This window comes from Comamonas sp. Z3 (assembly GCF_008121565.1).
GTDB lineage: Bacteria > Pseudomonadota > Gammaproteobacteria > Burkholderiales > Burkholderiaceae_C > Comamonas > Comamonas brasiliensis.
This window is the reverse complement of sequence record NZ_VOQU01000006.1, coordinates 177,572-233,067: the sequence shown is the minus strand read 5'-3', so window position 1 is coordinate 233,067 and position 55,496 is coordinate 177,572. Positions and strand designations below refer to the sequence as shown.

At 61.1% G+C, this 55,496-nt stretch carries 54 protein-coding genes and 1 tRNA gene (2 of these 55 running past the window's edge); 27 read left to right on the top strand and 28 right to left on the bottom strand.

Annotated features, from left to right (window positions below; all coding sequences use genetic code 11):
* Both FSY59_RS18670 and FSY59_RS18665 read left to right on the top strand, forming a co-directional pair.
* Positions 1-1,047, top strand: the 3' portion of a protein-coding gene (locus FSY59_RS18670; RefSeq protein WP_003051574.1) for a GGDEF domain-containing protein. The gene continues 423 nt to the left of window position 1, outside the view; only the last 1,047 of its 1,470 coding nucleotides appear in the window; its start codon lies off the left edge, out of view; its stop codon occupies positions 1,045-1,047.
* Between the two features lie 121 nt (positions 1,048-1,168).
* On the top strand, positions 1,169-1,453 hold the full coding sequence (locus FSY59_RS18665; protein WP_235214211.1) for an MliC family protein: 285 nt from the start codon (positions 1,169-1,171) through the stop codon (positions 1,451-1,453).
* 127 nt (positions 1,454-1,580) lie between these two features.
* Here the strand turns inward: FSY59_RS18665 and FSY59_RS18660 are convergent, their stop codons facing one another.
* On the bottom strand, positions 1,581-2,471 hold the full coding sequence (locus tag FSY59_RS18660; RefSeq protein WP_003051580.1) for a LysR family transcriptional regulator: 891 nt from the start codon (positions 2,469-2,471) through the stop codon (positions 1,581-1,583).
* Positions 2,472-2,639: 168 nt separating this feature from the next.
* Between FSY59_RS18660 and FSY59_RS18655 the strand changes: the two genes are divergently transcribed.
* The 7 genes from FSY59_RS18655 (at position 2,640) to FSY59_RS18625 (ending at position 10,222) form a co-directional block, all read left to right on the top strand.
* Positions 2,640-3,638 carry a tripartite tricarboxylate transporter substrate binding protein gene (locus FSY59_RS18655; protein ID WP_050872428.1) on the top strand — a complete coding sequence of 333 codons (999 nt, stop codon included), beginning with the start codon at positions 2,640-2,642 and terminating at the stop codon, positions 3,636-3,638.
* A 79-nt stretch (positions 3,639-3,717) separates the two neighbouring features.
* Positions 3,718-5,001: a hypothetical protein gene (locus tag FSY59_RS18650; RefSeq protein ID WP_148729048.1), complete on the top strand. Its 1,284-nt coding sequence runs from the start codon at positions 3,718-3,720 to the stop codon at positions 4,999-5,001.
* Positions 5,002-5,343: 342 nt separating this feature from the next.
* Positions 5,344-6,702, top strand: a complete 1,359-nt coding sequence (gene chrA / locus FSY59_RS18645) for a chromate efflux transporter (protein ID WP_148729251.1) — start codon at positions 5,344-5,346, stop codon at positions 6,700-6,702.
* 150 nt (positions 6,703-6,852) lie between these two features.
* The gene (locus FSY59_RS18640; protein WP_050872424.1) at positions 6,853-7,470 is read left to right on the top strand and encodes a YdeI family protein; all 618 of its coding nucleotides are present in this window, start codon (positions 6,853-6,855) and stop codon (positions 7,468-7,470) included.
* Positions 7,471-7,694: 224 nt separating this feature from the next.
* Positions 7,695-8,039 carry a DUF4148 domain-containing protein gene (locus FSY59_RS18635; protein WP_050872420.1) on the top strand — a complete coding sequence of 115 codons (345 nt, stop codon included), beginning with the start codon at positions 7,695-7,697 and terminating at the stop codon, positions 8,037-8,039.
* Between the two features lie 371 nt (positions 8,040-8,410).
* Positions 8,411-9,082 (top strand): NAD(P)H-binding protein, encoded by a 672-nt coding sequence (locus FSY59_RS18630; RefSeq protein WP_148729047.1) that lies wholly within the window; start codon positions 8,411-8,413, stop codon positions 9,080-9,082.
* A gap of 636 nt (positions 9,083-9,718) precedes the next feature.
* On the top strand, positions 9,719-10,222 hold the full coding sequence (locus tag FSY59_RS18625; RefSeq protein ID WP_003051602.1) for a macro domain-containing protein: 504 nt from the start codon (positions 9,719-9,721) through the stop codon (positions 10,220-10,222).
* 565 nt (positions 10,223-10,787) lie between these two features.
* On the opposite strand, the gene FSY59_RS18620 is transcribed toward FSY59_RS18625, so the two are convergent.
* From FSY59_RS18620 to dmeF, 3 genes are all read right to left on the bottom strand, one after another.
* Positions 10,788-11,627 carry an AlpA family phage regulatory protein gene (locus FSY59_RS18620; protein WP_148729046.1) on the bottom strand — a complete coding sequence of 280 codons (840 nt, stop codon included), beginning with the start codon at positions 11,625-11,627 and terminating at the stop codon, positions 10,788-10,790.
* Positions 11,628-12,200: 573 nt separating this feature from the next.
* Positions 12,201-12,275: transfer RNA gene (locus FSY59_RS18615), tRNA-Arg, on the bottom strand.
* A gap of 51 nt (positions 12,276-12,326) precedes the next feature.
* Complete coding sequence (gene dmeF / locus FSY59_RS18610; protein WP_148729045.1) at positions 12,327-13,286, bottom strand: CDF family Co(II)/Ni(II) efflux transporter DmeF; 960 nt, start codon at positions 13,284-13,286, stop codon at positions 12,327-12,329.
* A gap of 71 nt (positions 13,287-13,357) precedes the next feature.
* Between dmeF and FSY59_RS18605 the strand changes: the two genes are divergently transcribed.
* Positions 13,358-13,633, top strand: a complete 276-nt coding sequence (locus FSY59_RS18605; RefSeq protein WP_148729044.1) for a metal/formaldehyde-sensitive transcriptional repressor — start codon at positions 13,358-13,360, stop codon at positions 13,631-13,633.
* A 45-nt stretch (positions 13,634-13,678) separates the two neighbouring features.
* On the opposite strand, the gene FSY59_RS18600 is transcribed toward FSY59_RS18605, so the two are convergent.
* From FSY59_RS18600 to FSY59_RS18570, 7 genes are all read right to left on the bottom strand, one after another.
* Entirely contained in the window at positions 13,679-13,954 is a 276-nt protein-coding gene (locus FSY59_RS18600; protein ID WP_019044201.1) for a hypothetical protein, read from the bottom strand.
* A gap of 57 nt (positions 13,955-14,011) precedes the next feature.
* Positions 14,012-18,247, bottom strand: coding sequence for a translocation/assembly module TamB domain-containing protein (locus tag FSY59_RS18595; protein WP_148729043.1), 4,236 nt, complete (start codon positions 18,245-18,247; stop codon positions 14,012-14,014).
* A 2-nt stretch (positions 18,248-18,249) separates the two neighbouring features.
* Positions 18,250-20,040 (bottom strand): autotransporter assembly complex family protein, encoded by a 1,791-nt coding sequence (locus tag FSY59_RS18590; RefSeq protein ID WP_029158809.1) that lies wholly within the window; start codon positions 20,038-20,040, stop codon positions 18,250-18,252.
* A gap of 121 nt (positions 20,041-20,161) precedes the next feature.
* On the bottom strand, positions 20,162-21,349 hold the full coding sequence (locus FSY59_RS18585) for a VWA domain-containing protein (RefSeq protein WP_003051754.1): 1,188 nt from the start codon (positions 21,347-21,349) through the stop codon (positions 20,162-20,164).
* 18 nt (positions 21,350-21,367) lie between these two features.
* Positions 21,368-21,970, bottom strand: coding sequence for a GNAT family N-acetyltransferase (locus tag FSY59_RS18580; RefSeq protein WP_003051756.1), 603 nt, complete (start codon positions 21,968-21,970; stop codon positions 21,368-21,370).
* 11 nt (positions 21,971-21,981) lie between these two features.
* A complete protein-coding gene (locus FSY59_RS18575; protein WP_003051758.1) occupies positions 21,982-22,203 on the bottom strand; it encodes a hypothetical protein in 222 nt (73 codons plus the stop codon).
* 31 nt (positions 22,204-22,234) lie between these two features.
* A complete protein-coding gene (locus FSY59_RS18570) occupies positions 22,235-23,077 on the bottom strand; it encodes a MoxR family ATPase (protein WP_003051760.1) in 843 nt (280 codons plus the stop codon).
* Positions 23,078-23,193: 116 nt separating this feature from the next.
* On the opposite strand from FSY59_RS18570, the gene FSY59_RS18565 reads away from it, so the two are divergent.
* Complete coding sequence (locus FSY59_RS18565) at positions 23,194-23,856, top strand: cytochrome c (RefSeq protein ID WP_003051762.1); 663 nt, start codon at positions 23,194-23,196, stop codon at positions 23,854-23,856.
* Positions 23,857-23,915: 59 nt separating this feature from the next.
* Here the strand turns inward: FSY59_RS18565 and FSY59_RS18560 are convergent, their stop codons facing one another.
* Both FSY59_RS18560 and kefC read right to left on the bottom strand, forming a co-directional pair.
* Positions 23,916-24,368 (bottom strand): DUF1841 family protein, encoded by a 453-nt coding sequence (locus FSY59_RS18560; RefSeq protein ID WP_029158808.1) that lies wholly within the window; start codon positions 24,366-24,368, stop codon positions 23,916-23,918.
* Positions 24,369-24,384: 16 nt separating this feature from the next.
* Positions 24,385-26,277: a glutathione-regulated potassium-efflux system protein KefC gene (kefC, locus tag FSY59_RS18555; RefSeq protein WP_148729042.1), complete on the bottom strand. Its 1,893-nt coding sequence runs from the start codon at positions 26,275-26,277 to the stop codon at positions 24,385-24,387.
* 204 nt (positions 26,278-26,481) lie between these two features.
* Between kefC and FSY59_RS18550 the strand changes: the two genes are divergently transcribed.
* Both FSY59_RS18550 and FSY59_RS18545 read left to right on the top strand, forming a co-directional pair.
* Positions 26,482-27,114, top strand: a complete 633-nt coding sequence (locus FSY59_RS18550; RefSeq protein ID WP_003051771.1) for a LysE family transporter — start codon at positions 26,482-26,484, stop codon at positions 27,112-27,114.
* A gap of 132 nt (positions 27,115-27,246) precedes the next feature.
* Positions 27,247-27,711: a MaoC family dehydratase gene (locus tag FSY59_RS18545; RefSeq protein ID WP_034366233.1), complete on the top strand. Its 465-nt coding sequence runs from the start codon at positions 27,247-27,249 to the stop codon at positions 27,709-27,711.
* 103 nt (positions 27,712-27,814) lie between these two features.
* On the opposite strand, the gene FSY59_RS18540 is transcribed toward FSY59_RS18545, so the two are convergent.
* The 3 genes from FSY59_RS18540 to FSY59_RS18530 form a co-directional block, all read right to left on the bottom strand.
* On the bottom strand, positions 27,815-28,123 hold the full coding sequence (locus tag FSY59_RS18540) for a DUF4148 domain-containing protein (RefSeq protein ID WP_148729041.1): 309 nt from the start codon (positions 28,121-28,123) through the stop codon (positions 27,815-27,817).
* 152 nt (positions 28,124-28,275) lie between these two features.
* Positions 28,276-28,770 (bottom strand): tRNA (uridine(34)/cytosine(34)/5-carboxymethylaminomethyluridine(34)-2'-O)-methyltransferase TrmL, encoded by a 495-nt coding sequence (gene trmL, locus FSY59_RS18535; RefSeq protein WP_148729040.1) that lies wholly within the window; start codon positions 28,768-28,770, stop codon positions 28,276-28,278.
* Positions 28,771-28,840: 70 nt separating this feature from the next.
* Positions 28,841-29,581 carry a ComF family protein gene (locus FSY59_RS18530; RefSeq protein WP_034400239.1) on the bottom strand — a complete coding sequence of 247 codons (741 nt, stop codon included), beginning with the start codon at positions 29,579-29,581 and terminating at the stop codon, positions 28,841-28,843.
* 144 nt (positions 29,582-29,725) lie between these two features.
* Here FSY59_RS18530 and FSY59_RS18525 point away from each other — a divergent pair, with 144 nt between their 5' ends.
* From FSY59_RS18525 to FSY59_RS18500, 7 genes are all read left to right on the top strand, one after another.
* On the top strand, positions 29,726-30,580 hold the full coding sequence (locus FSY59_RS18525; RefSeq protein ID WP_255439376.1) for a class I SAM-dependent methyltransferase: 855 nt from the start codon (positions 29,726-29,728) through the stop codon (positions 30,578-30,580).
* 580 nt (positions 30,581-31,160) lie between these two features.
* Positions 31,161-32,735 carry a cytochrome c oxidase subunit II gene (coxB, locus tag FSY59_RS18520; protein WP_003051783.1) on the top strand — a complete coding sequence of 525 codons (1,575 nt, stop codon included), beginning with the start codon at positions 31,161-31,163 and terminating at the stop codon, positions 32,733-32,735.
* Positions 32,736-32,768: 33 nt separating this feature from the next.
* Positions 32,769-34,412, top strand: a complete 1,644-nt coding sequence (gene ctaD, locus FSY59_RS18515; RefSeq protein ID WP_003051784.1) for a cytochrome c oxidase subunit I — start codon at positions 32,769-32,771, stop codon at positions 34,410-34,412.
* 10 nt (positions 34,413-34,422) lie between these two features.
* Entirely contained in the window at positions 34,423-34,533 is a 111-nt protein-coding gene (locus FSY59_RS27560) for a cytochrome oxidase small assembly protein (RefSeq protein ID WP_003051786.1), read from the top strand.
* Between the two features lie 35 nt (positions 34,534-34,568).
* Positions 34,569-35,183 (top strand): cytochrome c oxidase assembly protein, encoded by a 615-nt coding sequence (locus FSY59_RS18510; RefSeq protein WP_003051788.1) that lies wholly within the window; start codon positions 34,569-34,571, stop codon positions 35,181-35,183.
* Positions 35,180-35,377 carry a DUF2970 domain-containing protein gene (locus FSY59_RS18505; protein ID WP_003051791.1) on the top strand — a complete coding sequence of 66 codons (198 nt, stop codon included), beginning with the start codon at positions 35,180-35,182 and terminating at the stop codon, positions 35,375-35,377. Before FSY59_RS18510 ends, FSY59_RS18505 begins: the two co-directional genes overlap by 4 nt.
* A gap of 90 nt (positions 35,378-35,467) precedes the next feature.
* Positions 35,468-36,349, top strand: a complete 882-nt coding sequence (locus FSY59_RS18500) for a cytochrome c oxidase subunit 3 (RefSeq protein ID WP_003051795.1) — start codon at positions 35,468-35,470, stop codon at positions 36,347-36,349.
* A 131-nt stretch (positions 36,350-36,480) separates the two neighbouring features.
* Here the strand turns inward: FSY59_RS18500 and FSY59_RS18495 are convergent, their stop codons facing one another.
* Positions 36,481-36,723, bottom strand: a complete 243-nt coding sequence (locus tag FSY59_RS18495; RefSeq protein WP_003051797.1) for a twin transmembrane helix small protein — start codon at positions 36,721-36,723, stop codon at positions 36,481-36,483.
* Between the two features lie 14 nt (positions 36,724-36,737).
* Here FSY59_RS18495 and FSY59_RS18490 point away from each other — a divergent pair, with 14 nt between their 5' ends.
* The 5 genes from FSY59_RS18490 to FSY59_RS18470 all read left to right on the top strand — a co-directional run bounded on the left by FSY59_RS18490 (position 36,738) and on the right by FSY59_RS18470 (position 41,852).
* Positions 36,738-37,550, top strand: a complete 813-nt coding sequence (locus FSY59_RS18490) for an SURF1 family protein (protein ID WP_043374949.1) — start codon at positions 36,738-36,740, stop codon at positions 37,548-37,550.
* Positions 37,486-38,232, top strand: coding sequence for a hypothetical protein (locus FSY59_RS18485; RefSeq protein WP_148729038.1), 747 nt, complete (start codon positions 37,486-37,488; stop codon positions 38,230-38,232). The genes FSY59_RS18490 and FSY59_RS18485 overlap by 65 nt, the downstream gene beginning before the upstream one ends.
* A 75-nt stretch (positions 38,233-38,307) precedes the next feature.
* Entirely contained in the window at positions 38,308-39,231 is a 924-nt protein-coding gene (gene cyoE, locus FSY59_RS18480) for a heme o synthase (protein WP_187427913.1), read from the top strand.
* 6 nt (positions 39,232-39,237) lie between these two features.
* The gene (locus FSY59_RS18475; protein WP_019044193.1) at positions 39,238-39,843 is read left to right on the top strand and encodes an SCO family protein; all 606 of its coding nucleotides are present in this window, start codon (positions 39,238-39,240) and stop codon (positions 39,841-39,843) included.
* A gap of 236 nt (positions 39,844-40,079) precedes the next feature.
* Positions 40,080-41,852, top strand: coding sequence for a bifunctional diguanylate cyclase/phosphodiesterase (locus FSY59_RS18470; protein ID WP_029158805.1), 1,773 nt, complete (start codon positions 40,080-40,082; stop codon positions 41,850-41,852).
* A 14-nt stretch (positions 41,853-41,866) separates the two neighbouring features.
* Here FSY59_RS18470 and FSY59_RS18465 read toward each other — a convergent pair whose 3' ends face one another.
* The 11 genes from FSY59_RS18465 to FSY59_RS18410 all read right to left on the bottom strand — a co-directional run bounded on the left by FSY59_RS18465 (position 41,867) and on the right by FSY59_RS18410 (position 53,366).
* Entirely contained in the window at positions 41,867-43,021 is a 1,155-nt protein-coding gene (locus FSY59_RS18465; protein ID WP_019044191.1) for a hypothetical protein, read from the bottom strand.
* 29 nt (positions 43,022-43,050) lie between these two features.
* Entirely contained in the window at positions 43,051-43,641 is a 591-nt protein-coding gene (locus tag FSY59_RS18460) for an immunity 22 family protein (RefSeq protein ID WP_003051812.1), read from the bottom strand.
* Positions 43,638-44,279 carry a DUF4375 domain-containing protein gene (locus FSY59_RS18455; RefSeq protein ID WP_050872350.1) on the bottom strand — a complete coding sequence of 214 codons (642 nt, stop codon included), beginning with the start codon at positions 44,277-44,279 and terminating at the stop codon, positions 43,638-43,640. The genes FSY59_RS18460 and FSY59_RS18455 overlap by 4 nt, the downstream gene beginning before the upstream one ends.
* Before the next feature lie 3 nt (positions 44,280-44,282).
* The gene (locus FSY59_RS18450) at positions 44,283-45,221 is read right to left on the bottom strand and encodes a hypothetical protein (RefSeq protein ID WP_003051817.1); all 939 of its coding nucleotides are present in this window, start codon (positions 45,219-45,221) and stop codon (positions 44,283-44,285) included.
* Positions 45,222-45,252: 31 nt separating this feature from the next.
* Positions 45,253-47,187, bottom strand: coding sequence for an iron-containing redox enzyme family protein (locus FSY59_RS18445; RefSeq protein WP_148729037.1), 1,935 nt, complete (start codon positions 47,185-47,187; stop codon positions 45,253-45,255).
* Between the two features lie 17 nt (positions 47,188-47,204).
* Positions 47,205-48,125: a fatty acid desaturase gene (locus tag FSY59_RS18440; RefSeq protein ID WP_019044187.1), complete on the bottom strand. Its 921-nt coding sequence runs from the start codon at positions 48,123-48,125 to the stop codon at positions 47,205-47,207.
* Complete coding sequence (locus FSY59_RS18435) at positions 48,126-48,869, bottom strand: sterol desaturase family protein (protein WP_003051822.1); 744 nt, start codon at positions 48,867-48,869, stop codon at positions 48,126-48,128. It lies immediately after the preceding gene.
* 249 nt (positions 48,870-49,118) lie between these two features.
* Complete coding sequence (locus tag FSY59_RS18425; RefSeq protein WP_019044186.1) at positions 49,119-50,117, bottom strand: tripartite tricarboxylate transporter substrate binding protein; 999 nt, start codon at positions 50,115-50,117, stop codon at positions 49,119-49,121.
* Between the two features lie 142 nt (positions 50,118-50,259).
* On the bottom strand, positions 50,260-51,204 hold the full coding sequence (gene rpoH / locus FSY59_RS18420; protein ID WP_029158804.1) for an RNA polymerase sigma factor RpoH: 945 nt from the start codon (positions 51,202-51,204) through the stop codon (positions 50,260-50,262).
* 177 nt (positions 51,205-51,381) lie between these two features.
* The gene (locus FSY59_RS18415) at positions 51,382-52,302 is read right to left on the bottom strand and encodes a LysR family transcriptional regulator (RefSeq protein WP_148729036.1); all 921 of its coding nucleotides are present in this window, start codon (positions 52,300-52,302) and stop codon (positions 51,382-51,384) included.
* A 50-nt stretch (positions 52,303-52,352) separates the two neighbouring features.
* On the bottom strand, positions 52,353-53,366 hold the full coding sequence (locus FSY59_RS18410; RefSeq protein WP_003051830.1) for a tripartite tricarboxylate transporter substrate binding protein: 1,014 nt from the start codon (positions 53,364-53,366) through the stop codon (positions 52,353-52,355).
* A 110-nt stretch (positions 53,367-53,476) separates the two neighbouring features.
* Here FSY59_RS18410 and FSY59_RS18405 point away from each other — a divergent pair, with 110 nt between their 5' ends.
* Positions 53,477-55,234, top strand: coding sequence for an IlvD/Edd family dehydratase (locus FSY59_RS18405; protein ID WP_019044185.1), 1,758 nt, complete (start codon positions 53,477-53,479; stop codon positions 55,232-55,234).
* A gap of 60 nt (positions 55,235-55,294) precedes the next feature.
* Positions 55,295-55,496 carry the 5' end (the start) of a GntR family transcriptional regulator gene (locus FSY59_RS18400; RefSeq protein ID WP_255439372.1) on the top strand. It continues 431 nt past the right edge of the window, so the window shows 202 of its 633 coding nt (coding positions 1-202); its start codon is at positions 55,295-55,297; the stop codon falls past the right edge of the window.

Below are 55,496 nucleotides of genomic sequence, written 5' to 3'. Positions count from 1 at the left end.
CAAAGCTGGAGCCGGGTGCTGGTCTCCCTGGAGGATGTGACGGCCGAAGTGCAGAGCACGACGCGGCTGCAGAGCAGCGAGCAGTACGCCCGTGACCTGTTCGAGTACTCACCGGTGTCGCTGTGGGTCGAGGACTTCAGCGTGGTCAAGCGCCTGATGGACGATGTCCGGGCGCGCGGGATCACCGATTTCAGGACCTTTCTGAAGGTGCACCCGGAGTTCGTGACGCGCTGCATGCAGGAAATCCAGGTCCTTGATGTGAATCGCCAGACGCTGCAGATGTTCGGTGCCGAGAGCAAGCAGCAGCTGCTGCAGAACCTGTCCAGGGTTTTCAGGGGCGAAATGTATGACTCGTTTGCCGAGCAACTGATAGACCTTTGGGACGGCAAGCTGGTGCAGCAGCGGGAAGTGGTGAACTACGGGCTGGCCGGTGATGTGCTCCATATTCACATGGAGTTCGCCATCATGAGCAGCCACGCGGAAAAATGGGGCTTGGTGCTGCTGTCACTGGTGGATATCACGGCGCGCAAGAAGGCAGAGGCTTATCTTGAATATCTGGGCAAGCATGATGTACTGACACAGTTGCGCAACCGTGCTTTTTATACCGAAGAACTGAACCGGCTGTCGCGCAAGGGCCCCTGGCCCTTGTCCATGATCGCCATAGATATGAATGGCCTCAAGGTCGTCAACGACGAACATGGCCATACGGCAGGCGATGCCATGCTCAGGCGTATGGGAGAGGTTCTGACCAAGGCCGTCGATGCGCCGGCCTGTGCAGCCCGTATCGGCGGCGACGAGTTTGTCGTGCTCCTGCCGGGAACCGATGAGCGCGGTGCCATGGCATTGCAGGAGCGCATCTTGTCCTTGCTGGAGTTGAACAATCAGTTCTATCCGGGCCACAGTATTCAGGTCTCGATGGGCCATGCCTGCGGCCAGGAGGGCACCTCTATAGAGAGCATTGTTCAGGGGGCCGACAAGGCGATGTATGCTGAAAAGGCGCGCCTGTATCGGGACAAGGAGCGCGACAGGCGTGTGAGCCCTGCCTGAATCAGGTTGGGGGTGGCGCGGTCCAGATCGCTCGGCAGACGTTGGAACTGGCATCGACCGGCTGCCTCAGTCCTGCTTTGAAATGTCAGGGGAGAAATCTATGAGAGTCACTGGATCCGCCTTGTTCATCGCCATCGCTGTCAGTGCCTGCAGTGCTGTGCCACCTCGGGATGCGGAGCGTGAAGTGGCCTTCGCCTGTAGCAATGGAGAATCGATCTCGGTGCGCTTTTTGCCGGCCAGCAGCAAGGCAGTCCTGATACGTGGCGGTCAAAGCGTTGAGTTGTCGCAGCAACCCAGCGGTTCCGGGTTTGTATACAGCAACGGGCCCAACACCATTCGAGGCAAAGGGCCGGAGCTGACGGTGGAGATCGGCCGCATGGTGCCGATTCAATGCAAGGCCCGTTGATACCGCGCTTGCCTGTCATCACTCCATTCCGGTCTATGTGCTGGGTAGAGGGTACAGACCTATGGCCGCACCGTCTCTGATGCGCAGGCCGGGTGAAGGGCCGGCCTTTTTCGCGAATCTGATCGCCTTATGCTGTCAGCTGCTTTTGCAACTCCTCGATAAAGCGTTGCGTGCGCTCCGAAGGCGCGGAATGCCCTGGCAGCGCCAGCACGACTTCTACGGAGCATTCGGGCAGAAAGGGCTTGATGCAGAGGCTTGAGGCAAACGTTGCCGCCACATAGGGATTCACCACACCCAATCCCGTACCTTGCGCAGCTAGGCAGCAGATGGTGGAGGAGTAGGTGGTTTCGACGGTTGAGCCTGGACGGACGTCATGCTCGAGCATGGTTCGCTGAAGCTGCAGGTAGATGTTGTCGTCCGAATTCAAGGTCAGCAGCAGCTGGCCCTCCAGATCTTTGACATGCAGGCTGCTGCGCTGCGCCAGCGGATGATCTGGATGCATCACGCACACTGCCCGCGTCTGATGCAGCACGCTTGCGTTGAGTTCGGGCGAGCCAATGGCCATGGTGCTGACCACCAGATCGAACTGGCCGTGCAGCAGCCCTTCCCGAAGATGCGTGGTGCCTAGCGTCTGCAGGCTGATGTGGGTGCCCGGGTAGTAGGGCAGAAAGTTGTGCAGTGCAGCAGGAACAATGGACAAACCCAGTGCCGGAGTGCAGCCTATGCGCAAGGTACCGGCACCGAATTGCCGCAGTCCCTGCAGGTCGTGCTCTATGCGCTCCAGACCGACGAAGTGCTGCTGCACGGTCGAGAACAGTTCCCTTGCCTCTGCGGTCGGGCGCAGCCGTCCTTTGTGCATATCAAACAGCTTCAGGCCCGCACCTGTCTGCATCTGAGCCAGCAGGCGGCTGATGGACGGCTGCGTGGTGTGCAGCAACTGGGCCGCAGCGGTCGTGGTGCCGGTTTGCATCACGGCACGAAAGGCTTCGATTTCCTTAAAACTCAAAGGGCGTGGCATGGCGCAGGCGGTTCGATGGTGAGATGAAAGGGTATACCAACTGCGTATAGGTAGGTTTGAAAAATGAATTTTTCTGAGTAGGGCTGGCTTTCTACACTGACTTCCAACGAAACAATGCATGCGCTTTCAGGCATCGAGAGCGCAGAAATAAATCCAAGGAGTCATTAGATGGTTTGCATTAGCGCTCGTCGCTCTCTGTGTCTGGGTGTGCTGGCTGCCGCAACGCTGGCAGGCGTCGGTTCTGCCTGGGCTGAAGGAAGCTCTGCATATCCCAATCCTGCTCGTCAGATTCGCATCATCGTGCCGTTCACTGCAGGTGGCAGCTCGGACGTGCAAGCCCGCATGCTCGCCGACAGGCTGGGTCGCCTGTGGAACCAGCCGGTGGTGGTGGAAAACAAGCCCGGGGCGGGCGGTCATCTGGGCGGGAAATATGTGTCCGACCAGCCCGCAGATGGCTATACGCTGATGGTGGGGTCCATAGGGCTGCATGCTGCTTACGCGGTCTACAAAAAACTGCCTTACGACCCCGCCAAGGAGCTGCGCGTTGTCACCGTGCTGGCAGAGATGCCTCATGTGGTGGTGGCAACCCCCAATCTGCCAGTGAGAAATCTGCAGGAACTGACCGCGCTTGCCAAGCAGGAGCCAGGCAGCATCAACTTTGGCTCTGCCGGCGTGGGCTCGTCGGTTCACATGATGGGGGAGCTGTACAAGCTGCAGTCCGGTGCGCCTATTGTTCATGTTCCTTATCGTGGCAGTTCTGCCGCGCTCAACGATCTGCTGGGTGGCCAGATCCAGCTGATGTTCGAGAACCCTCCGACGGTGCTGGCGCATGTCAAGGGCGGCAAGCTCAAGGCGCTGGCGGTGACCGGCAATGAACGCCTGGCGGCATTGCCGGAGGTGCCGACGGCCAGCGAGGCCGGAATGAAGGACTATGTGGCCACGTCATGGACAACGGTCGCCGTGTCTTCCAAGGTGCCTCAGGCCGTGGTGCAGAAGCTCAGCGAAGACATCCGCAAGGTGGTCAATACGCCCGAGTTCCGCAAGGGGCTGCAAGAGCAGGGGATGAGTGCCGTGGCCAATACCTTGCCAGAAGCGCAGAGCTTTGTGGCCAGGGAAAAACAGCGCTGGGATCAGGTGATCGCCGCCGGAAAGATCACGGCGAACTGACCAGAGCCGGGCCTCTGTGCCGGACCGGAACCGCTTTCGAGTCGCAGCCCGACGCTGCGACGCTACTGCTTGACATCCAATGACTACTTCCTTTGACTCTTCCTTTGTTCCCTGCCGCCGCGTGGGCAGCAGCAGCCTGCATCACTTCTTCGGCTATTACAACAAGTCCAACTGGGACAGAAGCAATAGCCTGCTCGCGGCGCAGCAGACCCCCTGGATGGACATCTATCTGACGCCGCAGGTCAAGGCCACGATCGGCTATTTCGACACCCAGGACGGCGACCGCTTTCACGTCGTGGGCGAGACCGGCGCCTGGAATTTCCAGATGGGCAGTCAGCTGCAATGGCTGGACGGTGCCTCGGGCAGAAAGTTGATCTATAACGATCGCACGGGCGATATGTCCGCTCCTTACCCGGGCTTTGGCGCCGTGGTGGTGGATGTGGATACGCAAGAGCGCCGTGTTCTGCCCATGCCTGTGTACGTGGTGGCACCCAGCAGTGCCTGGGCACTGTCGGTCAACTACCGGCGTCTTTACATCACGCACGAGACCATTGGCTACAGCGAGCCGGGCCAGCCGTTTGAGTTGCCTCTGGCACCCGCCGACGACGGTATCTGGCGCATGGAGCTGGCGACAGGCGATGCCCGGCTGCTGGTCAGCTATGCGCAACTCAAGGCATTCCATCCTGTGGCGTCGATGGAAAAGGCCATTCATTGGGTGAGTCATATCGAGGTCAACCCGGCCTCCTCACGCATGCTTTTTCTGCATCGCTGGACAGAGCGTGTGAAAGATGAGACCTGCTTTCTGCACCGCCTGATCACCATGAATCCGGACGGATCCGAGATGCGCTTGCTGGAGTGCTCCGATCATCCGCTGCCGCAACTGGCCGACGACTTCGACCCCGATGCCGTAGGCACGTTTGACTATGAAAAGTCGGAGTACCAGATCTCTCACCCCCTGTGGCAGGACAACGAGCACATCATCGTCTGGGGGCCGCATGCCGGCGAGATCCACTACCACCTCTATCACGATGTCGACGAAGGCGAGGTGCAGGTGATCGGCCGCGATGTGCTGGTGGAGAACGGCCATATGACCTTCTCTCCTGTCAGCACCCGCTGGATGCTCAGTGATACCTATCCCGACGACAGCACGCACGAGCGCTTTCTGTTCCTGTTCGACATGCAGACCGGCCAGCGTCGCAATCTGGGGAGCTTTTATGCCACTCCCGAGCTGAGCAAGGAAAACCGCTGTGACCTGCACCCACGCTGGAGTCGGGATGGCAAGCAGGTCTGCATTGACTCGGTGCACGAGGGGCAGCGCCAGATGTATGTGCTGGATGTCTCGTCGATTGTGGGCGCCGCCTGAAGATTGCAAGCAGCTCTACGGTGATGAAGTTCTGGTGATCCGAGCTGCACTGTGCCTCGAGGGAGTGGAAATTCTGGCAGCCTGGTGGCTGCGTCTGCAGGAGAGATCTGAGGCGAAGAAGCCCTGGGCGTAGAGGGCTGTCCTGCAATTTTTGGTGGAACAGAGCAAGTGCGGCTGTGTTCCATGTGCTGGCGTTGCTCTCGGTGACTGCAGACTTTGTCCTCGGCGTGTACGAGTGCCCGGGCGACTGGGCTAGAATTTCTGCATCGGGAAAGCAGCCTCCCGTCCCGCAAGGGTAGACGGTGTCCCGTCCAAGAGCTGGATATTCCCTATGGAGCTTTTATGGACACCGCTTTGCCCAGGCCCACCGATCCGGTTGCGCCCACCTCTCTTGCGCTATCAGAAGCGCTGCGTTTTTGGTTGAAGCTGGGCTTCATCAGCTTTGGCGGCCCCGCAGGTCAAATAGCACTCATGCATGAGGAGCTGGTAGATCGGCGTCGATGGATTTCCGAGAAGCGATTTCTCCATGCCCTGAACTACTGCATGCTGCTGCCGGGGCCCGAGGCTCAGCAGCTTGCCACTTACCTGGGGTGGTTGCTGCACCGGACATGGGGCGGCATTCTGGCAGGGGTTCTCTTTGTCCTGCCATCGTTGTTCATCATCATGGCTCTGGCCTGGCTGTATATGGTCCATGGCGACATGCCGCTGATTGCGGGCTTCTTCTACGGCATCAAACCTGCGGTGACGGCGCTTGTGGCACAGGCCGCCTGCCGGTTGGGCTCCAGATCGCTCAAGAGCAGCTGGCACTGGGGCATTGCGGCAGCTGCCTTTCTCGCCATATTCACACTCAATATTCCGTTTCCGCTCATCGTCATCGCGGCTGCAGCCATCGGCTTCGTAGGGGGTAAATTGCATCCCGAAGCCTTTGGTGGCTCCAGCCATGAAAAAGGCAATGCGTATCGGTCACTCGGTGCTGCATTGATCGATGACGACACTCCCACTCCGCCGCATGCGCGATTTTCCTGGCGAGGATTCTGGCGGGTATCGCTGGTCTGCCTGACGCTGTGGGCCAGCGTGATGGGCGTGCTCGCCACGGCGTTTGGTCTGGAGTCTCCTTTGGTGCAAATGGGGTGGTTCTTCACCAAGGCTGCGCTGATGACCTTTGGGGGCGCATATGCGGTGCTGCCCTATGTCTACCAGGGGGCGGTGGAGCACTTCCATTGGTTGACTGCAACACAAATGATCGATGGCCTAGCTTTGGGAGAGACCACTCCAGGTCCTCTCATCATGGTGGTGTCCTTTGTGGCCTTTGTAGGTGGCTGGACCAAAGCGATCTTCGGTGCGGATTCGCTGCTGCTGGCCGGAGTCGTCGCAGCAGTGATCGCGACCTTCTTCACTTTTCTGCCGTCGTTCTTTTTCATTTTGCTGGGCGCTCCCTTCATCGAGTCCACCCACGGCAAGCTGAAGTTCACTGCGCCATTGGTCGGTATCACCGCTGCGGTGGTGGGAGTCATCCTGAATCTGGCCGTCTTCTTTGCCTACCATGTCATTTGGCCCCGAGGCTTTGCAGGGCACATGGAGTGGCCCTCGATTGCCATCGGGCTGGCAGCGGGCATCGCCTTGCTCCGCTTCAAGATCAATGTCATCTACGTCATCATCGCGGCCGGGATGATGGGGCTGCTTGTTCAATTGTGGAGATAGGCCAAGACCTCGCACTGGGCGAAGTCATGGGCGTTCAGCGACTGCCACTGGCCGGGAGCTCTGGTTAAACTTGACCTCCCGTACCATCCACCAGGCGCCAGTCTCCTTGCCACGAGCCGCGCTGGCGCCCATGCCGCATAGGTCCAGGTGATGCCTTCCGTCAAATCCGTCATCCCGCTCGAACGGGCTCCGACCCTGTTCAAGAGTGCCAAAGCCTTCGAGGTCTGGCTGAAGAAGAATCACGCTGCTTCCGGCGGACTCTGGCTCAGGATCGCCAAGCGAGGTGCCAATGAGCCCAGCGTCACCTATCCCGAGGCGGTGGAGGTTGCGCTGTGCTGGGGCTGGATCGATGGACAGAAGAAAAGCCTTGACGACCAGCACTATCTTCAGCGCTTCACGCCCAGGCGCGCGCGCAGCGTCTGGTCAAAGATCAATGTCGAGAAGGTGCAGGCTCTTATTGAAGCGGGTCGAATGCAGCCAGCGGGTCAGGCTCAGATAGATGCAGCGAAGGCTGACGGACGCTGGGAGCGGGCCTACGATGGGGCGCGTACGTCGACGGTCCCTGAAGATCTGCAAGCGGCGCTGGAGGCAGAGCCTGCAGCCAAGGCCTTTTTTGCAACCATCAATGCCTCCAATCGCTACGCGATACTGTGGCGTATCCAGACAGCCGCCAAGGCCGAGACACGTGCCAGGCGCATCGAGCAGCTGGTGGCGATGCTTGCCCGCGGTGAGACCATCCATATCTTCAAACCCCGTCCCAAGGCCTGATGGCGCAACACGCGTGCGCCCTTGTTTTGGGCATTGAGCTGCCCGTGCTCGGGCGGCGGTGGCCAAGCCTCCGAGTCATGCGCCAAGGCTGCGGCAGAGCTGACAAGAATGTCATCGCGCTGTCCCGATTTTGATGGGCTCCGATCTCTAGCATCAACACATCTTCTCCTCAGCCTGAAGCAGGCCAAGGAGTTGTGTTCCCTAGACTTTTTCTGGAGCCAACCATGTCTCAACATCGCATTTCACTGTCCCTTGCACTGGCCGGTGTGGCCACAGCCATCACACTTGCTCTTCCGGGTATGGCCTCTGCTGCCTATGAGCATCCGGCGAACAATGAGCAAGGGGTGAGCGTTCACCCGGATCATTTCGTGAGCCAGAAAACCAGGGCTCAGGTCAAAGCCGAAACCGAGGCGGCCATCAAGCAGGGTGGTCTGTCGTTTGGCGAAAGCAGTTTTCCGAGAGAGATTCCCCGCAGCGGGTCCAGCAAAACCCGCGAGCAAGTGATTCAAGAATTGCGTGACGAATCGCCATCCGAGCGAGAGGCGCGCCTGCAGTCCATCTCGGGCTAGGGAAACCTGGCGCCAGTGCCAGCAGCAAGTGCGAGTGTCTGGCTCAAGCAAACTCTCATTCAGCGGCAGAACGGATGTCTGCACATCAGGAAGTCGGTCTGCAGTCCTCGGGCATGTCCGCGCCAGTCTGGGCGACGGGGCATGAGCAGTTGCTCGTTCCTGGATAATGAAACGTGCTGGCTCAGCTCGCCGCTGCTATGAGAGTATTGGCGATGCGATGCGATGCGATGCGATGCGATGCGAGGATGAGCGGTCGCCTTGTGTGCTCGACGCTGAGAATTACTGAGCTTGTCCATCGACGGTTTTACGGCTGGAGTGGACAGGCGCCCGAACCGCCGTCATACGATGCGTTTGAGTTGAGAGCTACTGTCATGACCACACATTCCAATGGAAGAAGAGTGTTGCTGGCGGGCGCGACAGGGCTGGTCGGCAGCATGCTGCTTCAAGCCTTGCTGGCCGACGGCCAGGTCGAGCAGGTACATGCACTGAGTCGTCGGATGCTGAACATCAGCCATCCCAAGCTCCAGGTGCACATCGTCGATTTCAACCACCTTCCCGCGCTGCCTGAGGTCGATGAGGTCTATCTGGCTTTGGGAACGACCATCAAGGTGGCAGGCAGTCAGGACGCATTCCGTGCCGTCGACCTGAACGCGAATCTGGCCGTAGCCAGGGCCGCGGTGGCTGCGGGAGCCCGGCGAGTGGGTCTGGTCAGTGCCGTGGGTGCCAGCGCACGCTCTTCGACGTTCTACAACCGCGTCAAGGGCGAGTTGGAGGATGCGTTGAAGACGCTGGATCTCCTGGTGCTGGTGATCGCCCAACCATCGCTGCTTCTCGATAAACGTGATGGGCTGCAGCAGCCGCCGCGCCTTGGCGAGCGGTTTGCAATTCCAATCGCCAGGCTGTTGGCTCCGCTGCTCCCCGGCAAGTACCGACCAGTCCATGCGCGGGCAGTCGCTTTGGCGCTGTTGCATACCGTACCGGTGGCACTGGGGCTGGTCGTTCTGGCTTCGGACGAGATGGCTCGCCTGGAGGCCGGCCGCTGAAGTCGACGGCATGATGGAAATAGAACTCTGACTGCTGATCCTTCGGTTCGGTAAAAAAGAGAACACGGCCAGGTTTTTTTCATGAATCGCAATGAAAGCCTTGGACGCATGTCCGCATTCGTCATTGTTGAAGCGATGAATGAAAGTGGCGTCAACACCCTAGCTTCAAAGCTGGTTCGCTATTTTCAGTCCTGATTGAATACCCGGCGATATTATTCGGCTGCATCTTCATCGGTATTTATGGGAGAGCAAGCTGCTCGGCAGTTTTATTTTCAGCATCAGCTTCTGGTGTGCAGCATGAACTGGCCGGCTCGGTTTCTGTTGCTCAGGTTTGCAGTGCCCATCTGCTGCGAGGCATCTGCAGTTGCAGCGTCACGTCTTGCGGCGCGAGCGGCAGACTGGATGAGCATTTGAGAAAGAGCTTTGTATTCGTATTTTCTTTGAGCTGATGCTGATTTAAATCAATGAAATCAAGTTAAGAGTTGTTTCCACTGGGAATGGTTAACTTTATTCTACAGTCGTTCATGACTATTTCATCGAATTGCCTGCAGTCCGTTTGTCATTTGGAGATTTCCATTTAAATATATTCAATAGTGAATGCAGATAAGTATTATTTCACCGATAAAGGAGTAATTGATGATCAAGGAAGTTAGCGGCGATATTCTCTTGAGCAATGCAGATTTGCTGGGACACGGTATCTCGGCGTTCGATCCCTTTGACAGCGGCCTGGCTCTGGCCTTGCGTGAGCGCTGGCCCTCTCTGGTGAAGGATTACCGTCACGACACGCGCAACAAGTCCATTGTTCCCGGCGATGTCTGGGGCTGGACGGGCGTGCAGGAAGGTGGTGGTGTGCGCAAGATCATCAATCTAGTCACACAGAACACGATGGGGCAGGGGCCTGGCGCCAAGCCCGGCAAAGCGAACGTGGAAAACGTGCGCCGCGCACTGCAGAACCTGTCGAGATATATCAAGGAAGAGAAGATCCGAAGCGTTGCATTGCCCCGTCTTGCAACCGGTGTGGGTGGCTTGGAATGGGAGGATGTGAAACCTCTGATTTCTCAGTACCTTGGTGAGGCAGGCATCCCGGTGATCATTTATTCGACTTATCGCAAGGGAGAGAAGGCCGACGAGGGTCTTTGATCGGCAATATCGACCTCGCAGTGCAAGGCAGCTTTTAAGCTGCCTTTTTGTGCCCGGCATTGCGCTGCTATTGCACGCCTGTGTCGCTTGCGCTGTCTGCGCCTTCTCTAGGCTAGGCGGGGGACGGAACGATTCGGCGAGCATACCGGCACACAATTTCTCAAGCCCTGGACCAGTCAGCCACCGACTGCTGTGGGGCATGAGGGTCGATGGAATGCATTGGAGTGGCTGATCATTGTCTTGGCGTATCGCCATGCCTTGAGCGGCAAACCGGACGGCTCAAGCGGATGTCCGTCTGCGAGCTTGCGGCACAAAACGAGATCAGTGCCCTCACTCCTGGCAATAGCCGGTAAGAGCAATCTGTTGTCGCGCATCGCTGCGGCAACGCCTGCCAGGCATTGGCGATGTCGGTCACGTTCTATGGGAGCGAAACCCTGCCGTTGCAGGAACGTTTGAGACCTTCAAGAACTCTGGCAGAGCATGAAGCATGCGAGGTTTCAAGCTCATCGGGCGGCCTATGCGGCACAGCTTTTTGTCTCTTGAAGATCGCTGGAAGAACAGGCGCTCAGGGGGCGTGGGCTATGGTGTTCGGATACCACTCCGAAATGGTCATTGCTGCATGTGCATGGGCCAATCGCCAGTGATCCTTTGGAGTGCTGTCGGGCCGATCGGGTAATTCAATATGCCGGTCGGCCGCCCTGATCGCAAACCAGAGCCCGCTGCCCCAGCCGTTGTTGAGCGGTGGCTTATGAAGTGCTGGTGAAGTAATCACAATCACCCTCTTGTTTGTCGCACGTGCGTAGCCGATCTCGACCATGGTGCCATAGGCTTCGAGGTCTTCGAGATAGGCCACAACGACATCGGCCCGTGAGATGCCTTGCAGAGCTCCACGGTATGCGGCATTCTGAGCTCTATCGGGCGAGGATGAGCTGACGCCATTCAGGTATCCGTGGTCGATGCCCTGGGCTTTCCACGGACCTGAATACATGAACCTCGTACGCGTTCCGTGAAAGACCATTTCTTGCGGCGGAGCAATCAGCACGTCGGTTTCCGAGCTTTCAGTTCCCAGATTTCCGCGAGCACTGGATCTGGAAACGTCGAAGATTCGCCAGCAAGAGAAATGGCTGTCTGGCTTTTGATTGTCTTCAGGCCCTCCCATTTTGCCTGCCATGTAGATGACGGGAAGCGCGAGGTTCGCTTGACGATTTGCTTTGCTGCCTTGCAGCCAGTTTTCGACATCAACCTCGAACCAGCCAATGCTTCTGTTGCTCATCGGCGTGGGATGAGGAAACTTGTCCTGCCGCAAAAGCTTGTAGAGCGTTGACTTGGAAAGCGCTGTCCGTGCCAGAACCTCATCCATGGGAATGACATGCTTGGTGGAACGTAACGTGCTTTTCCTTGGCATATGGTCTCTCTAGCTCGGACGTCGGGTGAATGAAGCGCAGTTGATCGATGCAATAAGTATTGATTTTCGATAGTCGTGTTCAATGTAGGTGAGACTCTAACATTGCTGTGAAATACGAACGATTTTTATTTCAAGAGTTTCGCTTGACCACCTCTCGTCCTTGACGTCCTTGCCACACCTGACGCTTCGTGCAGTACCAATTTCGACCCCATCGGTCGAGCTCGGGTTCCTCCGGCATGGACTGGAAGAGCACACCAGCCGAGTTGTCGGATTGTTTGGCGAGCTGCATGAGAGGGAGCCAAGTCAAATGTGCTTCCACCGAACAGCAGGGAGGGCGCTGGGTAGCGAGAGCCGGCGCAGGCAAACGCCAAAGATCGGGCGAATCTGGGCATGCGCGCCTATCGGCCCGTGATGACTGGAATGCATGGGCAAATGAAATATGCCCCGAGATGTGCCCTAGGAAGTCCTCGGATTGAGGTACTGTTCTACGGGCTTCGGCGTACTTTCAATTGAAGTCTGCGGAGGGAAAAAAGAAAAAGGCCGGAAGGTTATGCACCTTCGCGGCCTTGAATTTGGTCCCCCCGACAGGAATCGAACCTGTATCTGTCGCTTAGGAGGCGACCGTTCTATCCATTGAACTACGGGGAGGGACGCTGGATTCTACCTGCGTTACCAGCTTGCTGATTTCAACCGACGTATTTATGCCGGCTCTGTGCGGTTGACTTCGACAGAGACGTGGGTGAGTTCTTCGTGTACCGACAGCAGCTGGCGAATGTAGTCGGGGGTGACGGTGGCAGCGCCCTCGACTGCGATGATGCAGGCATAGTGATTCTTGCCCACGCGCCAGACATGAAGGTCAGTGATGTTGACGGGCTGCGGGCCTTGCGCGATGGCATCACGTACCTCTTGCACGACGGGGGCATCCATTTCGGCATCGAGCAGTACGCGGCTGCTATCGCGCAGCAGACTGAAGGCCCACGCAGCGACCATCACGGAGCCGACCAGGCCCATGACCGAATCCAGCCAGGCCAGCCCCAGCATCATGCCGCCCAGCAGGGCTGCGATAGCCATGACTGATGTGGCCGCGTCGGCAATCACATGCAGATAGGCCGAGCGCAGGTTCAGGTCGCCATGCGCATGGTCGTGTTCATGGTGATGATCGTGGTGGGACTCATGGCTGTGGCCGTGGTGATGGTGATGGCCATCCTTGAGCAGCCAGGCACAAGCCAGATTGACCAGCAGGCCAAGAGTTGCCACGCCTATGGCCTGCTGGTATTGAATGGCGGCCGGAGACAGCAGGCGCTGTATGGATTCAAAAGCCATCAGGGCGGCAACCAGCAGCAGGCAGATGGCGCTGGTGTATCCCGCCAGGATTTCTATCTTCCAGGTGCCGAAACTGAAGCTCCTGTCATTGGCCAGCTTGCGCGCCGCGGCATAGGCGCTGACGGACAGGCCTAGTGCCAGAGCGTGTGAACTCATATGCCAGCCATCGGCCAGCAGGGCCATGGAGTTGAGGTAATAGCCGGCGGTGATTTCCAGCACCATCATGGCCAGCGTCAGCAGCATCGCCAGCTTGGCATTTTTTTCGCCCAGCGGATTGCCCTGGTCAAAGCTGTGGGAGTGTTGCCGGGATAAGGGGGAGTCGGTGCATGAGGTCATGATTGGCTTGTTTTCATATACTCTACCCCAGTATATTTTCCATGCCGGCATGAGAACTACAATTCCTGCATATGTCGCATACCGTTTCGAATCAAAAACCGTTGCTCGCGCGCATCCGCCGCATCAAGGGGCAGACGCAGGCTCTGGAGCGGGCTCTGGAAGAGGGGCAGGACTGTGCCGTGGTGCTGCAGCAGTTGGCAGCCGTGCGCGGGGCCGTCAACGGCTTGATGCTGGAGTTGCTCGAAGGCCATGTGCGCGAGCATCTGGGCGCCGAGGCCGCGATGCCCGAGCAGCGTGAACAGGACCTGGAACTGGTCGTGAAGGTGCTGCGTTCCTACGTCAAATAGGGCCGGGCTGCAGGCGTGGGCGGCCTGCATGGATGAAGCGGTGGATCAGGATTGCACCAGCGCCGCCAGATCATTGACGAATGGCTGCACGCCAGGATGGCCGTGCAGCCATTGCCTGCCCAGAAATTCTTCAATCGACTGCTGCTGCAGCCCGAGGCCGGGCCGGCGGGCCGATGCGGCCTGCAGCAGGTCATGAGCACGGTTCATGACCTGCTCGCTGTCTGCGGCCGCGGGCTCGCCCAGTTCCTGCATCCATTCCTGCTGGATGCGAAGTATGAGCTTGCCAGCGGCTTGCTCCAGCGCGGTGCGGCTGCTTGGCACTTCAGAATTGATAGCTTCTATCGCTTACCAGTAAAGAGTTGGAGGCATATTTCACGCTTAATCCTTGCGAACGGTATAGACGATGTCCATGGCGCTGGTCATGCCGGTCTGAGCGCGCAAGGTGACGCTGCGAGACAGGTCGTAGAAGATGTAGATGATGCCCATGGCTCCCGACAGGCTTTGCTCATAGGTCAGATAGAGCTTGTCCGAGATGCGCTTGCCCATGGTCAGCGCAGCGCCCGCTGCATCAGTGCCATCCCCGCCGCCTTTGAAGCCGACTTCATCGAGCCCCAGGCTGCCCGCAATCTTGCCGCTGGAGCTGTTGCCGCCAGCCAGCAAGGCCATGGCGGCCTGCTGAAGCAGGGCGCTGCTGGCCCCGCCGGAGGCAGGGTCACGGCCCATGACTACCCAGGAGAGTTTTTCCGCGTCGGGCAGGGCCGGGTCCGAGTACAGCAGCACGCGTGGCGCGCTGGCTGTGCCCAGCACCTGCACACCGGCCTTGACGGCAATATTCGGGCGCAGCGCCAGTATGTCCAGCGAGGGGTTGTTGTAGGGGCCGTTGAAGCGGATCAGCCCGGTTTCCACATTCAGCGACTGTCCCCAGGCGCGGTAGCGGCCTTCCTCGGTACGGATTTCTCCGGTCACGCTGGGCGGGCCGCCGATGTAGCTGGCACCTCGCACTTCAAGCTGGCCCAGCAGTCGCGTGGTGATGCCAAAGCCCTGCAGTGCAAAGTCACGTCCCATGTCGAGCTTGACGAGAATGTCTGGCACCTTGCGCGGCGTGGCGCGGGCCTGCTCCTTGCGGGCCTGTTGTTCGCTACGCCGGCGATCCTCCTCTTCGGCCTTGCGCGATGCCGCCGAGCGCACCACCACATCCTTGTCCAGCGATGGCGCGGATTCTTCGGGCAGGATGATGGAGGCTCTGTCGACCGTCAGGTCGCCACGCAGCGTGAACTGGCCTTGCTCCAGCCGGGCCTGCAGATCGCCGGAGACGCTGACCTGACGGTCGGCGCGCACCAGGACTTGCAGCTTGCTGGCCTTGGCCTGCAGATTCATGCTCAGGCCCGATTCGGCCCCCGTACCCGGTGGTGTGAACTGGACATAGCCCGAGCCGTTCAGCTGGCCGCCGTCTTCGGGAGCTCGGGTCAGATTGCCGCTATAGCCCAAAATGCGCGCCTGGCTGCCCTTGCCGCCCTTGAGGCGCAGTTCGGTGATGTCCAGTCTGGTGCCTTGCAGCTTGGCGCGCAGAATGCCGTCGCGCAGGTCCACGCCATCGAGCAAGGACACGATGTTGAGCCCATCGGCCTTGATATCGCCCTGCCACTTGGGGTCCTGCAAGGTGCCGCTGATGCTGGCATCCGCAGCCAAGCTGCCCTGAATGCGCCAGCCTGGTGGCGCAAACAAGGACCACAGCCCCATGTCGGGCATGTTGGCGTGCAGCTGACCGGACAGAGGCGCTGTGGCGGGTAGCGTCCAGCCGTCTTGCTGGTAGCTGAGCTGGGTGCGCAGGTCGGCACTGAGCTTGCCTGCGCGCTCGCTGTCCCAAAGCAGTTTGGCGTTGACCTGGCTGCCCTGGGCCTGCACGTTGAGGCGCATGTCCTTGATGCGCGAGCGCATGCCTGCGCCGCCGATCTGGCGCGTGCGCGTGCCGCCGGCGCGTGTGGCAGTGGGGCCGGTGGTCTGGATGACGGTGGTGCTGGAGCCATCGTCCACCGCCAGCCGCAGATCGCCTGTGGCGCGCTCGACCGTGAGATCGGCCTTGAGATCCTTGCCCAGGGTGTCCAGGTTCCAGCGCGCGTTGAAGCTCAGGTCGCCGGAAATCCCAGCGGCTTCCAGTGGCGGATCGTCATCGCCCAGGCTGAAGGCATCGACCCAGGCCAGTGGAATTCCAAGTGCCTGCCCTGCGCTGCGCACACCCCATTGGCCGCTGCCGCTACGGGTGACGGAGCTCGCCTCCCATGTCAGCTGGGCGGGAGGCAGTGGCTCGCTGCTGGTACGCCTGAGGTCCAGTTTCGGAGGCGTGATCTGCAGCTTGCCGGCGCTGAGTTGGTAGACGGTGCTGAGTACCGTGCTGCCGCTGGTGCGCTGCTGGATCTGGACGGGGGCACCGGGCTGAAGCTGCACGACCCAGGGGCCGGGCTTGCTCTTGTCGGGGGTGAGCTGGGCCTGCAGCTTTTCCAGGCTGGCCTGCCAGTCCAGCGGGGCCATGCCCTTGCCGCTGGCCAGGCCGGCCTGCAAAGCGGTGTCGAGCTGAATGCTCTTGCCGGCTTGCTGGGCCTGCGCGGTCAGGCCGACCTTGGCATTTTCGGGGCTGCCGTCAATGCTCAGTGCCAGCGCAGGCAGGACGGTGCTCTGCTCGGCTGCGGTGCCGACGGGCAGATAGCGGATTTTCTCGGCGCGCAGCTTGGCCTGAATCTGCAAGTCGCTGGCGGGAGTGGCCGCACCATGGGCGGCGCTCAGGCGCTTGAGCAGATTTTCCCAACCGCCCTTCAGGGCCAGTTGCAAATCTGCGCTGCCATCAAGCTGCGCACCGCCCAGCGGGTCCTTGACGCCCGGCAGCTTGCGCAGCCATTGCGTGAGCGTGCTCATGGAGCCGAGCTGCAGCTGGCTTTGGACAGCGCCGCTGGCCGGGCCCATCTGCCCTTCGATGCTCAGTTGCGCACCGGGAGCGACGACCTTGAGCCTGGCCTTGGCCTGCTGGGTTTCGGTATTGAACTCCACGGACCTGGCATCGACGCTGGCCTGCAGGGCTTGCAGCTGCAGCTTTTCCAGCTGCAACTGCGGGGCCTGCCACTGGCCGCTGGCAGCCAGGGTCTGAATGCGCAGCGCCCGGCTGTCGCGCTTGCTGCCTGCCGCCTGCAGGTTGGCGTCAAACACTATCTTGCTGGCTGCTGGATCGCTGCTGTCGACATCGGCCTGCACGGCCCTGGCACTGATCCGGCCCTGCAAGGGCGAGGCTTCCAGAGTGCTGTAGAGATCGGCCGGGTTGAGCTGTTCCACCGTGGCCAGGCCTTCGAACAACCGGGTGCTCGGAGTGAACTGACCGCCGAGTGCGATATGGCCCTTGCCAATCTGGATACGGGAGTCGCCAACCTGCCATTGCTGACCATCGAAATCGATTCGGGCTGTCAGCTCGGTCACGGGCAGGCGCTGCCTGTCCCAGGGGCCGGGCAGTGCGTTGCTGAAACGGGTGTTGAGCAGCCAGGGCTGCGCTTCCAGGTTCGCAGCTGTGGGAACGGTCTCGTCTGGGCCAGCCTGCAACTGGCCGGTCAACAGGGTGCGTGGCCCTTGAGGCCAGAAAGCCGAGACATCTAGATTCTGGAGCCGGACCTTGGCTGCCAGTAGCGGCTGGCTGCGCCAGGGCATGATGCTGGCCTCCACATCGGCCTGCATGGGGCTTGCCGCTGCCGTTGCTGCTTCGGGCGCCCCCCCGCTCCTGTCTTGCTTCGGCTTGGTTGCCTGCGGGTCTTGAGCTCCCGGGTCGGGGGCCGATGCTTCAGCGCTGGCATTGGCCTTGATCGCTAGTCTGGCCGCGTCGGTGGCCAGCGTGCCTTCGACCATCACCTTGGCCTGCACGGCAATGGTGCTGAGAGCGTCAGCGCTTTTGTCCAGCGGATTGGGCACTTGCACATCGCCTGTTGCTTCGGCCTGCAAGGCCATGGGGGCCGCCCCTTGCAGCTTCAGCTGGGCCTGGTAGGCGCCCTGGGCAAAACGCAGGCTGCTGACCTTGAGTTCATGGTCTGTGCCCGTGTATTCATAGCGACCGCGGAGGTCCTGAACCACGGCTTCAGGCGGGCCTTGCCAGATGATCTGATCGATCCTGAAGGGCAGCTCTATCTTCACCGGCAGGGTCAGCGACTGCAGTGGTTCGCTGGCGGGTTTGTCGGGGTCGGGGGTGCTGGCAATGCGCAACTCGGCGATATGGACTTCGCCCAGCTTGAGCGTACGGGACAGCAGCAAAGGTCTGAACTGCCAGCCGATCTGTGCTTCATTGACCTCGACCTGCATGGTCGGGCTTTGCCATTTCAGCCAGCCGATACGGCCGCCGTTCTTGACGCTGCCCGTGACCTCCTTGGCCACCAGGCTCTGGTCGGCGGGCAGCCAGCCCGCCACGCGCTGCAGCGTCTGGTTGAGGGAGTCATCCCTGCCAATCCACCACAGCAGGCTGCCAAGTGCCAGTGCCAGCGTGAGCAGGACAGCCGCAACCGCCCAGCCCAGTGCTCGCAACCAGCGGCGCCGTCTGGGGGTTGGGGAGGAGGTCTTGCCACTGGGGGTTGTGTCTTGTTCTGCCATGCTTAAAACGTGAAGCCCAGGCGCAGGTGCAGGCGCAGTTGCTGCTCCTGAGCGCCCCAGGCGAGATCTGCTTGAATCGGACCGACCGGGCTTTTCCAGCGGATGCCGGTGCCAAAGCCGACGCGGGTGTAGAGCCGGTTGATATCGTCGCCGACCGTACCTGCATCGATAAAGACGGCGTGCTCGAAGTCCTGCGTATTGCCCTTGATGGTGATGGGCCGCTGCCACTCCACACTGCCCATGGCCAGATAGCGGCCGGCAATCACGCGGCCGTTGTCGGTGCGTGCGCCAATCGATTGATAGCCATAGCCGCGCACCGTGTTGTCGCCACCAGTGAGGAACATGATGGTGGTGGGCAGATCCACATCTTTCTTGGCCATGACGGCGCCCACTCCGGCCTTGATCTGCAGACGGCTGCGGCGCCTGGTTTCCTCGTCTCGCTCGCCCAGCGGTATCAGGCTGAGCCAGCGGCCCGTGAGGCGCCCGAACGGCGAGCGCTGCGGCGTCAGCGTGGTGCCTGCACCGGCTTCCAGGGCCAGACCAAAGCCCGAGGTCGGCAGCAGATTGTTGTCGAAATAGCGGGCCGTCCAGCCATAGTTGGCCAGCAACGAGGAGGCACCGGGCGGAGCGCCTGCACCCTGGGTCTTGGCATAGTCGTACTGCAGGTACATATTGCGTTCTATGCGGTCTTCGGCCTTGGAGCGGCCAAAGCGCATCTGCGCACTGTTGGTGTAGAAGTCGCCCGCAGGTGCGCGCTCGAGCTTGCCGCTGGCAAACCAGCGCCAGAGATCCTCGCCGGGAAGGCCGACCAGCTGGGTGGAGATCAGCGGGTTCTTCCTGTCCAGCTGCAGCTTGCTGACGGCACGCCAGTTCAGACCGGGCACCTTGTTGTAAGTGTGGTCGATGGACAGGCGCGGTCCGGTATCCGTGCTCAGGCCCACACCGAACACCCATTTCTGCAGCTTGGCTTCGCGCACCTTGGCAATCACGGGCGAGGTGATGGCTGCGCCCTGGCTCTTGCGCTGCTCGTCACGTTCAGCCTCGGTGGTGGCCTGTTGCGGGGAGTCGGCCAGAGAAAGAAATACCGAATCGTAATAGCCGCTGCTGACCAGGCGCTGCTGGGCATCGAGCATGCTTTGCAGATCGTATTCCTGGCCCTCGGGCAGGCGCGCGATGCGGGCCGTGCGCACCGGGTCGTAGCGCTCGGCGCCATCAATCTGCAGCGGACCGAAGGTATAGGCAGGGCCGGGGGCATAACTCACGCTGACCTGTGCCTTGTTGGTGTCGGCATCCACATCGGCCAGACTGGTATCTATGCGTGCCAGCGGGTAGCGGCGCTTTTGCAGCTCCTTGAGACCACCGCTCTTGGCGCTGCTCCAGGCCGATTGCGAGAATTGCTCGCCAGCCTGCAGCGGCCAGGTTTCCTCGATCTGCAGGCGCTGCGAGGTTCCCAGCTCGTCGCTGGCATTGACGCCGGTAAAACGCACCTCGGATTTTTCAATGATGGTGGGCGGGCCTGGGTCGACCTTGACCACCACTTTGCGTGGTGCCTCTTCCTCGGGGGTATCGGTCAGCTCGACAGTCACTGTGGGGCTGAAATAGCCCAGGGTGCCGATCAGCTCGCGCACATTGGCATCGGTTGCACCCAGCAAGCGTGTCAGCTCGCGGCGCTGCAGATCGGGCTGGTGGCGAAAACGCTTGAGTTCCAGATGCTGCTCCAGCAGCGTGCGGATCTGCTTGGGGGCATCGACTTCCAGTGTGAAGGCCGGCGGGCCGCTGGTATCGATACCCATGGCTTCGGCTTCTTTGTCTTTGGGGGCAAGCAGGCTGCAGCCGCTGAGGAGCAAGGCGGCTCCCAAAAGCAAAGCCGGCCTCAAGGCCGGCTTTTTCAAGGGCAAGGTCTGGGGCATGGCCCTATTTTGACAGCATGCGCATGGCGTCTTCCAAGCCTTTGAGCGACAAAGGGTACATGCGGTCACCCATCAACTGCTGGATGATGCTGATGCTCTGGCGGTACTGCCATACGCCCTGGGGCTCCGGATTGATCCAGGCAAAGTGCGGGAAGGCATTCGTCAGGCGCTGCAGCCATTCGGCACCGGGCTCCTCGTTCATGTACTCGACCGAGCCGCCGGGCTGAAGGATTTCGTAGGGGCTCATGGTCGCATCGCCGACAAAGATCAGCTTGTAGTCCTTGTTGTACTTGCGAATGATGTCCCAGGTCGGAAACTTCTCGGCAAAGCGGCGGCGGTTGTTTTTCCACATGAAGTCGTAGACACAGTTGTGGAAGTAATAGAACTCCAGATGCTTGAGTTCGCTCTTCACGGCCGAGAAAAGCTCCTCCACACGCTGGATATGCTCGTCCATGGTGCCGCCCACGTCCATGAGCAGCAGCACTTTCACATTGTTGTGCCGCTCGGGAATCATCTTGATGTCGAGATAGCCCGCATTGGCTGCCGTGGAACGGATGGTGTCCGGCAGATCCAGCTCCAGCTCGCTGCCCTGGCGCGCAAACTTGCGCAGACGGCGTAGCGCGACCTTGATATTGCGCGTGCCCAGTTCCTGGGTGTCGTCATAGTCGCGGTAGGCGCGCTGCTCCCAGACCTTGACGGCACTCTTGTTGCGGCCCGGCCCGCCAATGCGTATGCCTGCCGGGTTGTAGCCGCCATGGCCGAAGGGGCTGGTACCGCCTGTCCCGATCCATTTGTTGCCGCCCTCGTGGCGCTCCTTCTGCTCTTCCAGGCGCTTCTTGAGCGTTTCCATCAGCTCGTCCCAGCCCATGGCTTCGATCTTGGCCTTGTCCTCGGGGCTGAGTTCGCGCTCCAGCAGCTTTTGCAGCCAGTCCTGCGGAATTTCCTTGGTCAGGTCGGCCAGCATCTCCACGCCCTTGAAATAGGCGGAAAAAGCGCGGTCGTACTTGTCGTAGTGCTTCTCGTCCTTGACCAGAATGGTTCGGCCCAGGTGGTAGAAGTCGTCCAGGCTCCAGCGATCCTCGCTCTTGGGGCCGATCAGGCCTGCGTCCAGCGCTTCCAGCAGGGCCAGAAACTCCTTGACCGACACAGGCAGCTTGGCTGCACGCAGGGTATAGAAAAAATCGATCAGCATGAAAAATGCCTCCAGCGCTTATGCAGCGGGTGCATGTTGCTCCAGAAGATACAGCAGTTGTGCACGGGCTTCAGGCCACTCGCCACTGCGCATGCTGTACATCACGGTGTCGCGAATCGTGCCGTCGCGGCGCAGCGCATGGCCGCGGATCACACCATCTTTCTTGGCACCCAGGCGCTCGATGGCGCGCTGGCTGGCGAAGTTGAAATTGTCCGTGCGCCAGCCCACCACATGGCACCCCAGCGTACCGAAGGCATGGGCCAGCAGCAGCAGCTTGGCCGAGGTGTTCACGTGAGTGCGCTGCACGCTTTTGGCATACCAGGTGTAGCCAATCTCCACGCGGCGAATGGCGGGAACAATGTCGTGATAGCTGGTCGTGCCCAGCACCTTGCCGCTGGCATCGTCGAGAACGGCGAATGCAAAGCGGTGGCCCTGGTCACGGCCCAGCAGCGCGGCCTCGATATAGCTGCGCACCTCGCCAGGCTCGGGCACGGAAGTCACGCGAATCTTCCACAGCTCTCCATCGGCAGCGGCTGCGGCCAGACCCGCCTCATGGCTCAGGGCCAGCGGCTCCAGCCGCACGCCGCGGTCGCGCAGGGTCACGGTTTCTACAAAAGTCATGGCTTGCTCACTCAAAGAGATTTGCGCTTGCTGCGCCAGAATCGGGCCAACTTGAGACCGAGGCCGCCGCCGAGGCCCACCATGGCGATGGCGGCAATGCTGCCGGCGCCATAACCCTGGGCGAACAGATCAAGGCCCAGTACATGGGACAGGCCCCAGCCCAGCAGGGCGCCGCCCACAAAGCCGACGGCGTCGGAGCCGCCTTCCAGTAGCAGTTGTTGTGCGGTGCTCATGGGCTGTGTCTCCTCGGCTTTTGATGTCGGCTCAGCGATTGCGCTGGTTCATGAAGACCAGCTTTTCGAACAGGCTCATGTCCTGTTCGTTCTTGAGCAGTGCACCCACCAGGGGTGGCACGCTGACCTTGCCTTCCTCGGACTGCAGGGCCGATGCGGGAATCTCCTCGGCGACCAGCAGCTTGAGCCAGTCGATCAGCTCGCTGGTCGAAGGCTTTTTCTTGAGGCCGGGCAGATTGCGCACATCGTAGAAGACCTTCATCGCGGCACTCAGCAGCTCACCCTGCAGCTTGGGGAAATGCACGGCCACGATCTGGCGCATGGTGTCGGCATCGGGGAACTTGATGTAGTGGAAAAAGCAGCGGCGCAAGAACGCGTCGGGCAGTTCCTTTTCGTTGTTCGAGGTGATAAAGACCAGCGGGCGGTGCTTGGCGCGGATCATCTCGTGGGTCTCGTAGCAATAGAACTCCATGCGATCGATTTCGCGCAGCAAGTCGTTGGGGAACTCGATGTCGGCCTTGTCTATTTCGTCGATCAGCAGGGCCACGGGGCGCTCCGCCGTGAAAGCCTGCCAGAGCACGCCCTTGACGATGTAGTTGTGAATGTCCTTGACGCGCTCGTCACCCAGTTGCGAATCGCGCAGGCGGCTCACGGCGTCGTACTCATACAGGCCTTGCTGGGCCTTGGTGGTGGACTTGATGTGCCACTGCAGCAGCGGCATGTCCAGCGCCTGCGCGACCTCCTCGGCCAGCATGGTCTTGCCCGTGCCGGGCTCGCCCTTGATGAGCAGAGGGCGCTGCAGGGTAGCGGCAGCGTTGACGGCCAGCATCAGATCTTGCGTGGCCACGTATTTGTCGGAACCTTGAAACTTCATGGGCGGTATCAGCGTAAGTATTGATAAGCGTGCGAAATTCTCACTGCCATAATCGTTTGCACTGCAGCAAGGCATTTGAGCACCCGTCTGAACTCTTGAAGGATTGTGCGCGCAAAATGATAAAAACTTGGACCACGGTATTGGCAGTAGTTGTCGCATCAGTGACCGGCGCGGCAAGCGCCCAGGCTGTCAAGGGCGATGCAAAGGCTGGCGCAGGCAAGATCGCCATGTGCATAGGCTGTCATGGCATCACCGGTTATCAGGCCAGCTTCCCTGAGGTATACAAAGTACCCATGATCGGTGGGCAGAACGAGGCCTATATCGTCTCGGCCCTGAACGCCTATAAGAAAGGCGAACGCAAACACCCCACCATGCGCGGCATTGCCGACTCGCTGAGCGAGCAGGACATGGCTGATGTGGCTGCCTACTATGCGGGGCATGCCAAGGCCAAGGACGGCAAGCCCAAGGAAGCGAACCCGGCCGTCACGGCGCTGCTGCAAAAAGGCGCCTGCTTCTCCTGCCATGGCGAAGGCTTTTCCAAGCCCATCGATCCGTCCTATCCCAAGGTGGCAGGGCAGTATTCGGACTATGTGTTCCGGGCCCTGCAGGCCTACAGGACCGAGGGCAATCCCATCATCGGGCGCAGCAATGGCGTGATGGCCGGCATTGCCAAACAGTTCAAGAACGACGAGTTGCAGCAGCTGGCCCGATACATAGGCAGTCTGGATAGCGAGATGCAGGTGGTGGTGCAGCCGCATTTCCGTCTGGGCCAGAAATAAACCAGCTTCGGCAAACACAAAGCCCGCCAAGGCGGGCTTTGTGTTTTTCAGAGGGCGCCTCAGAGGTTGCTTTTGAAACTGCCGTCGGTGGTGGCCAGACGCTGCACTCCGGCAACATAGGCCTCGCCATCGGGCGGGCGTCCCGAGCGCTGGCTTTCCCAGAGCATCTGGCCCAGGCATTCCATGGCGGCGTGATGGGCGTCATGCAGGTCACGCTTTCTGGTTAGCAGTTCCACGGCCTGGCGTATGCCGCGGGGCGAGTCGACGCTGCACTGCTCGCTGATGGACAGATGCATGGACAGGTGCAGAAACGGGTTGGTGCGCTCAGTCTCCGCATCGTAGTTGCGCGCCACGGCAACATCCACGTCGGAGAGCTCGTCGAAGTACTCGGGGTGCTCGTCTATCCACAGGCTGGCCAGCGTTTCGATGGCCTCCATGGGCGCGCCGCTGATCATCTTGGCGCGCACACCGCAAAAAAATCGCCGTACGTCGGCTTGGCTGGGGTTGAACATGATGGCGCGCAGCGTATCACGGCTGCCGGGCATCAGTTGGACTGTGGTCTTGCTCGCTGGCCAGGGGCGTATCGGGTACATCTGCGTTGTCGGCCAGCAGATCGGCACGCTCCTTGGCCATCTGCTCCACCAGTTGCTGGCGGCCCTGCTTGGCCACTGCAATCAGCTGGTTCTTGTCCTTGTAGTGTGGGTACATGCGCTCGGCCAGCGCCAGATTGTGCTCCCTGAATCGTGCCGTGATGCGTTTGGCTTCGGCCGGACTCTGACCCAGCAGCTCCAGCACCGACTGGGCCGAGATAAGGCTGGATTCGAAGACTTCGCGCTGGGCATGCTCGACTCCGAGATCGCGCAGGCGGAACCAGTGATCCAGGTCTCGGGTACGGGCCACGATCTCGAGGTTGGGGAAATGCTTGCGCACCTGACTGGCTATCTTGAGGGACTGCTCGGTGGTGTCGACGGCAATCACCAGTACATGGGCCTGGGCCGCACCGGCGATGCGCAGCAGGTCCATGCGTGTGGCATCGCCGTAGAACACGCGGTGGCCGTAGATCTGCGCAGCCTCCAGCATTTCCACGCTATGGTCCAGGATGGTCGGGCGTATGCCCTGGGCCAGCAACACGCGGGCCACGATCTGGCCGTAGCGGCCGAAGCCGGCGATGATGATGGGCGATTCCTGAGGCTCGGAGATCTCTTTGGCCTTGTCGGAGCCGCATTCTTCATCCTTGATGGTGGAAAAGCGGCGCAGCAGCAGTTTGTCCAGCAGCACCAGCAGCAGCGGGCCCAGCAGCATCGACAGAGCCACGGCCGCGACCAGCATGGAAGAGACGCTGTGGCGGAATACCTTGTACTGCGCGGCTGTCTGGAACACCACAAAGGCGAATTCCCCGCCTTGCGCCAGCATCAGCGTGAACACCGGGCGTTCGCGCCAGGGAATCTGCATGAATCTGGCCAGACCGAAGATCATCACTGCCTTCAGCGCAATAAAGCCTGTCACCATGGCGGCCATGGTCCAGGGGGACTGGAGGATGACGCCAAAGTCGATGCTCATGCCCACAGCCATGAAAAACAGGCCCAGCAGCAGGCCTTTGAACGGCTCGATATTGGTTTCCAGCTCGCTGCGGTATTCGCTGTCGGCCAGCAGCACGCCGGCCAGGAAGGCGCCCAGCGCCATGGACAGGCCCACCTGCGTCATCAGCATGGCAATGCCCACGACCAGCAGCAGGGAGGTGGCGGTGAAGATCTCGGGGGTCTTGCTGCGCGCAATCCAGCGCAGCAGCGGTTGCAGCAGCAATCGGCCACCGATGATGACGGCGCCAATCGTGCCCACGGTCTTCAGAATGGCCAGCCAGACCTGGCTGTCGCCGTGGCTGGCATGGGCGGCCTTGTAAGCGCCCAGAATCGGAATCAGCGCCAGGATGGGGATGGCCGCCACGTCCTGGAACAGTAGGATGGAGAAGGCGGCCTGTCCGCTGGGAGTGCGCATCAGATTGCGCTCGGCCATGATCTGCAGGCAGACGGCAGTGGATGACAGTGCCAGGCCCATGCCTGCGATCAGGCTGACGCGCCAGGACAGACCGAAGGCCCAGGCGGCCAGGAACAGAATGCCGGTGCAGACCACCATCTGGGCCATGCCCCAGCCGAAGATGGGGCGCCGCAGCTCCCAAAGGCGCTTGGGCTGCAGCTCAAGTCCGATCACGAACAGCATCAGCACCACGCCAAACTCGGCAAAGTGCAGGATGTCGTCCACATTGCGGACCAGGCCAAAGCCCCAGGGTCCCATGGCAATGCCGGCGCCCAGGTAGCCAATGATGGCTCCCAGGCCCAGGGCTCTGGCGATGGGGACGGCCAGAACTGCTGCCGTAAGATAAATGAAGCCGTAAGTCAGCCAGATGGGAGAGCCGTGTTCCATGGGAATGTTATGTGGTGTTAACCCTAGAGAGATTCCATTTTGGCACCCGCAGCCAAGCGTCAGATTTTTGACAGAAAGAAAAAGCAGATGAATGCGTACCTGGTGCTTATAGCGCCTGGTCAACCTTGCGTCTGCAAGTTGACAGCGCAACTTTTAAGATAGGCGCTTTGTGACTGGCGCTTTAGATCGGCGTTTGGAGTGAGTATGGATCTGCACACCTGGTTTGCTTTTTTTGTGGCCTCCTGGATCATCGCGGTCTCGCCGGGCTCGGGGGCTGTGCTGTCCATGAGTCATGGCCTGTCCTATGGCGTGCGCAAGACCAGCGCCACCATCATGGGTCTGCAGCTCGGGCTGCTGCTCATCTTGTTGATAGCAGGTGCCGGCGTGGGCTCGCTGCTCATGGCGTCCGAGTGGGCCTTCAATGCCGTCAAGATCGTGGGCGCGGGCTATCTCATCTATCTGGGCATCAGCCAGTGGCGTTCGGGCGGCTCTCCGCTGGCAGCGCAAGAGGCCGCGCCCGAGGCCAGTCTCAGAAAGCGCGTGCTGACGGGCTTTCTGACCAATGCCACCAATCCCAAGGGCATCATCTTCATGGTTGCCGTGCTGCCCCAGTTCATGACCACCAGCCGTCCCCTGGCTCCGCAGTTGGCGATTCTGGCCGTGACCATGCTGGCCGTGGACACCACGGTGATGCACAGCTATGCAGCAGGTGCCAGCGCCTTGCGCGGCCTGATGCGCAGCGCACGCGCCATGCGCAATCAGAACCGCGTGTTCGGCGGCCTGCTGATGGCCGTGGGCACAGGCCTGTTCTTTGTTCAGCGCTCCAGTGAAGCCTGAGCTGCTTCAAAAAGCATAGCTTTAGGCGCATTCCCATATTGGGCTGTCGGCATATTTGATCAAATAATCTAGGGTAAGCCCCTTGTCCCGCGTCAGACATGACATAGGGCAGGGGGCTTCTACATTGGGGGCATGAAAACCTTTCGCTCCTACTCCGAAGTGCTGGCCTCGATTGGGCAGGAAGTCGCCGTCAGCGACTGGATCACCATCACCCAGGCCCAGATTCAAATGTTTGCCGACGCCACGGGCGATCAGCAGTGGATTCATACTGATCCCGAGCGAGCTGCCCAGGGCCCGTTCGGCGCGCCGATTGCCCATGGCTTTCTCACGCTGTCCCTGCTGCCGAAGTTCTTCGAAGGCACTTTCAAGATCGAAGGCGCCAAGATGGGGGTGAACTACGGGCTCAACCGTGTGCGCTTCATGGCTCCCGTGCCTGTCAACAGCCGCTTGCGGGCGCGCATGACCTTGCAGGCGGCGGAACGCATCGAGCCTGAGGGGATTCAGATGACCTGGCTGGTGACGGTGGAGCGCGAAGGCAGCGACAAGCCTGTATGCGTGGCCGAGTCGCTGGCGCGCAGCTTTGGTGCGGCGGCCTGATTCGCGGCGTGATTTTCAAACCATGAAAAAAGCCCCTCGGCTTGCGCCTTGGGGCTTTGTTATTGAGCCGCACCTCGCAAAGCAGGGTGCTGCGCAGAGTCCGTCATTCGCCATAGTTGTCCAGCAAACCGGCCTTGCCTGCGGCAATGGTTTCCTGGCGCACTTGCTCACGGCTGAGGTTGCTGGGTTGCTGTTGCTGGGACAGGGGCAGATAGGCATCGCCAACGAGCTGCAGCTGGCCCTTGGCCATAGCGTCCTGCACCTGGGCATTGACTTGAGCACGGGTCAGGGTGGATTGACCTGCAACTTCGGGAGGGTAGTGATCGCCGGTGAAGTCAAAGCTTGCAGCCTGTGCAGCGGCGGCGGACATGGCCAGGGCGGCAACGATGGCAAAGCGGTTGGCGTATTTCATGATTCGTCCTTTGGTACGTCGGGCCTGCAGTCCTGGCGGATATCGTCGGTCGGCTGCAAGTCCATGAGTCGTACTTTAGGACGATCTAATCAGGAGAAAAACCCCCTGTTGCGCAACTTATTGTTCCGAAATTAGAGACAATAAGCGGGAACTTAAAGCCCAGTCTTGGGCTCTGCAAGGGCAGCACCCGCGAAACCCTGCTGGCGCCAGGCTTCAAACACCGTCACGGCCACGGCATTGGACAGGTTCAGGCTGCGTTGAGAGGCGAGCATGGGCAGGCGCAGTCGCTGCTCGTTGGGGAACTGGGCGCGTACCTCGGGCGGCAGACCCTTGCTTTCAGAGCCAAAGACCAGCCAGTCGCCCGCCTTGAATTCCATGGCATGGGCCGGACTGCTGCTGTGCGTGGTCATGGCAAACATGCGCTCGCGCCGGGGCTGGCAGCTGTCGATGAAGGCGTCCCAGCTGGCGTGGCGGGCCACATTGGCGTACTCGTGATAGTCCAGTCCGGCACGGCGCATATGCCGGTCTTCCATGGAAAAACCCAGTGGCTCGATCAGATGCAGGCTGCAACCCGTGTTGGCAGCCAGACGGATGACATTGCCCGTGTTGGGGGGAATCTCGGGCGCCACAAGAACGATATGAAACATGGGGCGCTATTGTGCCGCCCGGCTGTTAGCTGCGCTGCCGGCCCCGCAGTTCCAGACTGGCAGATATGGGTCAAGGCGTGCGCGCCAGCACGACGGCACTGACCGAGGCGGCACCCGCCGAAAGCAGGCAGCGGGCCAGTGCATCCAGCGTGGCGCCGGTAGTCATCACGTCGTCCAGCAGCAAGATCGCTTGCCCTTCAATCAGGGCCTTCCGGGCAGGGTCGAGGCTGAAGACATTGCGCAGCTGGCGCAGCCGCTGCTCCCGGCTGGAGGCATGCTGGGGCAGCTCCAGATGTCTGCGCTGCACGACCCCGCTCAGCAAGGGCAAGCAGGTGTCGTACTGCTCGCTGAGGGCGCGTGCCAGCAGCAGGCAGTGGTCAAAGCCACGCTCGCGCACGCGCTCATCGGAGGCCGGCATGGGCAGCAAGGCAGCGCAGGCCCGCAACTGCTCTCTGACTTCGGGGTGGCTGGCCATCAGCCTGCCCAGACTGCGCGCCAACCCCAGGTCGGCCTGAAATTTGTAGCGCGTGATGAGGTCCTGCCAGGGATAGGCATAGTCCAGCACGGAGGTACAGCGTTTGAGCCGGGGCGGCTGCTTGAGGCAGCTGCCGCAGAGGCTGACCAGGGAGGGCAGCGGCAGGGCGCAGCTATGGCAGCGGTGCTTTTGCCGGGCCCAGCGCGCCTGGCAGTCGTGGCAGATGCGTGGTCCGGGCCAGCGTCCGCAGACTGCGCACTGGCTGGGCAGCGCATCCAGCCAGCGCTGCTGCTGGCGGTGCAGGCGCGAAAGCCATGTCGCATGAAGGTCGGGCATGGAATCAATATACTCGCGCCGCATTGATCTTCTTTCCGGCAGCTGGTGAGCGGAGCGCTTCTTCAACCATCTGCCCGCTCCTGTCTGCCCATGTCCCACGCCCTGCCACCCACAATTGACTCCATCGCTGCAAACCATTGGCAAATGGCCGCTCCGGCCGAATCTCCCTGGTTGCACGAGGAGGTGGCCAGCCGCATGCAGCAGCGCCTGGACTGGATCGTGAAGCCGCCAGAGACCTGGTGCCACTGGGAGCCGGTGCGGGGTGGCATGCAGGCACACCATCTGCTGCGCGAGCGCTATCCGCAGGCCGAATGCACGATCCATGAACCCGTGGCCCGCCGCGAGGCCGTGGCGCAGGACAAGCTCGGCAGCCGCTGGTGGCAGCTCTCGCGCTGGAAGGGGGCGGCAGTGCACGTGGCCGAGCCGGTTGACGGCAGCATGGACATGCTCTGGGCCAATATGCTGCTGCATACCGCAGCCGACCCGCAGACCCTGATCGAGCGCTGGCACAAGGCGCTCAAGGTCGATGGCTATGTCATGTTCTCCTGCCTCGGGCCGGATACCGTGCAGCAGCTGCACAGGCTCTACGCCAAACTCGGCTGGGGGCCGGCAGGTCATACGTTTACCGATATGCATGACTGGGGCGATATGCTGGTGCACTCCGGCTTTGCCGAACCGGTGATGGACATGGAGCGCATCACCCTGACCTTTGCCACGCCGCAGCGTCTGCTGCAGGAGCTGCGCGAACTGGGCCGCAATTTCCACCCCGGTCGTTTTGCCGGCCTGCGCGGTCGCGGCTGGAAGGCCGGGCTGCTGCAGAAAATAGAGCAGCACTGGGCCGACAAGCAACCCGATGGACAGCTCTCGCTGACCTTCGAGATCGTCTATGGTCACGCCTACAAACCGCAGCCCAAGCTGCGTCTGGAAGCCAATAGCGCCGTGTCGCTGGAAGACATGAAGGCCATGCTCAAGCAGCCGCGCAACACGGGTTTGCGATAGCACATCTGTCGTTTTCCGGTCATTGATTCGACACAAAGCTGCCTACAATTTCTCCTAGTTACTTCATGGATAGCAGCAATCCTTCGGGCTTCTCTCCTGCCTGAAGGAAAACAGACAGTGCGGCCCAAGCCGCCAGGGGGGGATATCGGGTGTTTCGCTTTGCCAAGGGGACTGGCCAGCGGGTTCGACAGCGGCCGGTTTTCGCATTTCATCATCACCACAAGCCAGCCTCCTGCTGCGCTGATGCATCCCTGTGCCCGGCGGTGGCCGCGGTACAGCAGCGTCCCATCTCCCTTCTTCCTGTCCTGGCTGCCAGGCCAGTTTCAGCCATGTCCGGCGTTTGCCGTGAGGTGCGCTTGCCAGTACGAGTTTCAAGTCCGGTCAGGCTTGCCTGTGCAAGCCCGGTTGGCATGGGTTTCCGGTACATGCATTAGTGAATGCGCGCAGACAGTGCTATCAAATTCTGGGGCATGCTGCGTTGAAGTTCGCGAGGTAGTGTGAGTGTCACAGCCTATCGGCCGGCAGCGGCGGAAGCGGTGTGAGCGAGTGGACAACTGAGGCTTTGAGGTAAGTGAAAACGATGAAAAACATTTCCACCAAGCTGGTTCCCTGGAGTTTGGCCTTGGCGGCGTGGGGCAGTTCCATGGCCTTTGCGGCGCAGGATCTGCCGGGAGGCCCTGCCGTCAACCAACTCAATCTGCATCCGCCTGTGACACGCATTGCCGTGGAGCAGCACTGGCTGCACTGGATGATGCTCATCATCTGCACGCTGATCTTCATCGCGGTGTTCGGGGTGATGTTCTATTCCATCTGGAAGCACCGCAAATCCCAGGGAGCCAAGGCCGCGAACTTCCATGAATCGGTCAAGGTGGAAGTGGCCTGGACGGTGGCTCCCTTCATCATCGTGATCCTGATGGCGCTGCCTGCCACCAAGGTGCTGGTGGCACAGAAAGACACGACCAACGCCGACCTCACGATCAAGGCCACCGGCTACCAGTGGAAATGGGGCTATGACTATCTGAGCGGCGAGGGCGAAGGCCTGGGCTTTGTGTCCACGCTGGATAACGCCCAGCGCCAGATGTCCAACAGCGGCGATGTGAGCAACGCGCCCAGCGACTACCTGCTGAGAGTCGACAACCCGCTGGTCGTGCCCGTGGGCAAGAAGGTGCGCATCATCACCACGGCCAACGATGTGATCCACTCCTTCATGGTGCCGGCCTTTGGCATCAAGCAGGACGCGATTCCCGGCTTTGTGCGCGACACCTGGTTCAAGGCCGAGAAGACCGGCGACTACTACGGTCAGTGTGCCGAGCTGTGCGGCAAGGAACATGCCTACATGCCCATCCATGTGAAGGTGCTGTCTGCCGAGGCTTACAGCGCCTGGGTGGGCGAAGAAAAGAAGAAGCTGGCTGCCAAGGCCGATGATCCGAACAAGGTCTGGGTACTGGCCGATCTGGTGGCACGTGGCGAAAAAGTCTATGCCGCCAACTGCGCAGCCTGCCACCAGGCCAATGGCAAGGGAGCCGGTCCCATCAAGCCGCTGGACGGCAGTCCCGTGGTGCTGGGCCCCACAGCCGACATGATGCATGCGGTGCTCGAAGGCCGCGCCAACGGTGCCATGCCGGCCTGGAAGCAGCTGAGCGACACCGAGCTGGCCGCAGTGGTGACCTTTGCCAAGAACCACTGGAGCAACCAGACCGGCCAGCTGGTGCAGCCGGCACAGTTTGTGGCTGCGCGCGGCGGCAAATTCCCTGAAGGCGGCGGAAGTGCGGCACCCGCAGCTGCGGCTGCCGACTCTGCCGCTCCTGCGCAAGGTGCAGCCGCTGCCGCCAGTGATGCAGGCCCTTATCAGGTCTTTTTCGAGACCGGCAAGAGCGCGCTCGACGATCAGGCTCAGGCTGCGGTGAAGAAGGCGGCCGAGTACTGGAAGGCCCACAAGGACGGCAAGATTGCCCTGTCGGGCTTTGTGGACTCCACCGGCAACGCCGACAAGAACGCGGAGCTGGCCAAGGAGCGAGCCAAGGCCGTGGCCAAGCTGCTGGAGGACAGCGGCATTGCGGGTGACCGCATCGAGCTGCGCAAGCCCGAGACCATCACGGCTGCGGCAGGCGCGGACCAGCAGGCACGCCGTGTTGACATCACGGCCGCGAAGTAAGCCCGGGTATAGAGACCGATTGGAGAAAAGAATATGAGCGCCGTAGTTCCTCCCGTCCACACCCATGAGGGCCATGGTCACGACCATGGGCACGACGACCATCACCACGCCATGCCCTCGGGCTGGCGTCGCTGGCTGTTTGCCACCAATCACAAGGACATCGGCACGATGTACCTGCTGTTCTCCTTCACCATGCTGATGGTGGGAGGCATTCTGGCCATGCTGATCCGTGCCGAGCTGTTCGAGCCCGGCCTGCAGATCGTCAACCCCGAGCTGTTCAACCAGCTGACCACCATGCACGGACTGATCATGGTGTTCGGTGCCATCATGCCGGCCTTCGTGGGCTTCGCGAACTGGATGCTGCCGCTGCAGATCGGTGCTTCAGACATGGCGTTTGCACGCATGAACAACTTCAGCTTCTGGCTGCTGATTCCTGCCGGCATCATGCTGGTGGGCTCGTTCTTCATGCCCGGCGGTGCGCCCGCGGCCGGCTGGACGCTGTATGCCCCGCTGACGCTGCAGATGGGTCCGTCCATGGACACCAGCATCTTTGCCATGCACATCATGGGCGCCAGCTCCATCATGGGCGCGATCAACATCATCGTCACCATCCTGAACATGCGCGCGCCCGGCATGACGCTGATGAAGATGCCGCTGTTTGCCTGGACCTGGCTGATCACCGCCTATCTGCTGATCGCCGTGATGCCGGTGCTGGCCGGCGCCATCACCATGACGCTGACCGACCGCCACTTCGGCACCAGCTTCTTCAACCCTGCAGGCGGTGGCGATCCGGTGATGTACCAGCACATCTTCTGGTTCTTCGGCCACCCCGAGGTCTACATCATGATCTTGCCGGCCTTCGGCATCGTCAGCCAGATCGTGCCAGCCTTCAGCCGCAAGAGGCTGTTTGGCTACACCTCCATGGTCTATGCCGTGGCGGCGATTGCCATCCTGTCCTTCATCGTCTGGGCGCACCACATGTTCACCACCGGCATGCCGGTCACGGGTCAGCTGTTCTTCATGTACGCGACCATGCTGATCTCCGTGCCAACGGCCGTGAAGGTGTTCAACTGGACGGCCACCATGTGGCGCGGCTCCATGAGCTTTGAAACCCCGATGCTGTTCGCCGTGGGCTTCATCTTCGTGTTCACCATGGGCGGCTTCACGGGACTGATCCTGTCCATGGCGCCCATCGACATCCAGTTGCAGGACACCTATTACGTGGTGGCCCACTTCCACTATGTGCTGGTAGCCGGTTCGCTGTTCTCCATGTTCGCCGGCTATTACTACTGGTCGCCCAAGTGGACGGGCGTGATGTATTCCGAAACGCGCGGCCGCATCCACTTCTGGGGCTCGCTGATCTTCTTCAACATCACCTTTTTCCCCATGCACTTCCTGGGTCTGGCCGGCATGCCGCGTCGCTATGCCGACTACCCCATGCAGTTCGCCGACTTCAACATGATTGCCTCCCTGGGCGGCTTTGGCTTCGGTCTGATGCAGGTGTATTTCTTCCTGTTCGTCGTCTGGCCCGCGATGCGCGGTCATGGCGAGAAGGCGCCGCAAAAGCCCTGGGAAGCGGCCGAAGGCCTGGAGTGGGAAGTGCCTTCTCCAGCTCCGTTCCACACCTTCGAGACGCCTCCCAAGCTCGATGAAACCGCCACCAAGGTGATCGGCTGAGGAGGCACGCATGACGACACAGGCACAACGCAAGGCGAACCGGAGGCTGGGGCTGATCCTGGCCTCCACGGCTGCCGTGTTCTTTATCGGCTTTGTGGTGAAGATGGCCTGGCTGCATTGAGGCAGGCCGATGGCAACCGAGTGAAGGAGCTTGAGGTGAGCATAGCCAAGGAAAACGCGAAGATGGTGGGCAAGCTGGCGATCGTTGCCCTGGGCATGTTTGCGTTCGGCTATGTGCTCATTCCCATCTACAAGCATATCTGTGAGTTGACGGGCATCAACATCCTGTCGCTGTCCGAAAAGCAGGTACCCGGTGCCGGCGTGGCGGGCCGCGACGTGAAGCTTCCGCCCAACAGCCAGATCGACACCAGCCGTACCATCACCGTGGAGTTCGATGCCAATGCACGCGGGCCCTGGGACTTCAAGCCGGCCAAGCGTTCGGTGCAGGTCCATCCCGGCGAGCTGGCCACGGTGATGTACGAATTCCAGAACGTGCAGAACCGGCGCATGGCCGCCCAGGCCATCCCCAGCTATGCGCCGCGCCAGGCCACGGCCTTCTTCAACAAGATGGAGTGCTTCTGCTTTTCGCAGTACACGCTGGAGCCCGGCGAGAAGCGTGAGTGGCCGGTGGCCTTTGTCATCGATCCGCGCATCTCCAAGGATGTGAAGACCATCACGCTGTCCTACACCTTCTTCGAGGTGGGCGGCAAGACCCCCGCAGCGCCTGAAGGCAGCACGGCTGCAGTCATCACGCCCGGAGGCAGCTCATGACGCAGGACGCCAAGAAGACCGGTTTCTGGCGCAGCATCGTGGCCGTCGCCTGGGCCATGCTGGGCGTGCGCAAGGGCAAGGAGTACGAGAAGGATTTCGCCAGCATCACGCCGCTGCATGTGATTGCCGTGGGGCTGGTGGCGATTTTTGCCTTGGTATTAGCGTTGATATGGATCGTCAACCTGGTCGTTTAGCCTCTGGCTGAGGGCAGGTGTGGCGAATGCAGTGCCAGTGTTAGTGGAGCGTCGGTCAGAACAACGATCAACAGAGTCAGGAGCCGAGTGATGAGTGCAATCCCGCAGGGCGCAACCCCTTACTACTATGTGCCAGCCGAATCCAGCCACCCAGTGATGGCGGCCATCGGCCTGTTCTTCGTGATTCTGGGTGCCGGCACCTGGATCAACGGCCACGAATGGGGAATGTATTCCCTGTTCTTCGGCCTGGTCTGGTGGCTGGCCGTGCTGTTCGTCTGGTTCCGCGATGCGGCGCGCGAGAGCGAGGCCGGGCTCAACAGCCGCAAGATCGACCTGTCCTACCGCTGGAGCATGAGCTGGTTCATCTTCTCGGAGGTGATGTTCTTCGGCGCCTTCTTCACCGCGCTGTGGTGGGCACGCGCGCACTCGGTGCCGGCACTGGGCAGTCTCGCCAACGAGCTGCTGTGGCCCAATTTCCAGGCAGTGTGGCCCAGTGTGGCACCCGGTGCCACGGCGTCGCCCGCGAATATCGTCGAGCCGTTCAAGACCGTGGGGCCGTTCTGGCTGCCCACCATCAACACGGCGCTGCTGCTGACCTCGGGCGTGACGCTGACCATCGCCCACCATGCGCTGCAGGTCAACAACCGCGCGCGCTGCATCAGCTTCATGTGGATGACGGTGATTCTGGGCTTCGTCTTCCTCTGCGTGCAGGGCTACGAATACCACCATCTCTACAACGACTACAACCTCAAGCTCAACTCGGGCGTTTTCGGCTCCACCTTCTACATGCTGACGGGCTTTCACGGTTTCCACGTGCTGGTCGGCATGCTGATGCTGTTCTTCATCACCATCCGCCTGATGAAGGGGGACTTTACCGACAAGCACCATTTCGGCTTTGAAGGTGCGGCCTGGTACTGGCACTTTGTGGACGTGGTCTGGGTCTTCCTCTACATCCTGGTGTACTGGATGTAGGACTATCAAAAATAGAAGCGCCTTACGCAAGTCCAGTATTGATTTCAGCATCAAATAGCACTGAAATCAATGAATGGAAAGCGCAAGGTGCTTTTATTTTGATAGTGCCAAAAGGCGCTGCGTGCAACCGGCTATTGCCCAGGCTGCCAGCCCGTGGGCTGTATCCAGCCCAGCTTGGCTGCCATCAGAACGCAGAGAAACAGCGCAACCGACAAAGCCACACGCAGGGCCAGGGCGCGAAACATCTTGCGGCTGCGCTCGGCATCGTCGGCCTCCGAGCTTTCGCCGCCGTCGCCCCGGCGCATCATGAAGAACAGCGCACTGCCAAGGCTCGCCAAGATGGCGAGAAAGGCGAGAATGATCACGAATTTCATGAACGGATTATCTGGTGCGCATTTCCCGATTTCCAGACCTCTGGCGGTTTCTACTGATTTCTGCGGCGGCCCTGGCCTGCGTGGCCGTCACTGCATCGCTGGGATTTTGGCAACTGAGCCGGGCAGCGCACAAGCAGGCTGTTTTCGATGCCATCGAGCGTCAGCAGGCGCTGGAGCCCTGGCACAACGCAGAGCTGGCCGCCGAGGTGGCTTTGGCAGCCGAATCCACCGGCGAGGCACAGAAGGCGACGCTGCTGCATAGACCCGTGCAACTGCAGGGCCAGTGGCTGGCCGAGCAGACCCTCTTTCTGGACAACCGGCAGATGCAGGGCCGGGCCGGCTTCTATGTGCTCACGCCGTTCAGGCTGAGTGCGCCTCACGCGAACAGGGTTGTCGTCGTGCAGCGCGGCTGGGCACCGCGCAACTTCATGGACCGCTCGGTCCTGCCAGAGGTGCAGACGCCTGCAGGCACGGTCAGCATCGAGGGCCGGCTGGAGGCGCCACCGTCCAGGCTGATGGAGCTGGAAACGGCTAATGGCGGGGCAGACCCTGATGAGCAACAGTCGCGCATCCGACAGAATGCAGACATTGCCCTGTGGGCGCAGCAAGGCGGCTTGCCGCTGCTGGCCCTGAGCGTGGTGCAAAGCGGCAGCGCCAGCGAAGGCTTGCTGCGCGACTGGCCGCAGATCAATGCCGGTGTGCAAAAGCACTACGGCTATGCTTTTCAGTGGTTCGGACTCAGTGTCTTGGTGGTGTTGCTCTATGTCTGGTTTCAACTCGTCCGACGCTTTTACCCCCGCCGCCGCGCAGCGCAGCCCGGGGGATGAGCCGCTGAGCTTTGCGGTCCACAGCCTGCCCGATCCCTCGCAGAGCCAGGCACGGCAGATGCAGGCGCGCAGCGGTCGCTGGAAGATGCTGGCCGTGCTGCTGGTCTGTGCGGCGCCGGTGCTGGCCTCCTACTTCACCTACTACGTGTTGCGTCCCTCGCAGCAGCGCAGCTATGGCGAGCTGATTGCCGAGCAGCCCGGCCTGCCCGATGTGCAGGCGCAGACGCTGGACGGGAGCAGCGTGAATCTGGGCAGCCTCAAGGGTCAGTGGTTGCTGATCAGCACCAGTGCCGGGGACTGTGGGCAACGCTGTCAGGATCATCTCTATCTGCAGCGCCAGCTGCGTGAAACCCTGGGCCGTGAAAAGGACCGGCTGGACTGGGTCTGGCTCATTGATGACCAGCAGCCCGTGCCCGAGGCCATCCTGCCCGCGGCCGAGCAGGCGACAACGCTGCGCGTGCCGGCTGCGGTCATCGGCAACTGGCTCAAGCCCGAGGCCGGCCATGCGCTGGACGAGCATCTGTATGTGGTCGATCCCCAGGGCCACTGGATGATGCGCTTTCCTGCCGATATGGGCAAAGCCACGGCCGGCAAGGCCAAGCGCGATCTGGAGCGGCTGCTGCGCGCCTCTGCCTCCTGGGATGAGGCCGGGCGATCCACGGCCGACACGGCGCAGAAATAGCTGTTGAAACCCGCGATAGCCGGCTTTCGCAAAGCGCTATCAGCGATCTGAATCATGGTCAGCGAGGAGGGCCGCATGCAGGCAGACATCTCGGAGTTGAAAGTGGTTGTTCCAGACGCCATGGCGGCTTCCTCGCGCTGGGCGCAGTACCACGCGCTGACCAAGCCCAAGGTGGTGCAGCTCATCGTCTTCTGCGCCTTCATCGGCATGGTGCTGGCTGTGCCTGGCGTTCCCAGCTGGCAGGACTGGGGCCGCATGCTGGCGGCCTGCACAGGCATCTGGCTGGTGGCCGCGGCGGCAGCGGCGTTCAACTGCCTGGTCGAGCGCAGTATCGATGCGCGCATGAAGCGCACGGCCTGGCGGCCCACGGCGCGTGGCGAGCTCTCGCATTCCCAGGCCCTGCTGTTTTCGGCCTTGCTGTGCGCCGCAGGTTCCGCCATCTTGCTGCTGGCGGTGAATGCGCTCACGTTGTGGCTGACGCTGGCCACCTTCATCGGCTACGCCGTGATCTACACCCTGGTGCTCAAGCCCCTGACGCCGCAGAACATCGTCATCGGCGGGGCATCGGGCGCCATGCCGCCCGTGCTGGGCTGGGCGGCGATGACCGGACAGGTCGGCCATGAGGCCTTGCTGCTGTTTCTCATCATCTTCCTCTGGACGCCGCCGCATTTCTGGGCGCTGGCGCTGTACCGCGTGGAGGACTACCGCCGCGCAGGTCTGCCCATGCTGCCGGTCACGCATGGCAATGCCTTCACGCGGCTGCAAGTGTTTCTCTATACCCTGGTGCTGTTTGCCGGCTGTCTGCTGCCTTTTGTGGTGGGCATGAGCGGCTATCTCTACCTTTTTGCCGCAGTGATTCTGGGGTTGGGCTTTTGCGGTTATGGTTGGGCACTGCTGCGCAACTACTCGGATGCGCTGGCACGCAAGACCTTCCGCTTTTCACTGATCCACCTGAGCCTGCTGTTTGCCGCGCTGCTGGTGGATCACTACCTAGCCTGACCGACCATGGATAAACGAGCTGCGCTGCGCGCGATGGGCGCCGCAACACTGGCCTGCACGGCCGCATTCGCACTGACCGCCTGCAAGGACGATAGCAAGCCCAAATTTCAGGGCGTGGATGTGACGGGCGCAGACTACGCCAAGGACATTCCGCTGACCGATGTCGACGGAAAGAAGCGCAGCCTCAAGGACTTCTCGGGCAAGGTGGTGGCCGTGTTCTTCGGCTACACCCAGTGCCCCGATGTCTGCCCCACCACGCTGCAGGAACTGCTTGAGGTCAAGCAGGCGCTGGGCGCCGATGGCGACAAGCTGCAGGCCGTGTTTGTCTCGCTGGACCCCGAGCGTGACACACCGGAGGTGCTCAAGGCCTATCTGGCCAACTTCGACGAGAGCTTTGTGGGGCTGAGCGGTACGGCCGACGAAATTGCAGCCGTGGCCAAGGACTTCAAGATCTTCTTCAAGAAGGTGCCAGGCAAGGTCGAAGGCACCTACACCCTGGACCATTCGGCTGGCACCTATCTTTTCGATCCCCAGGGCCGCTTGCGCGTGTACGAGCGCTATGGCGCGGGACCGCAGCTGCTGACCCAGGACGTCAAGGCACTGCTGGGCTGAAGCAAAGCACCCAGGGCCGCATGGGCCACGGGTGCCGGAGTTTCTTGAAATCTGTTGTTACATGTTGGTGTTTGATATAGCGCAAAGGGAGCCCGTGATGCCGCGCGCATAGTGGGCGCCTTCAAACACTTGGCAAGGCTCGATCCGGCTTCCGGAAGCCGGGCATGCAGGCCGTGGATGCGGCATGGAGAGTGGCTGCACGCAGGAACGCCAGAGTGGATGTCTGGAGCTTGCGTATGGCCGAGTGCCCTTTTTCCTCGATGCTCAAACCCGTGTCTGAACTGGCGCTGGCGGATTGCCAGCGCCGTTTGGGACTAGCCATGTCGGCCCGGCAGGAGGGGGTGAGTCTTTCCGTCATGTTGAGCCGGCGCGAGCGCCAGGCGCTGGACGCCGCGCCCGACGGCATTTTGCTGGTGGAACGTGACGGGAAGATGGTGACGGCCAACGCCGCCATGCTGGCCATCTCCGGCTATGAGCGCGACGAGCTCGAAGGCCGGATGCTGGACATGCTGCTGCCGCCCGAGTTTCAGGCAGGGCATGGCCAGTATCTGAACAGCTATTTTTCCCGGCCATCGCGCCGGCCCATGGGTCTGGGCGGCGTGCTGTGGCTGCAGCGCAAGCAGGGCAATGCCGTGCCGGTGGACATTGCCCTGGGCTATTTCGGGGATGACGACAAAGGCCTGGCGATTGCCTTTGTGCGCGATGTGACCGAGCTGCATCAGATGCAGCAGCGCCTGAAGTTCCAGGCCACCAAGGACACCTTGACCGGACTCAACAATCGCTGGCAGTTCGGCCAGGAGCTGCAGGAGCAGCTCAAGCTGGCGCAGGCCGGGGGCGAGGCCCTGGCCCTGCTGCAGCTGGATCTCGACAATTTCAAGGCCATCAACGACGGCTACGGACATGCCGCTGGTGATCAACTGCTGAGAGAGGTCGCCAGGCGGCTGAAGTCCCAGTTGCGCAGCGAAGGCACTCTGGCGCGCCTGGGGGGCGACGAATTCATGGTGCTGCTGGTGGGCGAGAACGCGACCCGAGCCCGGTTCTGGAGCGAGCAGATACTGGCGGCGCTCTCCATCCCCTTCAGGCACGACGGGTTGGCACTGGATTTCGGTGCCAGCGTGGGCATTGCCCTCTATCCCGACAATGCGCAGACCGGCGACGACCTGATGCGCTTCGCCGATATGGCCATGTACAGCGCCAAGGCCCAGGGACGCGGCCACGCGGTGTTTTTCGAACCCGGCATGGGCAAGGAAATGGCCGAGCGTGTGCAACTGGCCGAGCGCTTGCGCATGGCGCTCAGCTATGGTGGCCTGCAGCTGCATTACCAACCCCAGGTCAAGGTCGAGGGCGCCACGGTGGTGGCGGTGGAGGCCTTGCTGCGCTGGCATGATCCGCTGCTGGGCAATGTCAGTCCGGCGCGCTTTATTCCGGTGGCCGAGGCTTCGGGCCAGATCGTGGCTCTGGGCAACTATGTGCTGGACGCCGCCTGCAAGCAGATCGCCCTGTGGCTCAAGGCTGGTACGCCGTTGCGGGTGGCGGTCAATCTCTCTGCCTATCAGCTGCGGCAGGTGAATCTGGTCGAGCAGGTCAGAAGCTGTCTGCAGCGCTATCAGGTGCCGCCGCAATGGCTGGAGCTGGAGGTGACCGAGTCCCAGGCCATGATCAATCCCGATCAGGGGTGTGAGGTGCTGCAGGGGCTGGCGCGGCTGGGGGTGACGATTGCACTGGATGATTTCGGCACCGGCCATTCTTCACTGGCCTATCTGCAGTATTTGCCGCTGCAGCGCGTCAAGCTGGGGCGGGAATTCCTGTTTCCCTCGCCCAGCCGTGACAGGTTGATGGGTGGCATTGTGCATATGGCCCATGCACTGGATCTGGAGGTGGTGGCCGAAGGCGTCGAAGAGGCCGATCAACTGCAGCTGCTGCGCGATATCGGCTGCGAGTTTTTCCAGGGTTGGCTGCATTCACGCGCCATGCCTGCCGAGCAGGTGCGGGACTGGCTGGCGGCGTGACGCAAAGAGTGTGGCTACTGCTTCCAGTCAGGCTCGGGAAAATGCTCGTTGGATGCGGTGACGATCAGGTCCAGTACCGGCTTGCCCTGCTTGTCGAGACGCACACCGGGGCCCCAGCGTGCCTGCTGCCGCTGACCCGAAAACCAGAACAGCTTGCGCTCCCAGCTGCCGGGCTTGGGCGGCTTGCGGTTGGCCTGACTCAGATGCTCCTGGATGCGCTGCAGCCCGGCTGTGAGACGCCATGGTGCCAGTTGCAGAAGCGCCGCTTGCAGCTCTTGCACCCAAGGCTCTGGCACGGGCGAGAAGCGCTGGAATGACTGGCCTGCGGACAGTCTTCGCACGCGCTCGTGCAGCTCGACGCCATACAGTGCGCAGGCCTCGCTGATCCTGCCCTGCGCCATCAGCTGGCGTGCCTTGCGCTCCAGCGCGGCGTCCTTGGGGGCGTCTGCTGACGACCATAGCCAGCGGGCATCGCTCCATTGATGGCGGCAGTTGTAGAGAAATTCGGACGATAGAAGCAATTGCCAGCCGGGCATTTTTGACTGCATCACCGATCGAGCCAGCAGGCAGGGCTGGCGCTTGCGGCTGGCGGGGCCATAGGCCGCGAGCACGGCGGTGGTGCGTGCCGCCAGTCGCCCGCGATCATCGCGCGGCCAGGATTGAAGCAGGCGCATGAGGTCGACAGCGGATACATCGGCCTTGAGCCGTTCAAGCGCCTGCTGGGAATCCGCGAGCTGGTCCAGCAGGCCGAGGTTCAGATCCTGACCCATTGACGGGGCACGGGCTGCAGTCTCCGCAAGAGATGGAGTGAAGGCCGTGGTCCGGATGGTGACTTGCGCCGGTGCCGCATCAGGTGCAGTGCGCCATTCGTGCAGCAGCTGTGCAAAGCGCCCGGGGTTGCAGCTGACTTCATGGTGGATGACCTCTGTGGCAGCATCGCGCAGCGTGATCCAGGCATGCAGCCTGTGCTCGGCGCCAAGCTGCATGGCCTCCTCATAGCGGGTGGCCGAGAAGGCACCGTTGCCATTGCGGTGCACAAAAAACTCGACTTCCATGCAGCCGGCTACCACGCCGCTGGTAATGCGTGTTCTGGCCACGTCCTGGTGTTCGGCCCGGCAATCCGGCAGCTGCAGCCATTGCTGCGAAATCTCGGCAATAAAGTCGTGCATGCAGAAGATGAAAAAACGTCGAAACTGCGTCAGTCGTCAAAAAGGCCTATGTAGCGCAATCCGTTGTAGAGCTTGTCCGGCTCGGTGATTGGCTCGGTGGGGTCGGCATAGACAAACATGGCGTTGGCAGTCTCAATGCCCCGTGCCTCGCAGGCCTGCACGATGAGCGCGAGGGATGCGTCGGAGTCCAGAGTGCTGTGGCGCACCAAGGCGGCGACAGGAACAGGCTCGGGCAGCCAGATCATCAGCAGCAGGTCTTCGTCGAACAGAAACTTCCTGCCCAGATCCCGGCAGAAGCCGCAGCCCGTGACATCTTCGCGGCTGCTTTCGATACCTTCGACTTCCAGCTCCCAGTAGCTGTCTGCATAGTCGAAGTAGCGGCCAAACTCCGCCTCGCCCAGCGGCGTGTTGCCGATCCAGAAATGCAGTGCGGAAAAAGGCGCGGGCGGCGGTGTCGGACCCAGCTCCTCGACCCAGCCGAACAGGGTTCCGGGCTTGAGGCGGTGGCGCTTTTCCAGTTCCGGAAAGCCGCCGCCGGGTGTGCGGTTCAGCGCTTCGTCCACCAGAGCCTTGCGAAACGCCAGCGAATAGGTCTCGCCGGATTTGTTTTCAGATTTCATTGGGCGGGTCCGTAGTGCATGACCACCAGCTTGTTCAGGGGCTCCGGGTAGTCCCAGAAGGCTTCTTCCAGCTCCTGCAACTGCTCATGCTCGGCATCCGTCAGCAGTGCAGGCAGATCGGAGTAGTCCACATTTTCTGGCTCCTCCTCGAAGCGCTTGAGCACCGCAAACATGTCCTGCAGACACTGGCGCGTGATGGGCGCGCCTATGGCCTGAAGAGCCTCCAGGCTGAGCCGATGGTTGGCCAGCCCCCAGTTGCCCAGAAACTGCAGAAAGCCGCCGTTGTTGATATCGGCTTCCATGCGCCACAGAGCCACCAGCTCATGCTGGAGACGGGATATCCGGGTGATGTCCCATTGGGCGGCGAGCAGCGCGCCCATAGCCTGGTTGTAGAGACTGTCCTGATCCAGGTCCCAGACGCTGACCATGCCCGCTGCAGAGGGCTGCCACAGTGCCGGCCAGTTCAGACCGTGATCCTCATCGGTCAGAACCCAGTGCAGCCTTTGCTCGGGCGCGGCGCTTTTCAGGCGGATATGCCGTTTGATGGGCTCGGCCAGTTCACGTCCATCCGCGAGTGCAAGCCAGATGGTCTGCTCGTCGATGCGAACGCCTGTGATGCGGTTGCTTCGTGGGTCCATGGTTCAGCTTTGTGCGGCAGTCTGATCCATCACCGTCTCGGCGGCCCGGTGCATCTTGGCCAGCTCGCGCGCGGGAATGGGGTGCTCGCCGTTGGCCATGCGTGTCAGCAGCGAGTGCAGCATCTCGGTGGAGAGGCCGTGCAGCACCAGACGGTAGGCTGCATACAGGGTGGAAAGCGGCACCATGGGATGCTTGTTGTTGAGCAGCACCAGATGCTCGGGCGAGGCCAGGATCTTGGCGCAGTAGATGGCAACGGTTTCGTCGAGCTGCAGCGAGTTGCTGGCGCGCCAGAAGTCGTTGTCGGTCAGCAGCAACTGGTAGATGGGCGTGTAGAGCTCGATGGCGCTTTGCAGATCGATGACGTTGAAGCGCCCGCGCGGCATGTCTTCGAGCCTGAGATCGGGCTCGCGGATCATGGAGAAGTCGGGCTCGGCCACGGGCACCAGCTCCTGCCCGTTCTCGCGCAGTGCCTTGTTCAGGCGGATCACGAAGTTGAAGAGGTTGAGGTCGTGCTTGAGAAACAGCTCGTCCTTCACATCGTCGATTTCCATGGGCATCAAGGGTGCGGTGCTGACCTTGGTCGGGGCATTGGCTGCGACGAAGGCCAGTACCTGGGAGCCCAGATGAAAGTGGCGCATGATGAGCCAGTTGGCCTCCGGAGAGAGAAATTTCTTCATGCCGAAGGCCAGCAGGCGGTGCAGCAGCATGGAGTGCGACCAGCGCTTGGGCAGAAAGATCTTCAGCGCCTGAATGATGATCATGGAAAGCCGCGCCAGCGGCCGCATGGCGGGCAGAAAGAACTGGCGCGAGCTGCTGCTGCAGTCGCGCAGCCAGGCGGCCTTGACGTCATCGGGCAGAGGCGTGCTCTGGTCGAGGTAGAGCGCCAGCCAGGGACTGGGGTCGCGCTCGTCCCAGACATGGTCGTTGAATTCGTTCTTCATGGCTCCTCGCGGTGCTTCTTGCTGTTTCTGTTTAGCGCTCTGTCAGCACATGCTGAAACTGCATCAGGTACATGGCTGCGGTGTTGCGTGCGGTCTGCAGTATGGCCTGCTGGGCCGTGCCTTCGCTGTCCAGCTCCAGTGCCATCTGCACGGCCAGCAGCCAGCGCTCCAGATGGTTCTCGTCGTTGGCGCCGTGGTACTCGAGAAAGCGGAAGGCATCGGGCGGCAGCGGCAGGCTCTGGCGCAGCAGGGGCAGCAGGCTCGGAACGATGCGCTGACCCGTGCCTTCGATGATGTAGATGGCGCCCAGCAGGCCGACCGGGTTGGGCGTGGCAGCCAGGCTGTGCAGATAGGCATTGAGCGCTTCGCCGCCGGGGTTGCGGCGTAGTCGGTTGATGTCGGTCTCGGTGCCGCCGGCCTTCAGATAGTCGCTGTGCAGAATCTTGAAGTCGTTCTGCTCCTCACCTGCATGCAGGTCGATCAGCGAGGCCAGCGTTGCGTAGTCTCCGGTCAGCGAGGCCGCGCCTTCTCGCATCCACAGACTGCCTTCGCGCACCTGGGGAATCCAGTGGCTCATCCAGCGCAGATAGTCGGTGATCTGCAACCGGCGCGTGCGCATGCGCTGCAGCAGGGGAGTGCGCCAGACATTGCTGCGGTAGTCCTGCCAGATGCTGGCCAGCTCGGTCAGCAGCGGCGCCAACTGCGCTGGAGCGGTGGCCGGGTCATGCGGTGCGGCGATGCCCGAAACATCTGGAAGCGCATCATCGGCTTGCGCCGGAGTCTGCACGGATTCTTGAGGGAAATTGACCTCAATCGCTTTCTGCGTATGCGTATCAAGCTCTACTTCCCATAGCATGTAGCCTGCGGTGAAGCGGCCCGACTCGGGGATGAAGCACAGTACGGTGTCGCCGGCTTTCAGGTGCTGGCCCTGTTTTTGCAGAAACTCCGACAGCATGATGAAGATGGAGGCGGCACCCGTGTTGCCGCGCCAGGCCAGATTGCTCCACCAGCGCTCGCGTGGAATGCTGAGCTGGGCCTTGCCCAGCAACTCGTCGACCACGGGAATGAAGCGCTCCGACGAGTAGTGGCAGAGAAAGTGGTCGATGCCGCGTTCGGGCACCCAGCCCTGGTGGGCCAGGGCTGCATATTCGTGAATGCAGACATCGAACAGATGCGGCAGCAGGCGAATGTCCTGGCGCAGTGCCAGAGCGCCTGCGGCCTCGGCATCGCTCCAGGCAGGGAAGTCCAGATGGCTTTTGCCGCGATCGGCCGTCATGCCCAGCTGCATGCACACGGGGTAGTCGCCGGCAAAGCTGCGCTGGTGCGTCCACCTGAGCTTGAGGCGCAGCCCGTTGGCCTGAGGCAGGGCCTTGGGGCCGCCCAGCAACACGGCGCCTGCGCCGTCGGACAGCATCCAGCGCAGAAAGTGGGCGTCAAAGTCGGTGTCATAGCCCTGGGCCGCAAAGCGTGAACGCTTGAACAGACGCGAAGGCATTTCGCTGGCCACCGACAGGGCCAGCGCATGGGCGCCGCTTTCCACGGCCATGGCTGCAGCTTGCATGGCACCCACACTGGCGGCGCAAACTCCATGCACGGACAGCGTTTCCATGGGCGGGGCGGCCATCTCGCCCTGAATCATGCTGGCAAAGCCGGGCATCAGTGCATCGCCCCCCGAGGAGCCACTGGACAGAAAGCCGATGTCGGAGAGCTTTTTGCCAGCCAGGGCCAGGGTCTCCTCGATCGCGCGGGCCGCCATGCGGGCGTTGCTGAAGACAGTCTGGCCTTCACCATCAATGGCGTAGTGGCGGGTCTGGATGCCGTTCTCGGCCAGGATGCGGCGCTTGATGCGCTCGGAGATGCGGTTCAGCGGTGCGACAAACGCATCCATGCCAGCGTTGTCCACCGGGGCGCCAGGCAGAAACATGCCGGCAGATTGCAGATAGACCTTGGAATAGGCGACGGGCATAGATCCTCAACAGGTTTTTACTTCACAGCGTCGGGCGGCATCTGCGGCTCGGTTCTTGCCGCGGGCCAGACCAGACCCAATACAAACACGCGTCCCATATAAGGCAGCAGGCCACCTTCGTTCAATGCGGGAGTGACCCGTTGGCGGTAAATGCGCTCATGCAGTCCGCTGAGCTCGGACCAATGGGCATGCGGGCATTCATGGTGCGCGGTGTGCAGGCCAATATTAAAAAGCAGGGGGTTGACCAGGCCTTCAAAGTTGCGCGCGTAGTTCAGCTCGATACCCGGAGTATTGCGCTGTGCTCTGGTCAGCGGCCTTCCATCGGCGTGGGCATGTTGAAGATAGTTGGTGGCCAGCAGCCAGTGCAGGCCGTGCAACTGGGGAACGATGATGAAAATCAGGGCCTTCTGCCAGTCCAGCCAGAGAAAAAAGCCCCAACTGCCCAGCCACAGCAGGTATTGCCCCATGCAGTAGCGAAAGGCTCCGGGCCAGTGAAGACGCAGATTGTTCAGCCACCGAAAGAACAGCGGATACAGCACGAAAGCCGCCTGCACCGGGTGAATCAGGTAGCCCCACAGATGGTTGGTATCGCCACCCCATTCGGGCCGGTAGGTGCGCGCCAGATCGCGCGGTCCGTGGCGAAAGCGGTGGTGGTTGGCCACATGAGCGGGCCAGAACACAAAGGTGGGATGGCCTTGCAGCAGGGTCAGCCAGTAATCGGTCAGGCGGTTGGTCCGGCGCCCCCGCCACATGCGCGCATGGGTGTGGTTGTGGTGGATCACGCCCACACCCAGGGTCAGAAACAGCTCGACGCCGTAGAGAATGAAGCTGAAGCCCTGCGTCCATTGCCACCATACCAGCAGCGGCAGCAGCAGCATGTAGAGGACGGATTGCCAGTCGCGCCAATGACGCAGGGCGGGATAGCGGCGCCTGTTCATTCAGCGACGAGGGCCTTGGGGAGCGCTGTCCGTGACCCGCGTTCCCATGATCTGGTCCATGAAGGCCAGAGCAAAGCCATAGTTGCCGGCGGGGCGTGCGTGGTGCAGATGGTGACGGCGGCTGGCAGCCAGCGGGTGCGTGTCGGAGACCTCGGGGAAAAAATCATAGTTGGAATGGCCGATCAGATTCAGGATCAGACTCAGCACTGGTACCGAGGCCAGCGACCAGAAGTAGAAGTCATGCACCAGCATGGGCAGCAAGATGATGTTGCCCAGCATCAGAGCTTCGATGGGGTGGAAGCTGTAGGTGGACCAGGGCGTGGTCACCACGGAGCGATGATGGTCGCCGTGATAGCGCACCAGGCGGCGCGTGTGCAGCAGGCGGTGGTTGATCCAGAAGTGCACATCGTTCCAGATCAGCAAGGCAAAGATCTCCAGCGCAATGCGTCCGGCGCTGGCCGTGGGCGAGAGCTGGGCCCAGCCCAGCTGCAGCAGACCCCAGGGAACGATCATGCCGATGCCGAAGATCAGTATGGAATGAAAGGACTGGCGCCATTCACGCTTTAGCTGCTCGGGCTTGAGCGGGCGCGTATCGAGCGGTCTGCCTGTGCCCGCGCGCGCGAGGGCCGCTGTCAGTGCCGCCATGAGCAGGCCGCCCAGCAGATAAATACCCCCGAAAAAAACCAGACCCAAGGCCATGACTTGCCAGGCATTGAGCTGCGTGAACCAGGTACCAGCGTCCATGAAGGCTCCAAAAGCGGTGGCGCTGCTCCAGAAACAACAATGCGCCCGACGGCATAGCGTAAACCCATGCCTGTCGGGCGCATGATAAAGGACGCTGCGGTAGCTCTCGTTGATACCCGGAGTAGCTTCAGCGTGTGGGATGGAGCAAAACTGGCGCACGTCATCTGCGTGACAGCGAGCAAGCGCCGCCGCGCAGCGAGGCTGTCGTCCCCCTCGGGGGAAGCCGCAAAGCGGCTCAGGGGGGCGTGTTTACTGTGCCGTGATGCCCTGCTCGCGAATGATGGTGCCAAGGGCCTTCACATCCTGCTGGATGCGGTTGCTCAGGCCTTCGGGCGAACTGCCCACGGCTTGCCAGCCTTGCATGGACAGCTTCTGGCGCATTTCTGGCGTGCGCACGATCTCGCTGACGGCTGCCGCCAGCTTGTCCACATGGGCCTTGGGCATGGACTTGGGCGCTGCCACTGCGTTCCAGATTTCCAGGTCGAAGTTGTTGACGCCGAGTTCCTTGAGGCTGGGCAGGCCGGGAGCCAGCGGACTGCGTGCGGCAGAAGTCACGCCAATGCCATGCAGCTTGCCGGCCTGAATCTGCGCCATGGCCAGTGCCGGAGGCAGCATGGACAGCTTCAAATCGCCGCCCTGAATGCCGTTGAACACCTGTGGGTAGCCGGTATAGGGCACATGTACGGCCTTGATGGCCGATCGGCTCTTGAGCAATTCCATGCCCAGGTGGCCCACGGTGCCGACGCCGGGAGAGCCATAGCTCCATTTGTCGCCAGCCTTGGCGGCCGCTTCCATGAAGGCCTTGCCTTGCGGGGCCGATGACGGGGCCACCAGCACCAGCGGCGCCACGCCGATCAGGCTCACGGGCTGCAGATCCTTGATGGGGTCATAGCGCACAGCGGGGTTGAGCATCTTGGCAATGGTCATATTGCCGTTGATCATCACGCTGAAGGTGTAGCCGTCGGCCTTGGCCACGTATTCACCGGCGATATTGCCGCCTGCACCCACACGGTTTTCCACAATGATGGTCTGGCCCAGCTTTTTTTCCAGAGGCTCGGCCAGTGCGCGCGCGCTCAGATCGGGCGAGGAGCCGGCGGGGAATCCCACGATCAGGTGCAGGGGCTTGTCGGGCCAGTTGTCAGCCGCCATGGCGGCTGGAGCCATGGCAGTCGCCATCATGGTGACGCCTGCAGCAATCAGGCTGCGGCGGGACAGATTCTTCAGAATTTGCGAAGTGCGAATAGGCATGGCAGGTCTCTTTTGAATTTTTGATGGGTGATCGCTGTGCATGAAAACATGCATCGATTCCGAAAAATAAAAAACCCGGAAATTATCCGGGTTTGAGGTTCAACATTTCAGCCTTTTAAGGCCCTGGTGCGCAAGTTGGCGTTTACGCAAACTCGGCCAGCGCTTTTTTCATCTTTTTCATGGCGGCTACTTCAATCTGGCGAATGCGCTCGGCGCTCACGCCATATTCGGCAGCCAGCTCATGCAGCGTCATGCCGCCGGAGCCGTCGTCATTGACCTTGAGCCAGCGCTCTTCAACGATGCGGCGGCTGCGGTCATCCAGGCCCTCCAGGGCCATGACCAGACCATCGGTCGCCAGATGATCGCGCTGACGCGATTCAAGCATGGCGGTAGGCTCGTGGCTGGCGTCGGCCAGGTAGGCGATGGGGCCGAAGGCCTGCTCTCCGTCGTCGCTGGGAGAAGGATCCAGCAGCACATCGCCGCCGGCCAGACGGGTTTCCATCTCGATGACTTCCTCGCGCTTGACGTTGAGCTTGGCAGCGACAGCGTCAATTTCGTTTGAGGTCAGGGTTTCGCGCAGGGCCAGTTCATCGTCGGCCATGGCGGCATCGGACTTCAGCTCATGCTTCATCGAGCGCAGATTGAAGAACAGCTTGCGCTGGGCCTTGGTCGTGGCGACCTTGACCATGCGCCAGTTCTTCAGAATGTATTCGTGGATTTCCGCCTTGATCCAGTGCATGGCGTAGCTGACCAGACGCACACCCTGATCAGGGTCGAAGCGTTTGACAGCCTTCATCAGGCCCACATTGCCTTCCTGAATCAGGTCGCCGTGAGGCAGGCCATAGCCCAGGTACTGGCGTGAGATGGAGACGACCAGACGCAGGTGAGACATCACCAGACGCCCGGCGGCGTCCAGATCATTGTGTTCTTTGAGCTTGCGAGCGTAGTCCTGCTCTTCCTCAAGGGTGAGCATTGGCATACGATTGACCGCCGAGATATAGGCATCCAGGTTGCCCAGCGGAGGTACCAGCGCCCAGGGGTTCGCGGGCGCCAGGGCAGTAGCAATGGAGCCGGAGGCAGTTTTCATTGCAGGTTTCCTTTCTTCCATGATCTTCATATTAGCACTCCGTTAGAGAGAGTGCTAAAGACAAAGTTCCCACAGCTTTTGTTGGTTTTCTGATGGCGCAGGCGGTTTGTAGCGATTCATGGAGAATTTCTTACATTCCCTTCGATCTCTGTCTTTTCCGGCCTCCGGAGCGGTGCTCTAGCTGGAATGAAAGGCCAGGTTTTGCAGGCTCGCTCTGATTAATGTCTCTAATTTCCTAGCAGCCGAGCTTCGAGGTGCGTGGCGGCGCATCACTATGCCCAAAGGACGTTGAATTCCAGGGGCCGACAAGGGAATCTGCGCGAGGCGGTCGGCCTGTAGCAGCGATATGGCTGTTTCGGGTAGCGCGCTGATGCCCAGGCCCGCACTGACCAGAGCTCCTATGGTTGCTATATGGTCAACTTCAAAGACAGGAGCGAAATAAAGCCCTTTTGAGAGCAGATCCGCATCAATGTACTGGCGCACGCTGGCAGAGCTTGGCATGGAGACATGCGGGTAGTCCAGGGTGGTCTCGATCGGGATGGGACCTGCCTGCCTGGATAGAGGATGGTCATCGGGACAGATGATAAAGAACTGGTCTTCCATCAGTTGTTCATAGGCGAGGTCTTCCTGCTTGGGATCGGCTGCAGTGAGTGCAAAGTCGACCTTGCCATCACGAACGAGATCAAACGCTGCTCCCGACAAGGTATCAAGCAAGGCAAGGCGCACCCCGGGGTGAATCCGCGTGAATTCGGCAAAGACCTTTGGCAGCAGCGAGGCGGCCAGAGAGGGAAGTGCAGCAACCGTCACCGAACCAGTTCTGAGCTGTACGGTGTCCGTCACGGCGCGCAAGGCACGCTGCGTATCGCGCAAGATCTCCTGGGCATGGGCGATAAAGACATGGCCCGCATCGGTCAGCTCGACGGCGCGAGTAGTGCGCTCAAACAGTCTTGCTCCGATCTGGGCTTCTACACGCGCAATCAGGGCCGACAGCGCAGACTGCGAGAGGTGAACCTGGAGCGCGGCTTGGCCAAAGCTCTTGGTCTGGCTCAGAGCGACCACCGCCCTCAGGTCTTTGGTTGATAGATTGGCTTCCACCACAGCAGTATAGGTAGCGGAGCTGCAGCTTTTTGCAGCTCCGCCATCTGCGCTTATTCAGCCTTGATGTCGCTGTCTTTGATCAATTTGGCCCACTTGGCGTACTCGGCATTGATGATCTTGGCCGACTCTTCAGGCGTGTTGTAGGTGGCAATGGCGCCCTGGGCAAGCATGGAGTCCTTGACATCCTGCTTGGACAGAATCACTTTCAGCGCCGAATTGATCTTCTGAATGACTGCAACTGGCGTTCCTGCAGGAGCCGTGAGCGCAAACATGGAGCTGACCTGCATGTCTGGAAATCCGGCTTCCACCACGGTAGCGATATCTGGAACCGAGGCGACGCGTTCTTTGGTGGTGGTGGCCAGGGCACGGAGCTTGCCTGCCTTGATCTGGCTTTGTGCGGCAGGAACGGTGTCAATCATGGCATTGATCTGACCGCCGAGCAGGTCGGAAAGAGCGGGGCCGCTGCCTTTGTAGGGTACATGCACGACTTCCACCTGCGTCTGGCGCTTGAACATCTCGATCGAGAGATGCTGGGGCGAGCCATTGCCTGCGGAAGCGAAGGTGACGCTGCCAGGGCTGGCCTTGGCGAGGGCGACCAGTTCCTTGACGGATTTCGCCTGAACATTGGGATTGACTACAAATACCAGCGGAACGCTGCCAACCACCGAGATGTGCGCGAAGCTCTTGTGGATGTCAAAAGGAGTCACCGCAGGCGTCAGTGCTGCATTGATGGTGTGGCTTGTGAAGGCGCCCATCAGCAAGGTGTAGCCATCGGCAGGTGATTTGGCAACTTGACCCGCCCCCAGACTGCCGCCAGCTCCGGCACGGTTATCGACGACGAACTGCTGCCCGAGCTGGTCTGAAAGCTGTTTGGCGAGAACGCGGCCAATGACATCGGTCGCTCCGCCCGGCGCATAGGGAACCACCAGCCTCACGGGTTTGTTGGGGTAGTCGGTCTGCGCACTGGCTGCTCCCGATGCGCCGGCTGCAACGAGGGCGGTTGCAAGCAGGTTAACGAGCTTGCGGCGGTACATGCCCGGATTGACGGGGTCTGTGGGTTTCATGAAGTCTCCTTAGGGTTTTCAGGTATGCGCTTTCTGGTTCGAGCGCTCGATTTTTCTTTTAATCAATAATATTATTAATAATCAGTGCATCAACAATGGTTAACCCTTCCATGACGAACAAGCCAGACCAGCAAGCCACGATTCATCCGGAAGCCGCTTCGAGCGGCATCTCCAAAGGACTCACCAACTACGGTGATCGCGGCTTTTCTCTTTTTTTGCGCAAGGCCTTCATCAAAGGAGCGGGCTATACCGACAAGGCGCTGGACAGGCCTGTGATCGGTATCACGAACACCGGCAGCTCCTACAACCCTTGTCACGGAAACATGCCGCAACTGATTGAGGCGGTGAAGCGCGGCATCCTGATGGCCGGCGGGCTGCCCATGGACTTCCCGACCATCTCCTTGCACGAGAGCTTTTCCCAGCCGACCAGCATGTATCTGCGCAACCTCATGTCCATGGACACAGAGGAGATGCTGCGAGCGCAGCCCATGGATGCGGTCGTGCTGATCGGGGGGTGTGACAAAACGGTGCCGGCCCAGCTGATGGGTGCGGCTTCGGTCGGACTGCCGGCGATTCAGCTGGTGACCGGCTCCATGCTCACCGGATCGCATCGAAGCGAAAGAGTGGGGGCCTGCACCGATTGCCGACGCTACTGGGGCAAATTTCGTGCCGAAGAAATTGATGCGGAGGAAATTTCCGACGTCAACAATCAGCTCGTCGCCAGTGTGGGCACCTGCTCGGTGGCGGGCACTGCCAGCACGATGGCTTGTATCGCAGAAGCTCTGGGAATTGGCCTTCCTGGCAGCGCGACCCCTCCAGCGGTCACTGCCGACCGCATCCGGGTTGCAGAGCGATCCGGTGAGGTGGCTGTGCACATGGCGCGTGCAGGATTGAGCATTGACAAGATTCTCACACCAGCTGCCTTCGAAAACGCCATGCGCGTGCTGCTGGCCATGGGGGGCTCGACCAATGCCATCGTGCATATGGCAGCGATCGCAGGTCGTTTGGGATACGAGCTGGATCTCAAGGCCTTGGACGTCATGAGCCGCAATACTCCGGTGTTGCTCGACCTCAAGCCGTCCGGCGACCACTACATGGAGGACTTTCATGCCGCGGGCGGCATGCATACCCTGCTTCGAGAGCTCAAGCCCCTGCTGCACCTCGATGCTCTGACCGTGACGGGGCGCACCCTGGGCGAGGAGCTGGAGGCGGCAGGTCCCGGCTTCAAGCAGCATGTGGTGAAGACTCTGGATGCTCCCTTGTATCCACAGGGCGGCATTGCCGTGCTGCACGGCAATCTTGCCCCGGCAGGAGCCATCATCAAGCAGTCCGCAGCCAACCCCGAGCTGATGGAGCATGAGGGCCGTGCCGTTGTCTTCGAGAATGCGGAGGATTTGGCCGCGCGTATCGACTCGCCCGAGCTGGATGTCCGGGCCGAGGATGTGCTGGTGCTCAAGAACATCGGCCCCAAAGGAGCGGCGATGCCGGAAGCGGGTTACCTGCCCATTCCCCAGAAACTCGCTGCCCAAGGCGTGAAAGACATGGTGCGTGTCTCCGATGGGCGTATGAGTGGCACCGCTTTCGGCACCATCGTCCTGCATGTGACGCCCGAGGCGGCAATTGGCGGGCCCTTGGCCTGGGTGCAAACCGGGGACAGAATTCGCCTGTCGGTGCGCGAGCGCTGTATTGAATGGCTGGTCAGTGAGGAAGAGCTGGCTATGCGTCAGAATGCCAAGCCTGTTCAAGTTCCTGCCGCAGAGCGTGGCTACGCGCATCTGTTCAAGAAAACTGTTTTGCAGGCTGATCGTGGCGCAGACTTTGATTTCTTGACTGCGACGCAGCGCAAGGGTTCGATTCCAAGGAGTTAAGTTCATATGCCGACGGGCGCTTTTGCCAGGGAGCGCCGTCCATCCGAGGACGGTGCATCCGTGATTGCCGCGACATTGGAGGAAGACATCGTTCTGGGCCTCTTGGCTCCCAGAGTGCGTCTTGTTGAAGACGAGCTGATGGAACGGTTCGCAGCCAAACGCCATGTGGTGCGAGACGCGCTGGCTCGGCTCGAAAGCGCTGGTCTGCTTGAGCGCAGGCGCAATATTGGCTCCATGGTGAAGGCCTTCAGCAGAGACGAGG

What these genes read in the sequence shown, in the direction of transcription:
- FSY59_RS18660 (WP_003051580.1), bottom strand. Translation starts at nt 2,471, where the DNA reads ATGCCACGCCCTTTGAGTTTTAAGGAAATCGAAGCCTTTCGTGCCGTG.
- FSY59_RS18655 (WP_050872428.1), top strand. Translation starts at nt 2,640, where the DNA reads ATGGTTTGCATTAGCGCTCGTCGCTCTCTGTGTCTGGGTGTGCTGGCT.
- FSY59_RS18650 (WP_148729048.1), top strand. Translation starts at nt 3,718, where the DNA reads ATGACTACTTCCTTTGACTCTTCCTTTGTTCCCTGCCGCCGCGTGGGC.
- chrA (WP_148729251.1), top strand. Translation starts at nt 5,344, where the DNA reads ATGGACACCGCTTTGCCCAGGCCCACCGATCCGGTTGCGCCCACCTCT.
- FSY59_RS18640 (WP_050872424.1), top strand. Translation starts at nt 6,853, where the DNA reads ATGCCTTCCGTCAAATCCGTCATCCCGCTCGAACGGGCTCCGACCCTG.
- FSY59_RS18635 (WP_050872420.1), top strand. Translation starts at nt 7,695, where the DNA reads ATGTCTCAACATCGCATTTCACTGTCCCTTGCACTGGCCGGTGTGGCC.
- FSY59_RS18630 (WP_148729047.1), top strand. Translation starts at nt 8,411, where the DNA reads ATGACCACACATTCCAATGGAAGAAGAGTGTTGCTGGCGGGCGCGACA.
- FSY59_RS18625 (WP_003051602.1), top strand. Translation starts at nt 9,719, where the DNA reads ATGATCAAGGAAGTTAGCGGCGATATTCTCTTGAGCAATGCAGATTTG.
- FSY59_RS18620 (WP_148729046.1), bottom strand. Translation starts at nt 11,627, where the DNA reads ATGCCAAGGAAAAGCACGTTACGTTCCACCAAGCATGTCATTCCCATG.
- dmeF (WP_148729045.1), bottom strand. Translation starts at nt 13,286, where the DNA reads ATGACCTCATGCACCGACTCCCCCTTATCCCGGCAACACTCCCACAGC.
- FSY59_RS18605 (WP_148729044.1), top strand. Translation starts at nt 13,358, where the DNA reads ATGTCGCATACCGTTTCGAATCAAAAACCGTTGCTCGCGCGCATCCGC.
- FSY59_RS18595 (WP_148729043.1), bottom strand. Translation starts at nt 18,247, where the DNA reads ATGGCAGAACAAGACACAACCCCCAGTGGCAAGACCTCCTCCCCAACC.
- FSY59_RS18590 (WP_029158809.1), bottom strand. Translation starts at nt 20,040, where the DNA reads ATGGGTATCGATACCAGCGGCCCGCCGGCCTTCACACTGGAAGTCGAT.
- FSY59_RS18585 (WP_003051754.1), bottom strand. Translation starts at nt 21,349, where the DNA reads ATGCTGATCGATTTTTTCTATACCCTGCGTGCAGCCAAGCTGCCTGTG.
- FSY59_RS18580 (WP_003051756.1), bottom strand. Translation starts at nt 21,970, where the DNA reads ATGACTTTTGTAGAAACCGTGACCCTGCGCGACCGCGGCGTGCGGCTG.
- FSY59_RS18575 (WP_003051758.1), bottom strand. Translation starts at nt 22,203, where the DNA reads ATGAGCACCGCACAACAACTGCTACTGGAAGGCGGCTCCGACGCCGTC.
- FSY59_RS18570 (WP_003051760.1), bottom strand. Translation starts at nt 23,077, where the DNA reads ATGAAGTTTCAAGGTTCCGACAAATACGTGGCCACGCAAGATCTGATG.
- FSY59_RS18565 (WP_003051762.1), top strand. Translation starts at nt 23,194, where the DNA reads ATGATAAAAACTTGGACCACGGTATTGGCAGTAGTTGTCGCATCAGTG.
- FSY59_RS18560 (WP_029158808.1), bottom strand. Translation starts at nt 24,368, where the DNA reads ATGTTCAACCCCAGCCAAGCCGACGTACGGCGATTTTTTTGCGGTGTG.
- kefC (WP_148729042.1), bottom strand. Translation starts at nt 26,277, where the DNA reads ATGGAACACGGCTCTCCCATCTGGCTGACTTACGGCTTCATTTATCTT.
- FSY59_RS18550 (WP_003051771.1), top strand. Translation starts at nt 26,482, where the DNA reads ATGGATCTGCACACCTGGTTTGCTTTTTTTGTGGCCTCCTGGATCATC.
- FSY59_RS18545 (WP_034366233.1), top strand. Translation starts at nt 27,247, where the DNA reads ATGAAAACCTTTCGCTCCTACTCCGAAGTGCTGGCCTCGATTGGGCAG.
- FSY59_RS18540 (WP_148729041.1), bottom strand. Translation starts at nt 28,123, where the DNA reads ATGAAATACGCCAACCGCTTTGCCATCGTTGCCGCCCTGGCCATGTCC.
- trmL (WP_148729040.1), bottom strand. Translation starts at nt 28,770, where the DNA reads ATGTTTCATATCGTTCTTGTGGCGCCCGAGATTCCCCCCAACACGGGC.
- FSY59_RS18530 (WP_034400239.1), bottom strand. Translation starts at nt 29,581, where the DNA reads ATGCCCGACCTTCATGCGACATGGCTTTCGCGCCTGCACCGCCAGCAG.
- FSY59_RS18525 (WP_255439376.1), top strand. Translation starts at nt 29,726, where the DNA reads ATGGCCGCTCCGGCCGAATCTCCCTGGTTGCACGAGGAGGTGGCCAGC.
- coxB (WP_003051783.1), top strand. Translation starts at nt 31,161, where the DNA reads ATGAAAAACATTTCCACCAAGCTGGTTCCCTGGAGTTTGGCCTTGGCG.
- ctaD (WP_003051784.1), top strand. Translation starts at nt 32,769, where the DNA reads ATGAGCGCCGTAGTTCCTCCCGTCCACACCCATGAGGGCCATGGTCAC.
- FSY59_RS27560 (WP_003051786.1), top strand. Translation starts at nt 34,423, where the DNA reads ATGACGACACAGGCACAACGCAAGGCGAACCGGAGGCTGGGGCTGATC.
- FSY59_RS18505 (WP_003051791.1), top strand. Translation starts at nt 35,180, where the DNA reads ATGACGCAGGACGCCAAGAAGACCGGTTTCTGGCGCAGCATCGTGGCC.
- FSY59_RS18500 (WP_003051795.1), top strand. Translation starts at nt 35,468, where the DNA reads ATGAGTGCAATCCCGCAGGGCGCAACCCCTTACTACTATGTGCCAGCC.
- FSY59_RS18495 (WP_003051797.1), bottom strand. Translation starts at nt 36,723, where the DNA reads ATGAAATTCGTGATCATTCTCGCCTTTCTCGCCATCTTGGCGAGCCTT.
- FSY59_RS18485 (WP_148729038.1), top strand. Translation starts at nt 37,486, where the DNA reads ATGTCTGGTTTCAACTCGTCCGACGCTTTTACCCCCGCCGCCGCGCAG.
- cyoE (WP_187427913.1), top strand. Translation starts at nt 38,308, where the DNA reads ATGCAGGCAGACATCTCGGAGTTGAAAGTGGTTGTTCCAGACGCCATG.
- FSY59_RS18475 (WP_019044193.1), top strand. Translation starts at nt 39,238, where the DNA reads ATGGATAAACGAGCTGCGCTGCGCGCGATGGGCGCCGCAACACTGGCC.
- FSY59_RS18470 (WP_029158805.1), top strand. Translation starts at nt 40,080, where the DNA reads ATGGCCGAGTGCCCTTTTTCCTCGATGCTCAAACCCGTGTCTGAACTG.
- FSY59_RS18465 (WP_019044191.1), bottom strand. Translation starts at nt 43,021, where the DNA reads ATGCACGACTTTATTGCCGAGATTTCGCAGCAATGGCTGCAGCTGCCG.
- FSY59_RS18460 (WP_003051812.1), bottom strand. Translation starts at nt 43,641, where the DNA reads ATGAAATCTGAAAACAAATCCGGCGAGACCTATTCGCTGGCGTTTCGC.
- FSY59_RS18455 (WP_050872350.1), bottom strand. Translation starts at nt 44,279, where the DNA reads ATGGACCCACGAAGCAACCGCATCACAGGCGTTCGCATCGACGAGCAG.
- FSY59_RS18450 (WP_003051817.1), bottom strand. Translation starts at nt 45,221, where the DNA reads ATGAAGAACGAATTCAACGACCATGTCTGGGACGAGCGCGACCCCAGT.
- FSY59_RS18445 (WP_148729037.1), bottom strand. Translation starts at nt 47,187, where the DNA reads ATGCCCGTCGCCTATTCCAAGGTCTATCTGCAATCTGCCGGCATGTTT.
- FSY59_RS18440 (WP_019044187.1), bottom strand. Translation starts at nt 48,125, where the DNA reads ATGAACAGGCGCCGCTATCCCGCCCTGCGTCATTGGCGCGACTGGCAA.
- FSY59_RS18435 (WP_003051822.1), bottom strand. Translation starts at nt 48,869, where the DNA reads ATGGACGCTGGTACCTGGTTCACGCAGCTCAATGCCTGGCAAGTCATG.
- FSY59_RS18425 (WP_019044186.1), bottom strand. Translation starts at nt 50,117, where the DNA reads ATGCCTATTCGCACTTCGCAAATTCTGAAGAATCTGTCCCGCCGCAGC.
- rpoH (WP_029158804.1), bottom strand. Translation starts at nt 51,204, where the DNA reads ATGAAAACTGCCTCCGGCTCCATTGCTACTGCCCTGGCGCCCGCGAAC.
- FSY59_RS18410 (WP_003051830.1), bottom strand. Translation starts at nt 53,366, where the DNA reads ATGAAACCCACAGACCCCGTCAATCCGGGCATGTACCGCCGCAAGCTC.
- FSY59_RS18405 (WP_019044185.1), top strand. Translation starts at nt 53,477, where the DNA reads ATGACGAACAAGCCAGACCAGCAAGCCACGATTCATCCGGAAGCCGCT.